General features: G+C 64.9%; 42 protein-coding genes (1 of these 42 cut by a window edge). 26 read left to right on the forward strand and 16 right to left on the reverse strand.

Going from position 1 to position 40,758, the window contains the following annotated elements; genetic code table 11:
- Positions 1–674, forward strand: the final stretch of a protein-coding gene (locus IVB36_RS11555) for an FAD-linked oxidase C-terminal domain-containing protein (protein ID WP_018453423.1). 820 nt of this gene lie to the left of the window's left edge; only the last 674 of its 1,494 coding nucleotides appear in the window; its start codon lies beyond the left edge, outside the window; it ends in the stop codon at positions 672–674.
- Between the two features lie 53 nt (positions 675–727).
- Here IVB36_RS11555 and IVB36_RS11560 read toward each other — a convergent pair whose 3' ends face one another.
- The gene (locus IVB36_RS11560; RefSeq protein WP_026232528.1) at positions 728–1,063 is read right to left on the reverse strand and encodes an antibiotic biosynthesis monooxygenase family protein; all 336 of its coding nucleotides are present in this window, start codon (positions 1,061–1,063) and stop codon (positions 728–730) included.
- Between the two features lie 214 nt (positions 1,064–1,277).
- Here IVB36_RS11560 and IVB36_RS11565 point away from each other — a divergent pair, with 214 nt between their 5' ends.
- The 4 genes from IVB36_RS11565 (at position 1,278) to IVB36_RS11580 (ending at position 5,708) form a co-directional block, all read left to right on the forward strand.
- The gene (locus IVB36_RS11565; protein ID WP_018453425.1) at positions 1,278–2,516 is read left to right on the forward strand and encodes an FAD-binding protein; all 1,239 of its coding nucleotides are present in this window, start codon (positions 1,278–1,280) and stop codon (positions 2,514–2,516) included.
- Positions 2,513–3,835, forward strand: coding sequence for a glycolate oxidase subunit GlcF (gene glcF / locus IVB36_RS11570; protein WP_018453426.1), 1,323 nt, complete (start codon positions 2,513–2,515; stop codon positions 3,833–3,835). Before IVB36_RS11565 ends, glcF begins: the two co-directional genes overlap by 4 nt.
- Before the next feature lie 99 nt (positions 3,836–3,934).
- The gene (locus tag IVB36_RS11575) at positions 3,935–4,288 is read left to right on the forward strand and encodes a histone (RefSeq protein ID WP_083926345.1); all 354 of its coding nucleotides are present in this window, start codon (positions 3,935–3,937) and stop codon (positions 4,286–4,288) included.
- 415 nt (positions 4,289–4,703) lie between these two features.
- Positions 4,704–5,708 carry a TorF family putative porin gene (locus tag IVB36_RS11580; protein WP_026232529.1) on the forward strand — a complete coding sequence of 335 codons (1,005 nt, stop codon included), beginning with the start codon at positions 4,704–4,706 and terminating at the stop codon, positions 5,706–5,708.
- A gap of 243 nt (positions 5,709–5,951) precedes the next feature.
- Here the strand turns inward: IVB36_RS11580 and IVB36_RS11585 are convergent, their stop codons facing one another.
- On the reverse strand, positions 5,952–7,715 hold the full coding sequence (locus IVB36_RS11585; protein ID WP_018453429.1) for an ABC transporter ATP-binding protein/permease: 1,764 nt from the start codon (positions 7,713–7,715) through the stop codon (positions 5,952–5,954).
- 311 nt (positions 7,716–8,026) lie between these two features.
- Between IVB36_RS11585 and IVB36_RS11590 the strand changes: the two genes are divergently transcribed.
- On the forward strand, positions 8,027–9,691 hold the full coding sequence (locus IVB36_RS11590) for an L-lactate permease (protein WP_026232530.1): 1,665 nt from the start codon (positions 8,027–8,029) through the stop codon (positions 9,689–9,691).
- Between the two features lie 138 nt (positions 9,692–9,829).
- Positions 9,830–10,228 carry an META domain-containing protein gene (locus tag IVB36_RS11595; protein WP_018453431.1) on the forward strand — a complete coding sequence of 133 codons (399 nt, stop codon included), beginning with the start codon at positions 9,830–9,832 and terminating at the stop codon, positions 10,226–10,228.
- Between the two features lie 196 nt (positions 10,229–10,424).
- Here IVB36_RS11595 and IVB36_RS11600 read toward each other — a convergent pair whose 3' ends face one another.
- From IVB36_RS11600 to IVB36_RS11610, 3 genes are all read right to left on the reverse strand, one after another.
- Positions 10,425–11,636: a hypothetical protein gene (locus tag IVB36_RS11600; RefSeq protein ID WP_247299347.1), complete on the reverse strand. Its 1,212-nt coding sequence runs from the start codon at positions 11,634–11,636 to the stop codon at positions 10,425–10,427.
- 200 nt (positions 11,637–11,836) lie between these two features.
- Entirely contained in the window at positions 11,837–13,468 is a 1,632-nt protein-coding gene (gene groL / locus IVB36_RS11605) for a chaperonin GroEL (RefSeq protein WP_018453433.1), read from the reverse strand.
- Positions 13,469–13,610: 142 nt separating this feature from the next.
- Positions 13,611–13,907: a co-chaperone GroES gene (locus tag IVB36_RS11610; RefSeq protein WP_007596954.1), complete on the reverse strand. Its 297-nt coding sequence runs from the start codon at positions 13,905–13,907 to the stop codon at positions 13,611–13,613.
- 313 nt (positions 13,908–14,220) lie between these two features.
- Between IVB36_RS11610 and IVB36_RS11615 the strand changes: the two genes are divergently transcribed.
- Positions 14,221–14,742, forward strand: a complete 522-nt coding sequence (locus IVB36_RS11615; protein WP_018453434.1) for a hypothetical protein — start codon at positions 14,221–14,223, stop codon at positions 14,740–14,742.
- A gap of 249 nt (positions 14,743–14,991) precedes the next feature.
- Here the strand turns inward: IVB36_RS11615 and IVB36_RS11620 are convergent, their stop codons facing one another.
- Complete coding sequence (locus IVB36_RS11620) at positions 14,992–15,771, reverse strand: protein phosphatase CheZ (protein WP_018453435.1); 780 nt, start codon at positions 15,769–15,771, stop codon at positions 14,992–14,994.
- Between the two features lie 314 nt (positions 15,772–16,085).
- On the opposite strand from IVB36_RS11620, the gene IVB36_RS11625 reads away from it, so the two are divergent.
- A complete protein-coding gene (locus IVB36_RS11625) occupies positions 16,086–16,886 on the forward strand; it encodes a L,D-transpeptidase (RefSeq protein WP_018453436.1) in 801 nt (266 codons plus the stop codon).
- Positions 16,887–16,959: 73 nt separating this feature from the next.
- Here the strand turns inward: IVB36_RS11625 and IVB36_RS11630 are convergent, their stop codons facing one another.
- The 5 genes from IVB36_RS11630 to IVB36_RS11650 form a co-directional block, all read right to left on the reverse strand.
- The gene (locus IVB36_RS11630; RefSeq protein ID WP_247391507.1) at positions 16,960–17,772 is read right to left on the reverse strand and encodes a DUF2076 domain-containing protein; all 813 of its coding nucleotides are present in this window, start codon (positions 17,770–17,772) and stop codon (positions 16,960–16,962) included.
- Between the two features lie 136 nt (positions 17,773–17,908).
- Entirely contained in the window at positions 17,909–18,754 is an 846-nt protein-coding gene (locus tag IVB36_RS11635) for a ChbG/HpnK family deacetylase (protein WP_018453438.1), read from the reverse strand.
- Positions 18,751–19,812 carry a glycosyltransferase family 2 protein gene (locus IVB36_RS11640; protein WP_018453439.1) on the reverse strand — a complete coding sequence of 354 codons (1,062 nt, stop codon included), beginning with the start codon at positions 19,810–19,812 and terminating at the stop codon, positions 18,751–18,753. Before IVB36_RS11640 ends, IVB36_RS11635 begins: the two co-directional genes overlap by 4 nt.
- Before the next feature lie 100 nt (positions 19,813–19,912).
- The gene (gene hisG / locus IVB36_RS11645) at positions 19,913–20,890 is read right to left on the reverse strand and encodes an ATP phosphoribosyltransferase (protein WP_018453440.1); all 978 of its coding nucleotides are present in this window, start codon (positions 20,888–20,890) and stop codon (positions 19,913–19,915) included.
- A gap of 3 nt (positions 20,891–20,893) precedes the next feature.
- Positions 20,894–22,042, reverse strand: a complete 1,149-nt coding sequence (locus tag IVB36_RS11650) for an ATP phosphoribosyltransferase regulatory subunit (protein ID WP_026232531.1) — start codon at positions 22,040–22,042, stop codon at positions 20,894–20,896.
- 734 nt (positions 22,043–22,776) lie between these two features.
- Here IVB36_RS11650 and IVB36_RS11655 point away from each other — a divergent pair.
- A complete protein-coding gene (locus IVB36_RS11655) occupies positions 22,777–23,721 on the forward strand; it encodes a helix-turn-helix domain-containing protein (RefSeq protein ID WP_240543985.1) in 945 nt (314 codons plus the stop codon).
- Between the two features lie 9 nt (positions 23,722–23,730).
- Here the strand turns inward: IVB36_RS11655 and IVB36_RS11660 are convergent, their stop codons facing one another.
- Complete coding sequence (locus tag IVB36_RS11660) at positions 23,731–24,483, reverse strand: 16S rRNA (uracil(1498)-N(3))-methyltransferase (RefSeq protein ID WP_018453443.1); 753 nt, start codon at positions 24,481–24,483, stop codon at positions 23,731–23,733.
- A gap of 209 nt (positions 24,484–24,692) precedes the next feature.
- Between IVB36_RS11660 and IVB36_RS11665 the strand changes: the two genes are divergently transcribed.
- Both IVB36_RS11665 and ubiA read left to right on the forward strand, forming a co-directional pair.
- Positions 24,693–25,352 carry a hypothetical protein gene (locus IVB36_RS11665; RefSeq protein ID WP_085350104.1) on the forward strand — a complete coding sequence of 220 codons (660 nt, stop codon included), beginning with the start codon at positions 24,693–24,695 and terminating at the stop codon, positions 25,350–25,352.
- Positions 25,349–26,281, forward strand: coding sequence for a 4-hydroxybenzoate octaprenyltransferase (gene ubiA, locus IVB36_RS11670; protein WP_018453445.1), 933 nt, complete (start codon positions 25,349–25,351; stop codon positions 26,279–26,281). Before IVB36_RS11665 ends, ubiA begins: the two co-directional genes overlap by 4 nt.
- Here ubiA and IVB36_RS11675 read toward each other — a convergent pair.
- The gene (locus IVB36_RS11675; protein WP_018453446.1) at positions 26,278–26,796 is read right to left on the reverse strand and encodes a DUF6101 family protein; all 519 of its coding nucleotides are present in this window, start codon (positions 26,794–26,796) and stop codon (positions 26,278–26,280) included. The genes ubiA and IVB36_RS11675 overlap by 4 nt on opposite strands.
- Before the next feature lie 264 nt (positions 26,797–27,060).
- Here IVB36_RS11675 and IVB36_RS11680 point away from each other — a divergent pair, with 264 nt between their 5' ends.
- The 7 genes from IVB36_RS11680 (at position 27,061) to IVB36_RS11710 (ending at position 33,182) form a co-directional block, all read left to right on the forward strand.
- Entirely contained in the window at positions 27,061–28,464 is a 1,404-nt protein-coding gene (locus IVB36_RS11680; RefSeq protein WP_018453447.1) for a TldD/PmbA family protein, read from the forward strand.
- Positions 28,451–29,269, forward strand: a complete 819-nt coding sequence (locus IVB36_RS11685) for a 3'(2'),5'-bisphosphate nucleotidase CysQ (RefSeq protein ID WP_018453448.1) — start codon at positions 28,451–28,453, stop codon at positions 29,267–29,269. The genes IVB36_RS11680 and IVB36_RS11685 overlap by 14 nt, the downstream gene beginning before the upstream one ends.
- Positions 29,270–29,329: 60 nt before the next feature.
- Complete coding sequence (locus tag IVB36_RS11690) at positions 29,330–29,572, forward strand: DUF4170 domain-containing protein (protein ID WP_007596929.1); 243 nt, start codon at positions 29,330–29,332, stop codon at positions 29,570–29,572.
- Positions 29,569–30,282, forward strand: a complete 714-nt coding sequence (locus tag IVB36_RS11695) for a lysophospholipid acyltransferase family protein (protein WP_018453449.1) — start codon at positions 29,569–29,571, stop codon at positions 30,280–30,282. Before IVB36_RS11690 ends, IVB36_RS11695 begins: the two co-directional genes overlap by 4 nt.
- Positions 30,245–31,591, forward strand: coding sequence for a 3-deoxy-D-manno-octulosonic acid transferase (locus IVB36_RS11700; RefSeq protein ID WP_018453450.1), 1,347 nt, complete (start codon positions 30,245–30,247; stop codon positions 31,589–31,591). Before IVB36_RS11695 ends, IVB36_RS11700 begins: the two co-directional genes overlap by 38 nt.
- Positions 31,584–32,600: a tetraacyldisaccharide 4'-kinase gene (gene lpxK / locus IVB36_RS11705; RefSeq protein ID WP_018453451.1), complete on the forward strand. Its 1,017-nt coding sequence runs from the start codon at positions 31,584–31,586 to the stop codon at positions 32,598–32,600. Before IVB36_RS11700 ends, lpxK begins: the two co-directional genes overlap by 8 nt.
- 246 nt (positions 32,601–32,846) lie before the next feature.
- A complete protein-coding gene (locus tag IVB36_RS11710) occupies positions 32,847–33,182 on the forward strand; it encodes a GYD domain-containing protein (protein ID WP_007596925.1) in 336 nt (111 codons plus the stop codon).
- 327 nt (positions 33,183–33,509) lie between these two features.
- On the opposite strand, the gene IVB36_RS11715 is transcribed toward IVB36_RS11710, so the two are convergent.
- The gene (locus tag IVB36_RS11715) at positions 33,510–33,791 is read right to left on the reverse strand and encodes a hypothetical protein (protein ID WP_231190246.1); all 282 of its coding nucleotides are present in this window, start codon (positions 33,789–33,791) and stop codon (positions 33,510–33,512) included.
- Between the two features lie 405 nt (positions 33,792–34,196).
- Here IVB36_RS11715 and IVB36_RS11720 point away from each other — a divergent pair, with 405 nt between their 5' ends.
- The gene (locus tag IVB36_RS11720) at positions 34,197–34,502 is read left to right on the forward strand and encodes a hypothetical protein (RefSeq protein WP_018453454.1); all 306 of its coding nucleotides are present in this window, start codon (positions 34,197–34,199) and stop codon (positions 34,500–34,502) included.
- A 16-nt stretch (positions 34,503–34,518) separates the two neighbouring features.
- On the opposite strand, the gene IVB36_RS11725 is transcribed toward IVB36_RS11720, so the two are convergent.
- A complete protein-coding gene (locus IVB36_RS11725; protein WP_007596922.1) occupies positions 34,519–34,746 on the reverse strand; it encodes a DUF2093 domain-containing protein in 228 nt (75 codons plus the stop codon).
- A gap of 175 nt (positions 34,747–34,921) precedes the next feature.
- On the opposite strand from IVB36_RS11725, the gene IVB36_RS11730 reads away from it, so the two are divergent.
- Positions 34,922–35,746 carry a dienelactone hydrolase family protein gene (locus IVB36_RS11730; protein WP_018453455.1) on the forward strand — a complete coding sequence of 275 codons (825 nt, stop codon included), beginning with the start codon at positions 34,922–34,924 and terminating at the stop codon, positions 35,744–35,746.
- A 259-nt stretch (positions 35,747–36,005) separates the two neighbouring features.
- On the forward strand, positions 36,006–36,176 hold the full coding sequence (locus IVB36_RS11735; protein WP_198293346.1) for a hypothetical protein: 171 nt from the start codon (positions 36,006–36,008) through the stop codon (positions 36,174–36,176).
- 264 nt (positions 36,177–36,440) lie between these two features.
- Here IVB36_RS11735 and xseA read toward each other — a convergent pair whose 3' ends face one another.
- Positions 36,441–38,063 (reverse strand): exodeoxyribonuclease VII large subunit, encoded by a 1,623-nt coding sequence (xseA, locus tag IVB36_RS11740; RefSeq protein WP_026232534.1) that lies wholly within the window; start codon positions 38,061–38,063, stop codon positions 36,441–36,443.
- 137 nt (positions 38,064–38,200) lie between these two features.
- Here xseA and IVB36_RS11745 point away from each other — a divergent pair, with 137 nt between their 5' ends.
- The 4 genes from IVB36_RS11745 (at position 38,201) to IVB36_RS11760 (ending at position 40,562) form a co-directional block, all read left to right on the forward strand.
- A complete protein-coding gene (locus IVB36_RS11745; RefSeq protein WP_026232535.1) occupies positions 38,201–39,211 on the forward strand; it encodes an alpha/beta fold hydrolase in 1,011 nt (336 codons plus the stop codon).
- Positions 39,208–39,762 carry a hypothetical protein gene (locus IVB36_RS11750; RefSeq protein WP_247299349.1) on the forward strand — a complete coding sequence of 185 codons (555 nt, stop codon included), beginning with the start codon at positions 39,208–39,210 and terminating at the stop codon, positions 39,760–39,762. The genes IVB36_RS11745 and IVB36_RS11750 overlap by 4 nt, the downstream gene beginning before the upstream one ends.
- Positions 39,762–40,061 carry a transcriptional regulator gene (locus IVB36_RS11755; protein WP_018453460.1) on the forward strand — a complete coding sequence of 100 codons (300 nt, stop codon included), beginning with the start codon at positions 39,762–39,764 and terminating at the stop codon, positions 40,059–40,061. The genes IVB36_RS11750 and IVB36_RS11755 overlap by 1 nt, the downstream gene beginning before the upstream one ends.
- A 321-nt stretch (positions 40,062–40,382) precedes the next feature.
- Positions 40,383–40,562 (forward strand): hypothetical protein, encoded by a 180-nt coding sequence (locus IVB36_RS11760; protein ID WP_018453462.1) that lies wholly within the window; start codon positions 40,383–40,385, stop codon positions 40,560–40,562.
- Positions 40,563–40,758: the final 196 nt, after the last annotated feature.

The raw sequence follows: 40,758 nt of genomic DNA on the forward strand, positions 1-40,758 counted from the left end.
AGGCCTTCGTCCATGCCGGCTATCCGCTCGATGTCGAGGCCCTCCTCATCATCGAGCTCGACGGTCCCAAGATCGAGGTCGACGAGCTGATCACGCGGGTCGAGACGATTGCGAACGCTTGCGGCTCGACCACCTGCCAGATCTCGACCTCGGAAGCCGAGCGCAATCTGTTCTGGGCCGGCCGGAAAGCCGCCTTCCCCGCCGTCGGCCGCATTTCGCCCGACTATCTCTGCATGGACGGCACCATCCCCCGCGGTGCGCTGCCGAAGGCGCTGGCGCGCATCCGCGAGCTCTCGGAAAAGTACCAGCTTGGTTGCGCCAACGTGTTCCATGCCGGCGACGGCAATCTGCATCCGCTGATCCTCTACGATGCCAACAAGCCCGGCGAGATCGAGCGCGCCGAAGCCTTCGGCGCCGACATCCTGCGCGCCTGCGTCGAGTTCGGCGGCGTGCTCACCGGCGAGCACGGCGTCGGCATCGAGAAGCGCGATCTGATGCCGGAAATGTTCAGCGAGATCGACCTCAACCAGCAGCAGCGTCTGAAATGCGCCTTCGACGCGCAGGGCCTGCTCAATCCCGGAAAGGTGTTTCCGACCCTGCACCGCTGCGCCGAGCTCGGCCGCATGCACGTCCATGCCGGGAATCTGGCATTCCCGGACATCCCCCGGTTCTAGGCGCTTGCGCCGATGGAAGGGCTTGCGATGCACGCCTCTTTCCTCGGCAATGCCTACAGCAGTCCGTATTGCGCCCGCTCGCGCTTCGCCAGCAGCGGCAGGGCTTCGCCAGCGATCCAGGTCTTGAAATGCGCGCTCTCCTGGTGCGCCTTGAATGCCGCCTCGTCGCGGAACAGTTCGTAGAACAGGAACTGGGCCGGATTGTCCTTTGCGCGCGAGATCAAGAACAGCTTGACGCCGTCCTCGCGCTGGGCCTCCGGCAGGAAGCGGTCGAGGATCGCGGCGATCTTGTCGGCCTCGCCCGGCTTCGCTTCCCATTGCGCGACGACGAGCAGGCCGCCGCCGTCGACGGCGTCGCTGAGCGATTTCTGCGTGGCATAGTGGTTCATGATGTCGTCTCCGTCGGTTGGTCTCTCGGTGCAGATTTGTAGCGATCGGCTGTCGGCTTTGGTTCGCCGGTGATCGAAGTGTCGATGTCGTGAATGCTTCGATGAGGATCGAATCTTGGCCGTGGCTCCGAGGTCGAGCCGGATCGCGCGGCAATGGCCGCTGTCGTCACGCTGCATTTGATTTTGGCGGCGAATTTCGCTACCGCCTTTGCCCGTGGATACGCTCAAGGTACGAGACGCCAAAGACGTCGAAGAGGTGGTGCGCGCGGCGATTGCCAATGAGCAGCCGCTCGAGATCATCGGCCATGGCTCCAAGCGCGGCATCGGCCACGCGATGGCGACCAACGCCGTGCTCGACGTCTCCGCGCTGAATGCCATCACCGGCTACGAGCCCAACGAACTCATTGTCACGCTCCAGGCCGGGGCGCCGCTGGCCGACGTGCTGTCGCTGATCGATGCCAAGAACCAGCAATTCGCCTTCGAGCCGATGAACACCGCGCCGCTGCTCGGCACGCCCGCGCTCGGCACCATCGGCGGCATGATCGCGGCTGGCCTGGCCGGTCCGCGCCGGATCAAGGCGGGCGGCGCGCGCGACCATCTGCTCGGGGCGCATGCCGTCTCCGGTTTCGGCGACAGCTTCAAGACCGGCGGCAAGGTGGTGAAGAACGTCACCGGCTACGACCTCTGCAAGCTTCTCGCCGGTTCCTGGGGCACGCTGTCGGTCATGACCGAGGTCACGCTGAAAGTGATGCCCAAGCCGGAGGCCGAGCGGACGCTGTTGCTGCGCGGGCTCGACGATGCCGCCGCCAACAAGGCAATGACGGCGGCGCTCGGCTCGCCTTTCGATGTCTCCGGGGCCGCGCATCTGCCGACATCGGCGTTCCGGACCGAGATCGAAGGTCTCGGCGATATCGCAGGCCAGGGCGAGGCGCTGACCGTGCTGCGGCTCGAGGGCATTGCCGCCTCGGCCGCCCACCGTGCCGGCTCGCTGCGCGAATTGCTGGCGCCGTTCGGAACCGCAATTCTCGTCGAGGACACGGCGTCAGCGGCGCTGTGGACCACGATCCGCGACGTCCTGCCGTTCGCGGCCAGTGGCGCGCTGGGGGCCTGGCCGGTCTGGCGGATCGTCTGCCCGCCGGCGTCGGGCGCGGCGCTCGGGACCCTGCTGGCGCGCGAGACCGGTGGCGACGTGATCTACGATTGGGGTGGTGGACTGATCTGGGCGGCGGTGCCACCGAAGCCGGACGCGCATGCTCGGGCCGTGCGCGAACGTACGAATGCCGCCGGCGGGCACGCCACGCTGATCCGGGCGGCCGAGGACATCAGGCGCGCGATCGATGTATTCCACCCGCAAGCCCCTGGCCTTGCCGCGTTGAGCGAGCGGGTCCGCGCCAGTTTCGATCCGAAGACCATCCTCAACCGGGGGCGGCTGACGCGAGGCACTGCCGCATGAAGACCGAATTTTCACTCGCGCAGCTCGCCGATCCCGACATCGCGGAAGCCGACAAGATCCTGCGCGCCTGCGTCCATTGCGGCTTCTGCACCGCAACCTGTCCGACCTATGTGCTGCTTGGCGACGAGCTCGATAGCCCGCGCGGCCGCATCTATCTGATCAAGGAGATGCTGGAGAAGGACCAGACGCCGACGGCCGAAGTGGTCAAACATGTCGACCGCTGCCTGTCGTGCCTGGCCTGCATGACGACCTGCCCCTCGGGCGTGAATTACATGCATCTGGTCGATCAGGCCCGGGTCAGGATCGAGCAGCGTTACGAGCGGCCGCTCGCCGAGCGGCTGCTGCGCCGAGTGCTGGCCTTCGTCCTGCCGCACCCGCAGCGTTTCCGCGCCAGCATGTGGCTGGCGCGGCTGGCCCGCCCGCTGGCCGCGTTCCTGCCGACGCCGCGGCCGTCGGCGACGCCCGGCCTGGTTCTGCGCCTCAAGGCGATGCTGGCGCTGGCGCCGGACCGGCTGCCGCCGCCCGGGCCCGCCGCCGGCAGTGTGTTCGCGGCACTCGGCAAGAAGCGCGGCCGGGTCGCGCTGCTCCAGGGCTGCGCCCAGCAGGTGCTGGCGCCGCGCATCAACCAGGCCGCCATCAGTCTCCTCACGCGCCACGGCATCGAGGTCGTCCTTGTCAGGGACGAGCAGTGCTGCGGCGCCCTGACCCATCACCTCGGCGACGATCAGGACGCATTGGCACGGGCTCGCGCCAATGTCGCGGCGTGGCGCGCGGAAGCGGCCGGCGAGGGGCTCGACGCCATCCTGGTGACGGCGTCAGGCTGCGGCACCGTGATCAAGGACTACGGCTATCTTCTGCGCGAAGACGCTGCGTTTGCCGCCGATGCGGCGAAGGTCTCTGCGCTCGCCAAGGACATCACTGAATACGTCGCCGGCCTTGGACTCGCGGCCACGACGCGACAGGACAACATCGTCGTCGCTTATCACTCTGCGTGTTCGTTGCAGCACGGGCAGAAAATCACGGGCCTTCCGAAAGAATTGCTTTCCAATAACGGATTCGTGGTGAAAGATGTGCCGGAGAGCCATTTGTGTTGCGGTTCGGCGGGGACTTACAACATTCTCCAGCCCGAGCTTGCGGGCCGGTTGCGCGATCGCAAGGTCGCCAACATCGCGAGCGTCAAGCCGGACATGATTGCCGCAGGCAATATCGGCTGCATGGTGCAGATTGCCAGTGGCACGTCAGTTCCGGTCGTACACACGATTGAGCTTCTCGATTGGGCTACGGGCGGGTCGCAGCCGGCATTGAACGCGCAAGACTGAGCTTTCGAAGACTAAGCTTTCGAAGGCTGAGCTTTCGTCCGGAGATAACGGCTGAAGACACCCGATCGACCATTGTTCGGCGGCAACAGGAGGATCACGATGGCGAAAGCGAAGAAGAAAAAAAGCAAGAAGGCCAAAAAGGCCAAGAAGGCAGTAGCGGCGAAGAAGACCTCAAAGAAGGCAGCCAAGAAGTCCGCGAAGAAATCCGCGAAGAAGTCTGCCAAGAAGGCTCCAAAGAAATCTGCGAAGAAGGCCGCGCCAAAGAAGGCCGCTAAGAAGGCTGCGCCTAAGAAGGCCGCCAAGAAGGCTGCGAAGAAAGCGGCGCCGAAGAAGGCGAAGGCAGCTCCGAAGCCGTCAACGCCGGCAGCTCCGGCTCCCGAGCCTGCCGCCGAGACAAGCTGGGCGATGCCTTCGTCTTCTGCGGACACGACACCGGCCGAAGGACAAGGTTAGGCCCAAGGTCAGGCCAAAGGCTGGATCCAATCCGACGACCATGATCGGCAACAGGAAGGCCGCAGCCGGCGATGCTGCGGCCTTTTTGCATCGGCGCGTCGGCGCGCGGGGATGATCTCGTCGGGAAGCAGCCTGATTCGTGGCACGGGCAGCACGGTACCGCCGGACCCGTACTAACGCGGGCCTCCCAGTGCACTTTGGAATGCAAATAATGTGATCGAGAAGACACACGGGCTGACAACCTTTCGTGGAATCGTCAGAACGCCCAAAAAGTCGGCAGATGCCCGCGTTTTTTGCTTCACGGTTTGCCTCACCCCATCCAGATTGCCGCAGTTACGAAATTTGCAATCAGGTCGAGCGTTCCGGGGGCTTCCGGGATCCGGCTGGGGTCTTAGAACTGGTGATGGGGATCGAAATGAAAAAAGTGGCTTTGTTGGCAACGGCGCTGGCAATGGTGACGGGCTCGGCTTTCGCGGCAGACATGCGAGTGAAGGCACTGAAGGCCCCGCCGGTGGTCGCGTTTGATCCCTGGGATATCGCCTTCGGCGGCGCCATCATGAGCGACTACATCTTCCGCGGCGTCACGCAGTCGAACCACAAGCCGTCGGTCGCGGCCTATTTCGAGCCGCGCTACAACGTCAACAAGGACCTCCAGCTCTACGTCGGCGTGTCCGCCGAGAGCATCTCCTTCGCCAATCGCGCTGCTGCTGAAGTCGACATCTACGGCGGTATCCGCCCGACCTTCGGCGCCTTCGCCTTCGATATCGGTGTCTGGGGCTACCTGTATCCGGGCGGCAGCTGCGCCGACAACGTGCTCACCGGCGGCATTCCGGGCGGCAACGTCTGCGGCGTCAGCACGACCACTATCTTCCTCGCCGACGGCAACGTCATGAAGAAGGACGTCAGCTTCGTCGAAGTCTACGGCAAGGTGAACTACACCATCAACGACAGCTTCACGGTCGGCGCGACCGAGTACTACTCGCCGAACTTCCTGAACTCGGGTGCCTGGGGCAACTACGCTTCGTTGACCGCCAAGTACACGGCGCCCAGCACGGCCTTCGGTGCTTCCGGCATGGGCATGTACGTCTCGGGTGAGTTCGGCCGGCAGTGGTTTGGTACTTCGGACGCCTTCTACGGCACCGGCGTCGGCACCGTTTTCGCCAACGGTATCCCCTACAAGGACTACAACACCTGGAACATCGGCATCGGCTTCACCTACAAAGTGTTCACGCTGGACCTGCGTTACTCCGACACCGACCTGAACAAGGGTGATTGCAACGCCTTCACCAGCGCCTTCAACGCCACCGGCACCACCAACGTCACCGCGATCAATCCGGGCGGTGCTGGCTCCAACTGGTGCGGCGCGGCCGGCATTGCCAAGCTGTCGTTCGACCTGACGGCCATGAGCAACCTGAAGTAAGCTTCTTCCCGAAGCGACTTGATGAGGGCGGCAGGGCAACCTGCCGCCCTTTTGCTTTGGGGCTTTGGGGCGTAGGCCAGGGGCCCGCATGGTTCGAGACGGCCGCCTCCGGCGGGCTCCTCACCATGAGGGGTCACAGATCTCACCGCGAGGACAGACCTCATCCTGAAGGCCGAAAAAGGCGGGCGTCTCGAAGCACGGCCGCAACCAAGGGCCATAGCCTCAGAGCTTCGTCGGGCCGTCTCAGCGTGCCGCGCTCGGCTCCTTCTCGACCGGCACACCACCGTCACCGAGGACGTGGATCGCGCCGTGCTTCACCATCGTCACCTTGCGGGTATGGAAGGCTTCCAGCGTCGAGCGGTGGCCGATCGAGACGAGGGTGGCCTGTGGCAGCTTCTCCGCCAGCAGCCGGTACAGGCGGGCCTCGGACGGCTCGTCCAGCGAGGCCGTGGCCTCGTCCAGGAACAGATAGTCCGGCGCGTGCAGCAGCGCGCGGGCGAGCCCGAGGCGCTGCTGCTCGCCCAGCGACAGCATCCGGTTCCAATGACCGTCCTCCTCAAGCCGCTCGGCGAGGTCGGGCAGGCCGACCGCGATCAGCGCGTCCCTGACGCGTGCAGTTTCAAATGCGCCCGGCGCGGCCGGATAGACCACCGCGTCGCGCAACACGCCGACCGGGAAATAGGGGCGCTGGGGCAGCATCATCAGCTTCGCTTTTTCCGGGACGAAGATGGTGCCGGTGCCGAACGGCCAGATGCCGGCGATGGCGCGGAACAGCGTCGACTTGCCGGAGCCCGACGGTCCGGTCACCAGCACGCGCTCCGGCGTCTGGACGGAGAAGGCGTCGGTGGCGACCAGCGGCGTGCCGCTCGGCAGGTTCACGCAGAGCTGTTCGAGGGTGATATTGCGATTGCCGCCGGCGGCCTTGAGGGCGATCGCAGGCTCGTGCGGCGGCAGGTGCGCGGCCGCATCGACCGACATCTCGAAGCCGTCGAGGCGGGCGACGATCGAGCGCCATTCCGCCAGCGATCGGTACGCCGTGACGAAGAACGACAATGCGCCCTGTACGCTCGAGAAGGCGGAGGCGGTCTGCATCATGTCGCCAAGCTGGATCTTCTTGGCGAAGAAGGCCGGCGCCACCAGCACGTAGGGAAAGATCACGGCGGCCTGCTGATAGCTCGCGGTGAACGCGGTGAGGCGCTTGGTGCGGCTCATGATGGCATACCAATTGCCGATCACGAAGCCGAAGCGGTCCAGCAGCCGGCCGCGCTCGGCGCCTTCGCCCTTGAGCAGCGCGATCTGCTCGGAATTCTCGCGGACGCGGACGAGGTTGAAGCGGAAGTCGGCCTCGAAGCGCTGCTGCTCGAAATTGAGATTGACCAGCGGGGCACCGATCCAGTGCGTCAGCGCGGTGCCGAAGATCGCGTAGACCAGCGCGCCCCAGCACAGATATCCGGGGATCATGAGGTCGGCGCCGAACAGGTGCAACGGCGCAGCGTTGGAAAGCCCCCAGAGGATGATCACGAAGGAGAACAGCGTCACGATCGACGAGAGCAGGCCGAGCCCGATGGTCAGGGTCTGCTCGACGAAGTTCTTGACGTCCTCGGTGATGCGCTGGTCCGGGTTGTCGGCCGCATCGCCCTTAAGCTGCATGCGGTAGTGGGTGGCGCCTTGCAGCCATTCGCCCAAATAGTGCCGGGTCAGCCATTGCCGCCAGCGGATCTGGAGCCACTGGTTCAGGTACAGCTTGTAGACCGCCAGCGCGATGAAGGCGGAGGCGAGGCCGATGAAGATCCAGATCTCCCTGACGAAGCTATCCCAGTCACTTGCCTGCAGTGAGCTGTAGAACCGGTTCTGCCATTGATTGACCAGGACGTCGATCGCGACCAGCGCCAGCTCCATCGCGATGACTGCGGCAAGCAGGCCGCGGCCGGCCCATTTGTCCTCCGACCGGAAATAGGGGGCGGCGATTCGCCAGACGATCGCGAGCGTGGCGCTGATGTTCTTCACAGAGCTCTGTCTCCTGAGGGATGTGCACAACTGCCCGGGCCAAAGACTTGGGACGACGGCGGAAATCGGCGCGCTTAGACTAAAGTCGCAAGTCCTGCAATTTGCGTTGGCTTGTCGCAGCTTGCAACCCTAGCATGGGGCTCGACGGCGCGGGGTGGGGGCCTTCGGGATTTCGCGAGCTTGTGAGCGGACGGGAACCGCTGCATTCGCGAGGAATTCGCGTCCAGCTCGGGGGTTATCGCTTCAGCGTCAAGCAGGATCGGCTGTCCACGCGGGCCGCCTGCAGCACACATGCGTGGGGGAGGAAGATCATGTGGAATCAAGTTTATGACCCGTTGCACAGCCCCGTGCTGTCGACGATCGCGGCGGCAGTCCCTGTCGTCACATTGCTGGTCCTGATCGCGAGCGGACGGGTCCAGGCTCATATCGCAGCGGTCATCGCTGTGATCGTGGCCAATTTGATCACGATCTTCGTCTTCACCATGCCGGCGAACATGTCGATCCGCGCCTCGGTGCTGGGCATCGTCACCGGGTTCTTCCCGATCGGCTGGATCGTTCTCAACGTCATCTTCCTCTACCAGGTGACGGTGAGCACCGGGCGCTTCGAATTGCTCAAGCGCGCGGTCGGCGGCGTCACCGAGGACCGGCGGCTGCAATTGCTGCTGATCGCGTTCTCGTTCGGCGCCTTCTTCGAAGGCGCCTCGGGCTTCGGCACGCCGGTCGCGATCACGGGCGCCGTCCTGATCGGCCTCGGCTTCTCGCCGCTTGCAGCAAGCGGCCTGTCGCTGATCGCCAACACCGCGCCGGTCGCTTATGGGGCGCTGGGCACGCCGATCCAAGGCCTTGCCTCGGTGACCGGGCTTGATCCCTACATCCTCGGCGCGATGGTCGGCCGGCAATTGCCGTTCTTCTCGCTGATCGTGCCGTTCTGGGTGGTGTGGGCGTTCGCGGGCTGGAAGGGCATGAAGGACGTCTGGCCGGCGATCCTGGTCACCGGCGTGTCGTTCGCGGTCCCGCAATTCGTGATCTCGAACTACGTCAATCCCTGGATCGTCGACATCGGGGCGTCGCTGATCTCGATGGGGGCGCTGATCCTGTTCCTGAAGGTCTGGCAGCCCAGGCAGCTCTGGCTGTCGCCGGCGCTGCGCGGCCGCGATGAATCGGCCGCCACCATGGCCGCGGCAAAACCGATGGACAAGACGCCGCTGACGCAGAGCGAGCTGTTCAGCGCGCTGCTGCCGTGGATCATCGTCTGCATCGTGATGCTGATCTGGGGCAATGGTGGATTCAAGACCTGGGCGAACTCGATCTTCACCTGGAACTATCCCGTTCCCGAGCTGCATCAGATGATCAACAAGATGCCGCCGGTCGCGCCGGGGCCGACGAAAGAGAGCGCGGTGTTCGGCTTCACCTATCTCTCGTTCACCGGCACCGGCATGCTGATTGCGGCGATCATCTCAGGCTTCCTGATGGGCGTCGGTCCTGGCCGGCTCTTGACGGAATACGGGCGCACCATCCGGCTTTGCGCGATCTCGCTGATCACGATCTCGGCGATGCTCGCGATTGGCACGCTGACGCGGCTCTCCGGCGTGGACGCGACGCTCGGTCTCGCCTTTGCTGCAACCGGCGTGCTCTATCCCTTCTTCGGCACGCTGCTCGGCTGGTTGGGCGTGGCGCTAACGGGATCGGATACCGCTTCCAACGTTCTGTTCGGAAATCTTCAGAAGATCACCTCCGAGCAGCTTGGTCTGTCGCCGATCCTGATGGCTGCGGCGAACTCGTCCGGCGGCGTGATGGGCAAGATGATCGACGCCCAGTCGATCGTGGTCGCGTCCACCGCGACGAATTGGTACGGGCACGAGGGCACGATCCTGCGCTTCGTGTTCTGGCACTCGATCGTGCTGGCCTCGTTGGTCGGCGTGTTCGTGACGCTGCAGGCCTATGTCTGGCCGTTCACGGCGATGGTCCTGAAGTAGCAGGCCACGCCCGGCTTCAAGCCAAATCCCCGCGAGGTTGCTCCTCGCGGGGATTTTTGCGTGGCCCATGGGCGAACCTTCTCAACGGCGCCGCCGTCTTATAGAAGGTGCCGCAAATCACGTCGGTCGAGAGGTCTCATGGTTTCGTTCAGGCAGATGGTGTGTGCGGCGGTTGCAACGCTCGCGATGTCCACGCTCGCGCGTGCGGAGGACGGTTTTCCGTTCGGCACCGAGATGACGCTGGAGGCGCTGCCGCAGCCGGGCTCGAAGCGGATTCCGAACATCGAGATCGGCGACAATGGCGAAGTCGTGCTGGAGCTCTGGTGCAAGGGCGGCAAGGGCCAGTTCTCGGTTGCCGGCAACACCGTGATCTTCGTCCCCGGCCAGATCCAGGACCGCTCCTGCCCGCCGGCAAGGGCCCAGGCCGACGACGATCTCGTTGCAGCCCTGGGCAGTGTCGAGACCTGGAAGCGCCAGGGTGACGTGCTCACGCTCGTCGGCCCCAAGCCGCTGCGCTTTCGCGTCAACGGCAATTAGCCCCTGCTGTCATTCCCCGCGACCCGGCTACGCCAAGGCTTCGCCGGGGTTGAGGTCCAGGGGCGCCGAAGCTTTAGCACAGGCGGCAGGCGGGGAATCCAGTACGCCGCGGCTTCTCGATTCATCAAAACCTTCTCGGAGTACTGGATCGCCCGGTCAAGCCGGGCGACGACCGAGAGTTGATATGCGGGCTACATCACTTCCACACCGACTTGTCGGCGTCCCAGCGCTGGCCTTTCAGCTCCTTGGTGAGCGCCTCGACCGAACCGTTGTCGTCGGGCTGATCGCCTTCCTCGTCCGCGGTCGCTTCGTCCGAGAGATTGAGCTTGGCGCCGCTGCTCTCGTCAGTGGTCGTGGTCGCGGGACTCCCGATCCAGAGCATGAGCTTGTCGGTCGTGCCGGGCTTGTCGGGCGAGACGAGGCCCGCGACCTCGATCGTGTCGGTGAGCTCGAGCGCGGGAAAATCCTGGTTCGGTCGCTTGAACACCAGCTTGAGCTTGCCGGTCGCCGGGTTGAAGCTTTGCGAGACCGGCTTTGCCGCGAGCGTCCTGCTCAGCACGCCAGCCACCGCGGCCGCGAGCTTGTCGCGGTTGATCTTGTCGCCCTCGCGCCAATCGGCGGCGGCAATGCGGATGGTGCGGTCCATCTCGGTCATGCCCGCGGTCCAGCCCGCGGCGGTGACGCCGGGCGTCGCCTTGAATTTCGCCAGCAGCGCGCCGGCGCGCTCCGGATCGACCGACATGTTGATGGTCTGCTCGCCCGCGCGCAGCGCGTCGCAGCCGACGGTGAGACTCGCCAGCGTCACCTCGACGTCCTGGCCCTTCAGGCTCTTCAGGAACTCGGTCGCGGCATCCAGCTTGACCTTGACCGCGATCGCTTCCGGCGAGACGTCGGTGAAGTCCTTCGGCTGCGGCGTGATGCCGTCGTCGGAGGTCTGGTTGTCGAGGAATTCCTTCTCGCTGAGATCGGAATTGTCGGGCGAGGTGACCTCGGTCACGGTCTGGCCAATGCTGATCTGGCCGCGGAATTCGAACGTGTCTCCGGCCTGTTTGCGCAGCAGCTTGACTGTGACCGGCGCCTTCGCGCCGAGGCTCTGCGTCGTACCCGTCAGGTTCTGGCCCGCGACCTGGAGATTGACGACGAAGCGGTCCTTGCGGTCGGAATTCTTCGCGACGGGATAGCAGACGTCGAGCACGGCTGCGGTGACGGTCTTGCCCTGGCGTGTCTCTTTCAAGATCACGTCGGCATTGCCGTCCATCAGCCCGTCGATCGAGGTGAAATAGCGCGTCTCGACGCCGCCGGGCGCCGTGGCCTTCGGCGCCAGCTTCATCTGGGCGGATGCGACCTCTGGCGAACCTGCAAGCAGAGCCGCCAGAACGGCCGTGGAGCAAAACACAAGCGCGCGCATCGACGAAATCCCCGGGCAAAGTGGGCATGATCCGGAAAGTGTGAAGCGGTTTTCCGACGAGATCAGGCCCAAACAATTCGAATCGGCCGTCACCGTAGTGGGTTTTGGCCGCCGGTTGAATTGGAAAGCACGGGCCATGATCGGCAAAAAGAAGGCCGCCCGGAGGCGGCCTTCGCAGCACTGTCAGGCGAGGTTCGGCCTTAGAAGCCGCCCATACCGCCACCGGCCGGCATGCCGGAGGCGGCTTCCTTCTTCGGCGACTCCGCGACCATGGCCTCGGTGGTCACCAGCAGACCGGCGATCGATGCGGCGTCCTGGAGCGCGGTACGCACCACCTTGGCGGGGTCGATGATGCCCTTCTCGACCATGTCGACATACTCCTCGGTCTGGGCGTCGAAGCCGAAGGTCTCGGACTTGTTCTCCAGGATCTTGCCGACGACGATCGAGCCTTCCACGCCCGCGTTCTCGGAGATTTGGCGGATCGGGGCTTCCAGTGCCTTCAGCACGATGTTGATGCCGGCCTGGACGTCGGCATTGGCGTTGGTCAGACGGCCGACCGCCTTCTTGGCGCGGAGCAGCGCGACGCCGCCGCCGGGGACGATGCCTTCCTGCACCGCGGCGCGAGTGGCGTTGAGCGCATCCTCGACGCGGTCCTTCTTCTCCTTGACCTCGATCTCGGTGGCACCGCCGACGCGGATCACCGCGACGCCGCCTGCGAGCTTGGCGAGGCGCTCCTGGAGCTTCTCACGGTCGTAATCCGAGGTGGTTTCCTCGATCTGGGCCTTGATCTGGCCGACGCGGGCCTCGATCTCCGGCTTCCTGCCGGCGCCCTTGACGATCGTGGTGTTCTCCTTGTCGATCACAACCTTGCCCGCGCGCCCAAGCATCTTCACCGTCACGCTCTCGAGCTTCATGCCGAGGTCTTCGGAGATCAGCTGGCCGCCGGTGAGGATCGCGAGGTCCTCGAGCATGGCCTTGCGGCGGTCGCCGAAGCCCGGCGCCTTGACGGCGGCGACCTTCAGGCCGCCACGGAGGCGGTTGACGACCAGGGTGGCCAGCGCCTCGCCCTCGACGTCCTCGGCGATGATGACGAGCGGCTTGCCCGACTGCACCACGGCTTCCAGCACGGGCAGCATGGCCTGCAGGCCGGACAGCTTCTTCTCGTGCAGGAGGATGTAAGCGTCCTCGAGCTCGGCCGTCATCTTCTCGGGGTTGGTGACGAAGTAGGGGCTGAGATAGCCGCGGTCGAACTTCATGCCCTCGACGATGTCCACCTCGGTGTCGAGTGACTTGTTCTCCTCGACGGTGATGACGCCCTCGTTGCCGACCTTCTGCATCGCCTGCGCGATCATCTTGCCGATGGCGGCATCGCCGTTGGCCGAAATGGTGCCGACCTGGGCGACCTCGGAGGAGGCGGCGACCGGCTTGGCGCGCTTCTCGATGTCCTTGACGACGGCCGCGACCGCGATGTCGATGCCGCGCTTGAGGTCCATCGGGTTCATGCCGGCGGCAACCGACTTGGCGCCTTCGCGGACGATGGACTGGGCCAGCACGGTCGCGGTGGTGGTGCCGTCGCCGGCGAGGTCGTTGGTCTTGGAGGCGACCTCACGCACCATCTGGGCGCCCATGTTCTCGAACTTGTCCTCGAGCTCGATCTCCTTGGCGACGGTGACGCCGTCCTTGGTGATGCGGGGCGCGCCGAACGACTTCTCGATGAGCACGTTGCGGCCTTTCGGGCCGAGCGTCACCTTGACGGCGTTGGCGAGAATATCGACGCCGCGCAGCATGCGTTCGCGCGCGTCTCCGGAAAACTTGACGTCTTTGGCAGCCATGGTCTGCAATTCCTCTTCTTCGTGATGTGTCTTGCTAATTGGGTCGCCTCATTCCGGGGTCCGCGATCGAACCCGGCGGAATGATGCATGCCCGGATCGAGTGACCCGGGCATGCATTCAGCGGCCGTTCAGGCGTCTGGCCTTAGGCCATCACGCCCATAATGTCCGACTCCTTCATGATCAGGAGCTCATCGTTGTCGATCTTGACCTCGGTGCCCGACCACTTGCCAAACAGCACACGGTCGCCGACCTTGAGGTCGATCGGGATCAGCTTGCCGGCCTCGTCGCGACCACCGGGGCCGACGGCGACGACTTCGCCCTGGGACGGCTTTTCCTTGGCCGTGTCCGGAATGATGATGCCGCCCTTGGTCTTTGACTCGGCGTCGATACGTTTGACCACGACACGGTCATGCAGCGGACGAAATTTGGATTTAGTCATGACGTTTCCCTTTGGAGGCTCGCTTCGGAAGGAGAGGAAGTGGGCGGGCGGCGCTTCCGTCCACCCTTCCCGAGGATCGATCGGCGCGCGTTAGCAATCCATCTTTCAGAGTGCTAATGGTGCGCCCGGGAATATGGCTTGGCCGCGATCCTGTCAAGCAAAGGTGGTTAAGCGATTGGTGAGACGGATATAGGATGGTGACATTGGAAACTTGTTCGGGGTGCCGGCGTATTAAAGGACGTCATTGCTCCGGCAGCGGTTTTGCGCTTGGCTGCGTAAGGGGTGCGGCCATGGTTTTGTCCGGGGGAATGCCATGATCAGTTCAGCTCACGCGCGCACGGTCGCCAATCTGGCGGCGGCTTCTTGCCTGGCGCTGCTGCTTGGTGCCTGCGGCGGCGGCATGAGCCTGCCGTCCTTTTCTTCGTCCTCACCGCCCCCCGAGGCCGAGCCCGGCACCGGTCCGGAAATGCCCGCGTCGATCCGCGCCGACGAGATCGTCGGGCGCTGGGGCCTGGCCTCGTTCCAGAACCCGGCCGACCGCGCCCGCACCGAGGCTGCCGCCCGGGCCCAATGCAAAAATCCTTACGTGATCACGGCCGGCTCCTCCGGCGGCGTGATCATGCATCTGGCCGACCAGGCAACACCGCAGGAGCTGCGCCTGAAGGGCTCGCCGAGCGGCAAGAACTATATCGGGCCGGCAGGTCCGACGCCCGGCGACCAGGACCGCGAGATCGTCTCCTTCGACGGCCGCGTCCTCATCACCCGCTTCATCGACAAGGACGCCGCCACCCGCTACGGCAACATGGTCTACGTCCGCTGCGCGCCGAGGGCGTAGTCTCTATCCTTCGTCATGCCCCGCGACCCGGCTACGCCAAGGCTTCGCCGGGGTTGAGGTCCAGGGGCGCCGAAGCTTTAGCGTAGGCGGCAGGCGGACATCCAGTACGCCGCGGCTTCTCGGCTCAATCATTGCCGTCTCTGGAATACTGGATCGTCCGCCTGCGCGGACGATGACAGCGGGGGACGATAGACAACAAAAAAACGCCGGCTTGCGCCGGCGTTTCGTTATTCAGAGCGTCGCGTCCGTTCAGTCGAACAGCGCGTCGATGTCGTCCTGCGAGGCGTGGCCGACGTCGCCTGCGAGCTTCGGGCCGTTGAGAAGCTTGTCGTCATCGCTGCGGGTGTCGACCTGCGGCACGACGTGGGACTTGATCGCGTCGACGCCGCCCCAGATTTCCATCATGGAATTGATGTGCTGCTCGATGAACTTCATCGTGCTCATGACCTTGCTGATGCGCTGACCAGTCAGGTCCTGGAAGTTGCAGGCTTCGAAGATCGAGATGACGCGTTCCTGGATATCGTCGGCGAGCCGCTTCTGCTGATCGGCCGATTGCACCTTGGCCATCGCGCTGGCCGCCTGGTCGATCGACTCGGCGGCTTCGAGGATCTGCTGGGTCGCCTGTTCGGTACCGCCGACGACCGCGCCGAGCTCGCCATTGACCTTGGCCATTTCGCCGCCGTCGAAGCTCTTGCCATGCAGTGTCGCGATCTCGCGCTTGGTGCGGTCGATGGCGTCGTGGATGAGGTCGAGCTCGACCTTCAGCTTCTCGCACTGCTCGATCTGCGCTCGGTAAGTATCGAGCATGGTACGGGCTTCCGAGAGCTCGTGGGCGGTGGAGGCGTCGATCGCCGCCATGGCGGCGCTGCCGGACAACGGCGCGGTGCCCTTCGCCATCTGCGTGCGGATCGCACGCAACTCGGCCATGATCTCGCTATGCATCGGCGCAGCCTCCTCAATCATTTCGGGGCTGGGCATCTCGCCGACAATAGCCTCCTCGACACGAAAACGTTTGCGGTGAATAGCCATCAAGAACTCCCCCCACCTCACTCACGCGTCTTTGTAGGCAGAAGCGATTTAACACGAAGTTCACAGCCGGAACTGTCGTACGGCTGTGCGCGACGGCTTGCAAACGAGCGATTAACCATGCGTGCGCGGCGTTCATCGAAAATAAACGCTGATCGCCAAATTGCGCCGCTGCCGACGACGTGGTGAATCGAAATGGCGTTTCCGTTTACCAAACAAAACGGCTTTTGCTCTTTATTGACCACGTCGCGGGTGCGGATCAGCCATCACCTCGCCACGACGCATGTGATCTAGACGAAACAGTACAGAGTACGTCGATGTTCAAGAAAATGTCTGTTGCGCTGCTTGGCAGCGCTTGCACCTTCCTTGCCGGCGTCAACAGCGCCAGCGCCTTCGACAATAGCGTGCCGAACGATCCGCCCGCGGTGCTGTACCAGCCGCAGGTGCCGCCTGCGCCGGTTCGCGTCGCGTCCAATTCGAACATGGGCGGCGGCTTCATCGAGTTCATCTTCGGTGACGGGCCCGGTCGCGGTCCGGCCTACGCTCCGCAGCAGCCGGTGTATCAGCAGCAGCCGGGTTATTATGACCAGCGCCGCCTGCCGCCGATGGGCGAACCGCAGATGCAGGACGCAGGTCTCCAGCAGGAGGCGGTCGACCCGCGGCAGCGTCAGTTCGATCCGAAATTCGAGAAACAACTCGTTGACTATAGCGGCAACGAAAGCGCCGGCACGATCGTGGTCGATACGCCGAACAAATTCCTCTACCTCGTCGAGGGCAACGGCCGCGCGATGCGCTACGGCATCGGCGTCGGCCGCCCCGGCTTCACCTGGTCCGGCGTGAAGTCGATCACGGCCAAGCGCGAATGGCCGGCCTGGACGCCGCCGGCGGAAATGATCGCGCGCCGTCCTGACCTGCCGAGGCATATGGAAGGCGGCCCCGAAAATCCGCTCGGTGCGCGCGCGATGTATCTCGGCTCGACGCTCTACCGTATCCACGGCTCCAACGAGCCTTGGACCATCGGTACCAACGTCTCCTCGGGCTGCATTCGCATGCGCAACGAGGACGTCATCGATCTCTACGGCCGCGTCAACGTCGGCACCAAGGTCGTGGTGATGTAGGCGCATAGCGCTCGGAACCAAAAACGGCCGCCTCATCGGCGGCCGTTCTCGTTTGGAGCAAGGATAAGAAGCGTCAGGCGTAATCGCTGCCGCCATCATCTCCGCCGCCGAAATCGCCGTCGTCGGCGAGGTCGACATTGCCGCCGTCATTGTCGTTCTGATCGTTGTAATTCTGGTCGTCGTTCGAAGCGTGGTCGGCGAAGCCCTGCCGGGAAGCATCGCCGCGGTTCGAGCCGATGTCGTCGAGGCCGGCATCGCGCGCGAGCGAGCCGCCGGACTGATCGCTGCCGGTCCAGGGGCTGCGATCGCCCAGGGCATTGGTGTCGCCGAAGGCCTGCTGATGCGATCCGCCCATCATGCCGCGGATGCTGGAGAGCAGCAGCGAGCCGCCGACGACGCCGGCCGCGGCGGCCGCCGCCGTGCCGAGGAACGAGCCACCGCCACCGCCGATCGGCGGCGCACCATAGCCCTGACCCGGTCCTTGGCCGTAGGCCTGCCCGTACGGTGGTTGGCCATAGCCCGGCTGGGGCTGCTGCCTCGCCTGGCCGCTGTTCCATACCGGCCGCGAGTCACGCGGCGGCACGTTCGGAACCGAGCCGCGCGACGGGCCCCCGCCGAATAGCGTGTCGCGCATGGTGTCCAGGAAACCGCCGGACTGCGCCTGCTCGGGCGCCTGCGCCGCCTCCAGCTCTTGGATGCGGTTGTGAGCACGCTTCAGCGCCTCGTCCTGCAACAGCACGGTCTGCACCAGCGCATAGATGGCGCCGGGCGCCTTGCGCAGGCCGTCGGAGATCGCGGCGATCGCGTCGGGATCGCGCGGTGCATTTTCCAGTTTCGAAAGCCGGTCGAAAAGCTCGTCGACGAGCTGGCGTTCCTGCGGCGTCATGGTCAGTCTCCCTCGCGCAAAACAAGCGCGAGGCAGATGTAGGGTTCCATTGTGGCCCCAACAGTGCCGGCTGGATTAAATTTCGGTATGCGACAAGCTGCCCCGCGGGGCGGCTTTCTCGCAAACTTCGCCGGTTTTACCCCAGCGTGACGCCGCTGTCCGTCAGCAGGCGCGCAAAGGCATCGCCGGCGAGATAGGAGTGCTCGCGTTCGCGGACATCCGTCATCGGGTCGAGCCCGGTGAGAATTTCGTCGACGAAGCCGGGATGACACATCACGAGGCCGCCATCCGGCAGGCCTTCGAGAAATTGCCGCATCAGCTCGCCGAAATCGGCCGCCCGCGTGAAATCATAGGCGCCGGCGAAGCCGGGATTGAAGCTGAGGCCCGCGCTGACGGCACGGCGGCGGAATTGCGCGCTGAGAATGTCGAGCACCATGGCTTTCGGTGAGGCCAGCCGCTGCATCAGCGGCAGGTCGCGGCCGCCCTGGCGCACCCAGGCTTTTGGCGCGACTTCGCTCACCGCATCGACAAAGCCGTCGCGCACCTGCGGGTAGAGCTGCACATGCTGATGGCCGTCGACGAAGTCAGGCGCGCGTCCGAACGCTTTCGCGAAGGCTGCCAGCTGCGCCTTGACCTCGTTGCGAAAGAACTCGCGGTCGAGCCTTCGCGCAAGACCCGCGCGCAGCAGCTTCGGAAACGGGAGAAACATGTCGCCGTCGAGCGGACGGAAATGCATGGTGAGCGGCCGGAACGGTGCCGACAACGTCACGTGCAATCCGATCGCGCAGCGTGGGCTCGCTTGCGCTGCCGCCTGGAGCGCTTCGATCTCGCTGCGCTCGACCGCAGGTCCCACCATCATCACCGAGGTAGCGTTGAGACGGCCGCGTTCGATCAGGTCGCGGATGGCGCGATTGACGCCCGGGCTGATGCCGTAATCGTCGGCGCAGAGCCAGATCCGCCGCAGCGGCGCGGCCGCGCTCATTCGGCCGCCGTCCTCTTCGAGGCGTCCAGGCTTGAAGCGTCCTGGGCCTTCTCGGTTTCGAAATGCTTTTCACTGTGCTCGGCGACGAAGTAGATCGGGCGCGCCTTCAGCTCGGAGAGGATCTTGCCGATATATTCGCCGACGATGCCGATCATGATGAGCTGCACGCCGCCGATCGTCATCAGGCCGATCACGAGTGAGGGATAGCCGGGCACCTGCTTGCCGGTGGTCAAGACCTCCCAGAGGATCGACAGACCGAACAGGAACGCTCCGCCGGCGAGGATCACGCCGAGCAGGCTGGCGAAGCGCAGCGGCGCCACCGAGAACGAGGTGACGCCTTCGATCGAAAGACCAAGCAGGCGTGCGGCGCTGAAGGTCGTCACGCCATGGGTGCGCGGCGCGGGCTCGTAATCGACGCGGATCTGGCGGAAGCCGATCCAGCTCGCGAGGCCCTTGAAGAAGCGGTTGCGCTCGGGCAGCTGCCTCAGTGCTGCGACCGCGCGCGGCGACAGCAGGCGGAAGTCGCCGGCGTCTTCGGGAATCTTCTGGCGCGCGCCCCAATTGATCAGCGCATAGAAGCCGCGCCCGGCGAGCCGCCGCAGGAAGGGCTCGTTGTCGCGATGCGCCTTGGCGGTATAGACGACGTCGTAGCCGTCCTCGATCCAGTGCCGCACCAGTCGCTCGACCAGCGACGGCGGATGCTGGCCGTCGCCGTCCATGAACAGCACCGCGCCGAGCCGGGCATGGTCGAGGCCAGCCATCAGCGCGGCCTCCTTGCCGAAATTGCGCGACAGCGACACCACCTGGACGTCGACCGCGTCGGCCGGCAGCGAGCGGGCGATCGACAGCGTCGCGTCCGCGCTACCGTCGTCGACATAGACGACCTCGCAAGCCAAGCGATAGCGCTGCCGCAAGGTCTTTGCGAGATCGCAGATGCGCTGGTGTAGGGCGGCGAGGCCCGCGGCTTCGTTGTAGAGCGGGACGACAATCGACAGCCCCTTCGCGGCGGCGCTTGCCGCGTTGGTCGTCATGCCGGAAACGTCAGAGCCCAGCGTCATCGATCAAGGTTCCAGAGGCGTTCAAGGTCATCTCAACAGCATATGGTAGCTGCCGTTTGCTGTCGCTACGCTGAACGGAATTGCTCAACAAACTTTGGGCTCACTGCCGCAGGAACGCCTCGAGCCTGGCGAACAGCGGGTTCTCCCGGTCGAACACGTAATCCAGCGAAACCACCGAGACGGTCTCGGCGCCATGCCCGCGCAGGAAGCTCGCGAGTGCATAGAGCTGGCCCGGCGGGCAGTGCAGCGTGAGCATGCCTGACGAGGTCGGTCCGCCGAACGGGGCTTCGACGCCGAAGCGCTCATGGGCCTCGGTGAGCATGGCCGCGTCGCACTGGCGGAAGCGGGTGCGGACTTCGCGGTATTTGTTGGCCCGCGCCCGCGCCGCGATGTGATCGAGGATGATTCGCGCGGTCTCCCGCGCTTGCGGCGACCAATCGGCGTCCCTTGAGGCGACCAGATTGGCCTGGCTGCGCAGGATCACGCCGTCGTCGAGCACCCGCAATCCGTTGGCGGCGAGCGTCGCGCCGGTCGTGGTGATATCGACGATCAACTCGGCGCTGCCGGCGGCCGGTGCGCCTTCGGTCGCGCCCGTGCTTTCGACGATGCGGTAATCGGTGATGCCTTGGCTCTGGAAGAAGGCGCGGGTGAGATTGATGAACTTGGTTGCGACCCGCATCCGCATGTGATGCTGCTCGCGGAAGCCGGTGGTGACGTCGTCGAGGTCGGCCATGGTGCGGACGTCGATCCACGCCTGCGGCACCGCGACGACGACGTCGGCATAGCCGAAGCCGAGGCCTTCGATCAGGGAGACGCGCTTGTCGGCGTCCGCGATGGTCTCCCGCACCAGATCCTCGCCAGTGACGCCGAGATGCGCCGAGCCGCGGGACAGTTGCGAGGCGATTTCGCTCGCCGAGAGATAGGCGACCTCGACATTGTCGAGGCCAGCGAGCGTGCCGCGATAGTCGCGGGCGCCGCCCGCCTTCGACAGCTTCAGCCCGGCGCGGGCGAAGAAGGCCTCGGTATTTTCCTGAAGGCGGCCCTTGGACGGAACGGCCAGAACGAATGGCGCGCTCATGACTTAAGCTCCCACCTTGCGGCCGATCCGGGTCAGCGCATCCACCCAGACCGAGAAACCGACCGCGGGGATCGGCTCGGCCGATCCAAGCTGGGTCATCAATCCGTCATAGCGGCCGCCGGCAACCAGCGGCTCGGCGCCGTTGCCGCGGTGATGCAGCTCGAATTCGAAGCCGGTGTAGTAGTCGAGCCCGCGCCCGAACGCGGTGGAAAAGCGCGTCGCCTTCACATCGATGCCGCGCGCGGCCATGAAGCCGACCCGGCTTTCGAACTGGTCGATCGCAGCACTGAGGTCGAGCTTCGCATCATTGGTGAGCGCGCGCAGCTCGGCCACGGCGTCATCGGGGTTACCCGATATCGACAGGAAACGTTTGAGCACGGCGATGGCCTCGCGCGGCAGCGCGCCGCCCTTCAGCGTCGACTGCTCGAGGAAGCGGTCGGCAATCTCGGCGGTGGTGCGGCCGCCGACATTGGTGGTGCCGGCGATCGACATGAGGTCGGTTACGAAAGCGAGCGCTGCCTTGCGGTCGGAGCCGGCGAGCGCCGCGAGCACGCCCTCATATTCGCTGCGGGTCGCGGTGGTCGCGGCTGCCAGCCGCTCGAGATCTTGCTCCAGGCTGATCTTGCGGTTGAAATCCTTGACCAGGCGGCGGCGCCAGACCGGATAGAGGTCGAGCGCGTCGAGCAGCGCGTTGAACAGCGCCACGTCGCCGGTGCGGATCTCGACGTCGCGAACGCCGAAGGCGGCGGTCGCCTCCAGCGCCAGCGCCAGCATTTCGGCATCGGCCGCGGCGCGGTCCTGGCGGCCGAACGACTCGATGCCGGCCTGCAGGAATTCGCTGCTCTGGCCGCTGCGGTAGCGGAACACCGGGCCGAGATAACTGAACCCGGCCGGCTGGCCGGCACGGCCAGAGCTGAGGTAATCGCGGGCCACCGGTATGGTCAGGTCCGGGCGCAGGCAGAGCTCATCGCCGGATAGGTCCGTGGTCAGGTACAGGCTCTTGCGGATGTCCTCGCCGGAGAGATCCAGGAACGGTTCGGCCGGCTGCAGGATGGCGGGCTCGGCCCTGACATAGCCGGCCTGCGCGAACGACAGCAGCAGCGTGTCCGCCCAGGCGGAGCCGGCAGCATTTGAGGTGGCAGTCGCGGTCATCTCGGGGTCCATCGTCCCGGTGGAACCGGGCAGGGCAAGCAGGGAACGAATTGCCGCAGGCCTTAGCATGGCCCGGAAGCGGTTTCGACCTCCAAAGGATCAATCGCTTAACAGCGCCGGAGCGACGCACCGTCAGCAGAGGATGCGAAGCCCAATTCAGGCGTCGTCGCCAAGCTAGGTAATATAATACCTAATCGCGCTGCGGCCGATCGAGTTAGGTTGGACGCCTCACCCTCATTCATTCGGCCAGCGAGCTCTCCGGGCCGCTTCCACGAAGGAATGGCCGCCTGGCCGGAATGCTCGCTGCCTCACATGTAACCTCATCCGCGAGCTGCTTGGCCCGGTTGAGGGTGTCCACTGGTCGCATGCTCAATTTGGGTAGGGCGGACGGTCCGTTCGCAGAGCCTTCGTTTACAATGCGAAAGTTGGTTTCCGATTCATGCGGCAACGCACAGACGTTATCGGAACGGTCGCGCGACACACGCTGGCCTATATGCTGTTTTGATTAGCGAGATGTTCCGGCACTACGACTTAGATCCACTCGACCTTCTGATCGTTCGTGCCATTCTCAATGCCCCGCGACCTGCGGCGCGCCGGGGCCAGAGCGCCGGGTGGTTTGCGCCGCGCTAAAGTCGCCGTCTCTACGAAGAACGTCAGGTAAGCAGCAGAACATGGATCAAAGCCGTCTAGTCCCTGCTCGCGAGGCAATGCAAAAGATAGCGGCGGATCGCTTGATGTCGTTCCAGGATCTCAAGCCGTCCTCGGCGCTCGAGCTCAAATCGTATGACATCGATCATTTCGGTGAGACCGAGAAATACGCCGGCGCATCGAGCATGCCGTTGTCTGTCGGGACGACCGCGATCATGCGTGCCCGGCTCACCTTGCCGACCCTGACCCTGTCGCTGTTGAAAACCTTCCCCCGGATCATTCGCGGCTATCAGCTCACCAATGCTGCCGCAGTGGTGGTACCGATGGATCACGTGACCTCTGCCCGCATAAACGGGCAATCGACCGGCGGTTCTGTTGTCATTCTAAAAGGCGGTTCAGATTGCTTGGTGCATGAGCCGGAGGGGCGTCTGCTGGCGGTGGTCTACTTCAGTCCATCCGGGCGGGAGCCATTGCCTGAATTGAGCGATGGATGCCATTTGCTGAATCCGGCGCCGGACGTGCTTGCCTCGCTGCGCCGTCTGATCTCGATCTCGCTTGAAACCGCGGCAAATGACCCGGACTTCCTGAATGAGCCGGCTTCGCAAACGATTGTCGAACGGTCACTGCTCAGCACGATGGATGCGGCGATCTGGTCCAGTGTCGCAAGCGCACCTGCGTCGTCCACCACCGAGCATTATCGGCGGATCGTGGCTGATATGGAAAAACTGATTCGGCGCGATCTGATGATCTGGCACAAGACCACCGAACTGGCGGAACAGGCGGGCGTGTCGGTCCGGACTCTCCAGAGTGCGACACGGGCCATCTGCGGCATGAGCCCACATCGCTATAGCCGGGTCTTGCGCCTCTGGTCGGTACGCAAGCAACTGCGCACCGGCCGAGCAGGCCGGAGTGTGAAGTCCTGCGCGCTTGCGCATGGTTTCTGGCATCTCAGCGAATTCGCAGCGAGCTACAGAGAGGCTTTCGGAGAGTTGCCTTCGGAGACCCTGAACCGATCGCTACGAGGCGAATAGCAACGTGCCTTAGCCGCGTTCGCCACCCCAGTCGCCCAGCACCGCCTGCACCAGCGCCAGCGCGGCCACCGCGGCGGTGTCGGCCCGCATGATGCGGGGTCCGAGCGCCAGCCGCAGGATTTTCGGCTGCCGCAGCAGCAGGACCCGCTCTTCCTCGGCAAAGCCGCCTTCGGGTCCGATCAGCACGTCGATTCCCTCCCCGGCGCGTGCGGCTTGCAAGCTCCGAATGGGGTTTTCGAGCTCCGCCGCCTCGTCGCAGAAGATCAGCAGCCTGCCAGCGGCGCGCTGGGTCAAGAAGCGCTCCAGCGGCACCGGCTCGGCAACGGTGGCGATGCTGAGAATGCCGCATTGCTCGGCCGCCTCGACGACATTGGCGCGCATCCGCTCGGTATTGACGCGTGAGGCCTGGGTGAATCGGGTCAGAACCGGCTGCAGGCTGGCGGCGCCCATCTCGATGGCCTTCTGCACCATGTAGTCGAGCCGGGCATGCTTGAGCGGAGCGAAGATGTAGGCGAGGTCGGGCAGCCGGTCCTGCGGCCGGGTCTGCTGGAGGATGACGAGACCGTCCGGCCGCTTGCGGCCTTCAATGGCGGCCTGCCACTCGCCGTCGCGGCCGTTGAACGCCAAAACCTCGGCCCCGGCGGCAAGCCGCAGCACATTGCCGAGATAATTGCTCTGGTCGCGGTCGAGCTCGACCCTGCCGTCCTGGGCAAGCGGGGCGTCGACGAACAGGCGGGGGCCGCGGAAATCGTGGGAAGGCATCGTCAAAGGTCCGATTTGCCGCCGTTCTTAACCGAAAGCAGTCCTTTCGGGGTAAATTTTGCCAAAATGGTGCGTCGGCGCGCCGCGCTCCCGCCCTATTCAACGGGTTGTTAAGGTCCGGCGGGAATCGTAAAATCGCGAGCACGCCGGTTGCGCTTCAATTGGGAAGACGCCGAACCCCGCAAGCTCCTGCCGGAGAGACTGCCTTGATGATCCGTCATTTGATGGTTCCGATCACTGCCGCCATGGTCACGATGGGCGCCGTTGGTGCCTATGCGCAGGGCTTCCCCGCGCCGCTGCCGGGCCAAGCCCCAACCAGTTCCGCCTTCCCGCCCGTCAATGGCTCGGCGCCCGTCGCCTCCGTCGGCGGCGCGCCGCAATCCTCCTTCCCCGTGAATGGCGCCGCTCCTGTCGGTGGCGCCGGCGCCTTCAGCGCGGCCCCGCCGACGCAAGCCGGTCCCGGCGAGGACTGCATGAAGGCGTTCATGCCTCTGCGCGAAGATGCCGAAAAACGCGGCAAGCTGATCAAGGCCGCGAGCGACCGTCACGCCCCGCCTGACGAGGCCTGCAAGCTGATCCGCAACTTCAGCCAGGCTGAGACCAAGATGATCAAGTACATCGAGGCCAATGCCTCGAAGTGCGGGATTCCGGCGCAGGTCGGCGCGCAGATGAAGGACGGCCACAAGAACACCGAGGCCATGGCGGCGAAGGTCTGCAATGTTGCGCAGCAGATGCAGAACCAGCCGCGCGGACCGGCCGGTCCGTCGCTGAGCGAAGTGCTGGGTTCGGGCTCGCCGCCCGAGGCCAATGCCGGTAAGAAGGGCGGCAGCACCTTCGACACACTCAACGGCAACGTCCTGACGCGATGAGCGACACGTCAGCCCGAGTTGCCGATTCCACCGGCAACTGGGTCGATACGCGTGCGCCGCAATGGGCGCGGCCTTATCTGCGCTTGTCCCGCTTCGATCGTCCGATCGGCTCCTGGCTCCTGTTGATGCCGTGCTGGTGGTCGGCGGCGCTCGCCGCCGGCATGGCCCATGACGTCCGCGGCCTGCCGCTCACCATCGTCCTGTTCTTCATCGGCGCCTTCGTCATGCGGGGGGCAGGCTGTACCTGGAACGACATCACCGACCGTGACCTCGACGACAAGGTCGAGCGCACCCGCTCGCGGCCGCTGCCCTCCGGCCAGGTGAGCGCGAAGCAGGCGCTGGCGTTCATGGTCGCGCAGGCGCTGATCGGGCTCGTGGTGTTGCTGCAGTTCAACCGCTTCGCGATCCTGACCGGCATTGCCTCGCTGCTGATCGTCGCGATCTACCCGTTCATGAAGCGCATCACCTGGTGGCCGCAGATCGTGCTCGGGCTCGCGTTCTCCTGGGGCGCCCTGATGGGATTTGCCGTCACCTTCGGGCGGATCGATGTCACCGCGCTCGTGCTCTATGCCGGCGCGATCTCCTGGGTGATCGGCTACGACACGATCTACGCGCATCAGGACGCCGAGGACGATGCGCTGATCGGCATCAAGTCCACCGCGCGCCTGTTCGGTGCGCATACGCACCAGGCGCTGATACTGTTCTACGGCCTCGCGGTGCTGCTGATCGGCGTGGCGCTGGCGTCGGGCGATGCGCGCTGGCCGGCCTGGCTCGGACTTGGGGCCTTCGCCGTGCATCTGGCCTCGCAGATCGGGCGGCTGAATATCAGCGATGGCGATCTCTGCAAGCGCCTGTTCTACTCGAACCGCGACGCTGGGCTGTTGTTGTTTGCGGGTTTGCTGGCCGACGCGGTGATGCGGACGGCTTAACTCCGGGCGATGATCTCGCGCTCATCGCGATGCACCGACAACTCCCGTGCGACACCGGTGCGGCGGCGCATCAGAAATTTCGGACGGCGGTCGCGAATCGGGTTGGCGCGGCGACGGCGCGGCGCGGGCTGGCGTGCGCCTTCGTCGAGCTGCGGAAGTGCGAACAGCTCGCTCCAGATTGCCCAGGCCTCAACGAGTTCGTCGCCGTCGGCGCTGACCAGCAGCGGAATGGAGAGCGAGGGATCGCGATGAACGAGGACGAGGGTCTGGGCCTCGTCGTTGCCGCGCAGCGCGACGCCGGTGAAGTCGCTGACGCGAACATTGATTGCCATCCGCATGCCGCGGACGGCACGGTGCAGCACGACACGTTCGCGATGAAGCTCGATCTGCCGTACATATCCGTCGGCGCGCGGATCATGCGCATCGAAGCGGACCGGAAGGGAAAGGGGGTCGAGCCGCAGGGAGCGGCTCGACCCGGCGGGAGCGATCCCGCTTGTTGCTGTTTGACGCCTCACGGCTTTAGTTCTCCCCGCCAGGATTATGTTCCCGGTCGATGCGAGGACCTTAGCGCGAGCCTTTCCGAAACCGCTTAAAAAGGCTGGTTAATCCAACCTCACCGCCGCGCATGATTGACAAGACCTTGGCGCGCATGATTGACGAGACGTTGCGCGCAAGGTGCGAATCTGAGCTTTTGGTGGGCTGAAAATGCTTGAAGTCCGCGCGATCAGGGCACATCTGTGGGTTCCGGTCCCGCAGCCCGCCCCAACAGGATTTCGTTTGTGAACCCTTCACCAAGCTCGACGCTTTCGCCCAAGGATTCGTCCACAGCCAGCCGCGACCTGTTCGACCAGTCTGCGCTCTCCGATCTCGCGCAGCGGCTGGTGGAGGCTGCAAGGCGCGCCGGCGCGGATGCGGCCGATGCAGTCGCCGTGCGTGGCGTCTCGCAAGGCGTCGAGGTCCGCGACGGCCGCGTCGAGGAATCCGAACGGTCCGAGGGCGACGATGTCGGCCTGCGCGTGCTGGTCGGCCGCCGTCAGGCGGTGGTCTCGACCAATGATACCAGCGGCGATGCCGTGACCAAGCTTGCCGAGCGAGCGGTTGCGATGGCGCGCGTCGCGCCCGACGACAAATATGTCGGCCTTGCCGATCCGGCACTGCTCGCGCGCGACTTCCCCGATCTCGATCTGCTCGACCCTGACGTGCCCGCGACCTCGGAACTCGAGCGTCGCGCGCTCGAAGCCGAGGCTGCGGCGCTTGGTGTGAAGGGCGTGACCAAATCCGGCGGCGCCTCGGCCTCCGCCGGCATGGGCGGCATGGTGCTCGTCACCAGCACCGGCTTCCACGGTTCTTATCTGCGGTCCAGCCAGGGCATCTCCGCCACCGCCATTGTCGGTGACGGCACCGGCATGGAGCGCGACTACGACTTCACCTCGGCGCCGCATGGTGTAGACCTCTTGTCACCGGAGATCGTCGGCCGTTCCGCGGGCGAGCGCACCGTGGCGCGCTTCAATCCTCGCAAGGTCGAGACCTGCAAGGTGCCTGTGGTGTTCGATCCGCGCGTCGCGGGCTCGCTGGTCGGTCACGTCGTCGGCGCCATCAATGGCGCTTCGATCGCGCGCAAGACCAGCTTCCTGAAGGACACGCTCGGCCAGCAGCTGTTCGCCAACAACATCCGCATCATCGACGATCCGCTGCGCAAACGCGGCCTGCGCTCGCAGACGTTCGACGCCGAAGGCGTCGCCGTGAAGAAGATCGCGCTGATCGACGAAGGCGTGCTGACGACCTGGCTGCTCGATTGCGCGACCGCGCGTGAGCTCGGCCTCACCACCACCGGCCATGCCCACCGCGGCGTGTCCTCCTCGCCGTCACCCGGCCCGTACAATCTGCATCTTGAACCCGGCACGCCGACGCCGGCCGAGCTGATCTCCGACATCAAGCAGGGGTTCTACGTCACCGATTTGATCGGCTCGGGCGTCAACGGCGTCACCGGCGATTACAGCCGCGGCGCCTCCGGCTTCTGGATTGAGAACGGCGAACTCACTTATCCCGTGAGCGAGGTGACGATCGCCGGCCATCTGTTCGAGATCTTCAGGTCGATGCAGCCGGCGAACAATCTCGAGTTCCGCTACGGCGTCAATGCGCCGACGGTGCGCATCGAGGGTTTGACGCTTGGCGGACGTTGACGCGAACGCAACCGGTGAAGCCATCCTGACGCGCGACGCGGCGCTGCTGCAAGAGACGGTGCGGGAGGCGGGCGCACTCGCGCAGTCGATGTTCCGCACCGAGCTGAAGAAGTGGACCAAGGGCGCGTCCTCGCCGGTCTCGGAAGCCGACATTGCCGTCAACGATCTCCTGGAAGCGCGCCTGCGCGCGGCGACGCCCGACTATGGCTGGCTGTCGGAGGAGAGCGCCGACGACGAGGTGCGGCTGTCGCGGCGGATGACCTGGATCGTCGATCCCATCGACGGCACCCGCAACTATCTCAATGGCCATGACGAATGGTGCGTCAGCGTGGCGCTGGTCGAGGATGCCTCGCCAGTGCTGGCCGCGGTGTTCGCGCCGACGAGCGAAGAGTTCTTTTTCGCCGCCCGCGGCCAGGGCACGACCCTCAACGAGGTGCCGGTGCGGGCGACGTCGGGATCCGAGCTTGACTTCTCGCGGGTCGCGGGTCCGAAGCCCCTGGTCGAGCGCCTGAAGCCGTCACTGGGCGAGATCAAGCTGCATCCGCGAATCGGTTCGCTCGCGCTGCGTCTGTGCCGGGTCGCTCATGGCGCGCTGGATGCGGCTTTTGCGGGCGGCAACAGTCATGATTGGGACCTTGCGGCGGCGGATTTGATCGTGCAGGAAGCCGATGGTAGGATGAGCGATCTCTCCGGAGATCCCATCCTCTATAACCGCCGGCAAGTCACGCATGGGGTGCTGGTGGCAGCGGGTCGCGATCGTCATGCGAACATTGTCTCGCATTTTCGAAACCGCCCCTTGCCGTGAAGCGCTTTCTCGTGCTTGTCGAACACTGCTTTGCCGGGCAGCCCGTTAGGAACAGAACCGATGCCAGATAGTGCCCCGCAACAACTGCTCCACCTCGTCGTCGGCGGCGAGCTCGTCGATCTCGAGCACAACACCTTCAAGAACCTCGACGACGTTGAGATCGTTGGCCTCTATCCGAACTATGCGACCGCGCACGCCGCCTGGCGCGCCAAGGCGCAGAGCACGGTCGACAACGCGCAGATGCGCTATTTCATCGTCCATCTCCACCGGCTGCTCGACCCGAATCAAGAACCGGCGCGTTGAAAAAGCTGCTTCGCAATACGCTGAGGAGCAGCTTCGTTCAGCGTGCCGTCGGAATCCTGGCGGCCGAATATCTGCGTCTGGTCTGGCGGACGAACACATTCACGTTCGATCCGCCTGACGTCTATGACCGCGTCGAACCGCAGATCCCGGCGATCTTCGCCTTTTGGCACGGCCAGCATTTCCTCACCCCCTTCATCAAGAACAAGGACTGGTACAAGGCCAGGGTCCTGATCTCCCGTCACCGCGACGGCGAGTTCAACGCGATTGCCGCCGAGCGGCTCGGCATCGGCACCATCCGCGGCTCCGGCGACCATGGCGGCGCGTTTCACCGCAAAGGCGGGGTCGGTGCCTTCAAGGAAATGGTGCGGACGCTCGAGGACGGTTGTAATGTCGCGCTGACCGCTGACGTCCCCAAGCGCTCGCGCGTGGCTGGGCTCGGCATCATCATGCTGGCACGGGAATCGGGGCGGCCGATCATGCCTTTTGCGATGGCGACCAGCCGCTTCGTCCGGCTCAAGAACTGGGACCGCACCACCATCAACCTGCCGTTCGGGCGGGGCGCGTTGGTCGGCATCAAGGAAATCCACGTTCCGCCGGATGCGGACGCCGCCACCATGGAAGCGCTGCGGCTCGAGCTGGAGGAGACCTTGAACGAGGCGACCCGCCGCGCCTATGCGCAACTCGGCCGGCCGGGACCTGCAGATGCCTAAATCGCTACCGGGCTCGCTGCCGTTGACGCTGCGGATGTACCGGCGCCTGGCGCGCGGCCTGGTGCCGCTCGCGCCTGTGCTGATCAAGCGGCGCCTGAAGCAGGGCAAGGAAGATCCCGCGCGCGTCGGCGAACGGCGGGGCCTGTCCCGGGACGTGCGACCGCACGGTCCGCTGGTCTGGATTCACGGCGCCAGCGTCGGCGAGGTCCTCGCCGCGGCGGCCCTGATCGAGCGCTTGCGCGATCTGAACCTGCGCATTCTGCTCACCTCGGGCACCGTCACGTCGGCTGCTATTGTCGCAAAGCGCTTTCCGCCCGACGTCATCCATCAATACGTGCCGTATGATTCCCCGCGCTACGTCGCGCGCTTCCTCGACCATTGGAAGCCGTCGCTGGCGCTGTTCATCGAATCCGATCTCTGGCCGAACCTGATCCTGGCAGGCGCTGCGCGTCGCGTGCCGATGGTGCTGATCAACGGGCGGATGTCGCCGCGCTCCTTCCCGCGCTGGCGCCGCATGCAGGGCACCATCTCGGCGCTGCTGTCGCGTTTCGACATTTGTCTGGCGCAGTCGAAGACCGATGCCGAGCGCTTCTCGGCGCTCGGCGGCCGGGACGTCGTCACCACGGGCAATCTCAAGCTCGACGTGCCGGCGCCGCCGGCCGATCCTGCCAAGCTCGAACGGCTGATGGCGATGACGCGCGGGCGTCCGATCATCGTCGCGGCCTCGACCCATCCGGGCGAGGAGGAGATGCTGGTGGCGGCGCATCGCAGCCTCAGCGGTTTCTTCCCGCAGCTCCTGACCGTGATCGTGCCGCGCCATCCGGATCGCGGCTCCTCGATCACAGGCCTGATCACGGCGTCCGGCCTGAAGCCGGCTCTGCGCTCGCGCGACGAGCTGCCGACGGCGACCACCGACGTTTATATCGCCGACACCATGGGCGAGCTCGGCCTGTTCTATCGCCTCTCGGACATCGTGTTCATGGGCGGATCGCTGATCCGCCATGGTGGCCAGAATCCGATCGAAGCGATCAAGCTCGGCGCGGCCATCGTCCATGGTCCGCACGTCTTCAATTTCGCCGACGTCTACGAGGCGCTCGATCACAGCGGCGGTGCGCGCCAGGCCGACACGCAGGAGCTGCTGATCAAGCAGCTCGGCCAGCTGCTCGCCGATCCTGCCGTGCGTCACAAGATCCAGCAATCGGGCGCCGGCGTGGTCGAGGATCTCGGCGGCGCGCTCAACCGCACCATGACCGCGCTCGAGCCTTATCTTCTGCAGTTGCGGATCGAGATGGGGGCCGCCAATGCGTGAGCCGGCCTTCTGGTACCGGCCACGTTCGCTCGAATCGTACGCATTGGGGCCGCTGGGTGCGCTCTACGGCGCGATCACCGAACGGCGGATGCTGCGCGCGGGCGTCGACGCCGGCATCCCCGTGATCTGCGTCGGCAACTACCATGTCGGCGGCGCCGGCAAGACGCCGACCGTGCTGGCGCTGACGAAGCTCCTGCGCGAGCTCGGCGAGACGCCGGTGGTGCTCAGCCGCGGCTATGGCGGTAGCCTCAGGGGCCCGGTAATGGTCGACCGCATGCGTCACACCGCGTCCGACGTCGGCGACGAGCCGCTGATGATGGCGCGCGACGTTCCCGTCACGGTCGCGCGCGACCGTCTCGACGGCGTCGTGCTGGCGAAGTCGCAAGGCGCCACCGTGATCCTGATGGACGACGGTTTCCAGAACCCGCGTCTTCTCAAGGACACCTCGCTGATCGTGATCGACAGTGAGCGCGGCCTCGGCAATGGCAAGGTGTTTCCGGCCGGTCCGCTGCGTGCGCCGCTGAAGGCGCAGCTCGCGCGCACCGACGCGCTGGTCGTGATCGGCGGCGGCCGCGCCGCCGACGATGTCGCGGCCGAGCTAGCCAGGCGCAACAAGCCGGAACTGCGCGCGCGGCTGAAACCCGACGCCGAGGCGGTCGCAAGACTGTTGGGCAAGCCGGTGTTCGCGTTCGCCGGCATCGGCGATCCCGAACGGTTCTTCCGTACGTTGCGCGCCCGCGGCATCGACCTCGCGCGCACGCGCGCCTTTGCCGATCATCACATGTTCTCGAACGAGGAGATCGCAGCCATCGCTGCGGAGGCGGGGCGCGAGCAGCAAACATTGGTAACGACGGAAAAGGATCTTGCTCGCCTGCACGGCCGTGAAGGCGTGCCGGATGACATCGTGCCTTTCGCGGTGCAGCTCGAGTTCGATGACCCGGTTGCGCTTCGGCAATTGATCAGCGATCATCTCTACAAGGCGCGCGAGCGGCGGTTTTCCAGGCGATGATCTCGTAAGGTGGGCGAGATCTGATCGGGACGACATGTCGCACTGATGAATTTCCTTCCGCACGTTCGGGAGTTGATGTAGCCTCGCATGAGAGCCGTCACCGGGACGTGCCGAACTCCCGGAAATCATCGACGGCGTTTATGCCCACGGCGGGCAGTACCTTCATCATTTCAGATGCAGCGGCCGTAACGACGAGTTCGGAACGGCAGGGAAAGTCATTGCCAAAAACCCAGAGGAGAACATGCCATGCATTTTTGCCTCACCGGACAATACACACCCCGCGCTCTCAATGCCATTTTGGAGAACCCCAAGACCGATCGTCAGGAGGCGGCAAGAAAACTCATCGAAGCGGCCGGCGGAAAGCTGATTTCGATGTTCAGCGTTGCGGCCGACGGCCCAGGCGTGTTGGTGATTTTCGATGTGCCTGATCCGGGTGCGGCTCCGGCCATCTCCGGCCTGACCGTCACGGCGGGCACCCTGCAGAACGTGAAACTGACGCGGCTGTTCACGCAGGACGAGATCAAGCAGGTCCGCCAGAACGCGGCGAAGCTGCGTTCTTCGTATACTCCGCCCGGAAGCTGACATCCGGATCTAAAGCGAAGCCGCCGCAGTCGAAGGAAGCGGCGGCAACGCTCACCTCACAGCAAGAAGCACGTCTGCAACCGAGGCAAGGCGAAGGCCTTCCAGCCTGCGTTGACGAACCATGCTGTCCGGTGCGTGCTGCGTCCGCGGCGTTCAGCAGTCAATCATGCTCACCACGCCCCAACGGCCATCAATCCGATAATGGTCAGGCACGAGACGCAGGCCACCATGGCGGTATAGTACTCGGGTGTATTCATTGCTGCCTCCCAAACTGTTGCCAACTGCTTGGTCACTGCTACGGGGAGAGATCGCCGGTCTCGGGCCGCTTCAATTCGGCGCGCGGCGACCGGTCTTGCGTTGTGCGTCCGTCCTCTCATCGTCACCCTGATCCGGATGATGATGCGCGTCGAGAGCTTCAAAGCGTTCAGCTGCGATCAGAAGCTGTTTCCGCATTTCAGCGAGGCGGGCGCGGCAATATTCACGATAGAGCAGGTCTAATATGGTGGGCATGATCACCCCCATCGTTGATTTTCGATTACAGATATTCCACCGCAAATTTTCGAGGTGATCGTAGCCCGACAGATGGCTCTTCGATATGAGCCCGTTCACAGACTGCGCCAATTCCAGAGCTCAGTGGCCGCTTGGCTGACTTGATTGTCTGTGCGATAAAAAGAGCAGGGCCAGTTACCTAAGATGAAGCATAGCGGCGCTTTGTTTCACCAAGACTTCGTCAAACAACCTAAGAGCGCCAATCGCAACAAAGAATCCAACCACAACGCGAAATAACTAACCATGGAGTGCAAGCACTCTTCGATGCAACGCGGATTGGCATAACGGAAATCATCTCGGCTGTGAGAGCAGCATTTCTGATGCGTCCGAACATGCCTCGTGAAAAAGCTGCACCGCTCGTGCTATGCCGGCAGGGCAGCTGCGCTTTGCCCATCGACAGCAGCCTGCCATTCAGGCGCCATTCATCGCAAGCTCCTATCGTTTTCAGACGCTCAGGAGAATGCGATGAAGTTGCCGTCCGCCGCCGTTGCCGCCAGTCTTGTGGGTCTGATCATTGCGCCGGTGTTTGCACAGACGGCACCGCCGGCGGCGTCCACCGCCACAGTGCCGGTCCCCGCGACCAAGCGCGTGACGTGTCTTTCCACGACGGCAAGCCTGAAGGGACAGGACAAGCGCGACCAGATGCAGCTCTGCATGGCGCAGGCGCGGCTCGATTGCCTGAAGCAGGCGATCGATCAGAAGATCGTCGGCGAGACCAGGAAGAGTTTCATCAAGACCTGCGTGGGCGCGGATGGCGCGGAGCAGCGATAGACGCGCGGCTGCGGCCTCACGCCTGCGGCTTGGGCGCGCCCGGGTAATGCCGCTCGAGCACGGCGGCGGGCGTGGCGTAGGCTTCCTGCAGGTCCACGCTCCAGTATTTCAACTCGTCGAGCGGAATGCGCGTATCGGTGATCGCGCAGCGCACGAAGGTCCCCGGCGAGATCACGCGGAAATCGCCGTCGAGATACTGCACCTGCGCTTCGCCATGGCCCGAAGGGCCGAACTTGTTCAGCACGGTCGAAAGTCTCCGTGGAAGGCCGCTCCGGGATCACCTGGGAGGGCACGATGTGTTGGACGGGATGTAGCACAGATAGGGTGGCTTGTCCGCCCGGTAAACCCACCGGTTTGTGATGTTTTGGCGGCGTTTCCGCATGATAGTGCTTGAGCGAAGGATCCAACGGCAAAGTTCGATGCGCCTTCCGTTCACCGCCCTGTTCCTGACCTTCCTGCTCTCGGCCGCGCACGGCTCGCCGGCACCGCAGCCGGTCGAGATTCCGCTGGCGTCCGGCGTGCTGCATGCGCAGCTCTACAAGCCCGAGGGCACCGGGCCGTTTCCGACCGTGATCGCGCTCCACGGCTGCGGCGGCCTCGGTGGCCATTCCGATTCCGTCCTGCCGCGCTATCGCGAATGGGCCGAGCGGCTGCTCAAATCCGGCAACGCCGTGCTGCTCCCTGACAGCTACGGCTCGCGCGAGCTCGGGCCGCAATGCCGCGTCAAGGAGATCCACGTCAAGGCGCGGCGCGAACGCGTCACCGATATCGCGGCGTCGCGCGCCTGGCTGATGAAGCAGAGCTGGGTTGCGCGCGACCGTGTCAGCCTGATGGGCTGGGCCAACGGCGCCAGCGCGCTGCTCTGGGCCGTGCGTCCGCAAAACCTTGCGCGCGAGACGGGTCCGGATTTCCGCGCCGCGATCGCGTTCTATCCGGACTGCAGGATTTCCGCCGGCCTCGGGTGGAGCACACGGGTGCCGACGCTGGTGCTGATCGGCGGCAATGACGACGTCTCGTCGCCGCCGGCCTGCCGCCAGATGGTCGAGGGCGCGCATGGCCGCAGCGCGCTCGCGCGCATCGTGGTCTATCCCGGCGCCTATCACGACTTCGACCGCGCCAACACGCCGCTGCACGCAGCGAGCGGCAGCACCGACGCCGCCGCGCCCGAGCACGGCCATCTCGGCACCGATGCGGCAGCGCGCGCGGAGTCGCAGAAGGAAGTGGCGGAGTGGCTGGCGCGGTGATGGCAGTGCCGTAGCCCGGATGAGCGTAGCGATATCCGGGTAGGCCTGTCCCGCATGTCGCTGCGCTCATGCGGGCTACATGTGGCGAGCGGGCTCGCCGCGCCGTAGCTCGTGAGAAGCGAAGGCGGGGCCGCCGAAGGGAACAACAGCGGACAGCCCCGCATCGACCACCGCCCTGCACGGAAAATGGCCGACCGTGACTCTACGGATCGCGCGCCGTTGTGGTTTCAGCCCGTGACGACGCCATCATTCGACCACGATGTCGATTAAACGCAATCCCATGCGCAACCGCTTCGTCCTGTTCTCCTCCGCCCTGATCGTCTTCACCGTCGCGGTCTTCCTGTTTGAAGCCCATGCCGGCGCGCCGCAACGCGCGCCGGAACATTGCGGCTTCTGGACCACGATCGACGCGGGATTGTCCTGCCGCTGAGACGCGCAGTCTTGTAGCCCGGATGAGCGTAGCGATATCCGGGGCCGCTACTCCCGCATGTCGCTACGCTCATGCGGGCTACGACAGCGAGTTCGTGACACGCGTCCCACACACTCACTGTCATCGCCCGGCTTGACCGGGCGATCCAGTACGCCGAGGCGGTTGTGATGGATCGAGAAGCCGCGGCGTACTGGATTCCCCGCTCCTGTGCGCAATTGCGCACAAGGCGGGGAATGACAGCCAGGGTGGAACGCCGCCCTCCGCCTAAAACAAATTCCCCTGATCCACCGGCTTGCCCACGCGCTTCGGCGCAGGCTTGGCGTCCTGCGCGGCTGGCTTCGCTTGCGCCGGCGCGCGCTTCGCTGCAGCCGCGGGCCGATCCGCATCCGCGGTCGCACCGACACGGCCATCCGCAAACTCGATCTCGACCCGTGCGCCGGGACCGATCTCATTCGCCGAATGCAGCGGATGGCCGGCCTCGTCCCGCACCAGGGCAAAGCCGCGCGCGAGCACGCCGCGATAGGACAAGGCGGAGAGCAGCTTGCCGCTGTTCTCGACGCGGGCATCCAGCCGCTGCAACAGCGTCACCAGCGCGCGGCCCGCGCGCTCGGCAAGGCGATGCGTGCGCTCGCGCTGGCGGTGAATCGCGTTGCGCTGCGCCTGCGCATTGGACAGTTTTGAGGCGCGCAAGCGCACCTCCAGCCCGGCAAAGCGGTCGCGCCGCCGCCGCAAGAGCGAGCGTGCGGATAGGCCGAGCCGTTCGCCGCACACGGTGAGGCGATGATCAGCCTGCGCGATCTGGCCGTGCAGCACCCGCAGCGTCAGCTTGGCGCCTGCGGCGGTGAACCTTCGGAAATGCGCGTGGGTGTTGGCCTTGAGGCAGCGGGGCAGGGACGCACCCGCCGAATCCAGCCGCTGCCGCGGGATCGCCAGCAAATCGCCGGCGGCCGGCAGCGCGCGCGCGGCGGCACGCAGCTCGCTGCGGCGGCTCTCATGGCCGCGCTGCCAGCAGGACCGGGTACGTCGCCCGAGATCGCCGACCTCGACAAAGAGATCGCTGCGCACCGGCACGGCCATCTCGGCCGCCGCCGTCGGCGTCGGTGCGCGCTTGTCGGCGACGAAATCGATCAGCGTGATGTCGGTCTCGTGCCCCACGGCCGAGATCAGCGGGATCATGCTCTCGGCCGCGGCGCGGACCACGATCTCCTCGTTGAACGACCACAGGTCCTCCAGCGAGCCGCCGCCGCGCGCGACGATCAGCACGTCGGGGCGCGGAATCCTGCCGCCCTCCGGCAGCGCATTGAAGCCGCGGATCGCGGCCGCGACCTGCTCGGCCGAGCCTTCGCCCTGCACCTTGACCGGCCACACCAGCACATGGCGGGGAAAGCGGTCCTCCAGCCGATGCAGGATGTCGCGGATCACGGCGCCGGTCGGCGAGGTCACCACGCCGATCACCTCCGGCAGCCACGGCAGAAGCTGCTTGCGCGCCTCGTCGAACAGGCCTTCGGCGGCGAGCTTCCGCTTGCGCTCCTCCATCAGCGCCATCAGCGCGCCGATGCCGGCCGGCTCCAGCGCCTCGATCACGATCTGGTATTTCGAGGAGCCCGGATAGGTCGTGAGCTTGCCGGTGGCGATGACCTCGAGCCCCTCCTGGGGCTTGAAGCGCATGCGCCCGTGCACGCCCTTCCAGATCACCGCCTCGATCTTGGCGCTCTCGTCCTTGAGCGCGAAATAGCAATGGCCGGACGAATGAGCCCCGCGGAAGCCGGAGATCTCGCCGCGGACCCGGACATGGCCATAGGTGTCCTCGACCGTCCGTTTCAGGGACTGGGAGAGCTCCGAGACGGTGAATTCGGGAGTGTTGAGCAGGGGTTCCGCTGAAGGCATCGGCAAACGATTCGGCATGTGGGGATCAGACCCGACGTTAAGGATTTTTGCAGCGCCGCGCCAATCCGGGTATTGACCAAAAGAGTACTCTGCAATATAGAGTTCTCTATAGCTGAATAGGCTGAGAGGAGTAGATCATGGCAATTCGAGTGCTGCGCGGCGTTGTGAACGGGCTGAAATGGGCCCTGTGTGCGGTCGGCTGTGTGGCGCTGATCCTGGCTGCCATGATCGCAACGCCGCTGGAGCGGCCGCCGGAGATGAAGTCGGTCTCCGACTCATCGAAGGGGATAGACTGGTCCACGCTGCCTCCGCTCGAGCGCTTCCAGGCCCGCGACGGCACCTGGATCGGTTTCCGCCACTACGCTGCCAATGGTCTTGCAACCGGCCGTGGCGCGATCTTCATCCACGGCTCGTCCGGCTCCAGCGGCACCGTCAATCATGCCCTGACCCATGCCATCGCCGCGCGCGGCGTGGAGACCTGGGCGCTCGACATCCGCGGCCATGGTGGCTCCGGCACGCGCGGCGATATCGGCTATGTCGGCCAGCTCGAGGACGACCTCGTCGACTTCGTCGCTCAAATCCGCAAGACCGCGCCGGAGCTGCCGCTCACCTTGATCGGCCATTCCGCCGGCGCCGGCTTCTCGCTGCGCGTCGCCGCGACGCCGATCATGCAGGACATGTTCGTGCGCACCGTGCTGCTCGCACCCTATCTCGGCTATGACGCGCCGACCAACAAGCCGCATGCCGGCGGCTGGGCCAATGTCGACCTGCCGCGCTTCTTCGCGCTGGCCACGCTGCGCAAGATCGGCATCGACTGCTGTTCGCAGCTTCCGGTGCTCGCGCTCGCCGTGCCGGCGAGTTCGGCAAAATATCTCGTCGCCACCTATTCGGACCGCCTGACGCGCAATTTCGCGACGCGCGGCTATCGCCTCGATCTTCCGGCGGCGACACGTCCGGTCACGATCTTCGGCGGCGCCGAGGACGAGATGATGATCTCGGATAAATATGCAGAAACCGTGCAGGCGGTGAAGCCATCGGTCGACGTCAAGATCATCGACGGCATCAACCACATGGGCATCGTCACCAACCCGAAGGCGATCTCGGTCATCGCCGACGATGTGGCGACGCGCGGGACAGGGCAGTCATGATCGACAGCAAGGAAGCCTCCGCGGCGCTGGCCGATATCGACGACATCGTCCAGCGCGTGAAGCAATCGCAGCTCTACGAGCTGGCGAGCCACGCCGCCGTCTGGTGGGGCGCATTGGTGTTCGCGGGCAATCTCGTGACCTGGCTTTGGCCGGTCTATGCGGGCTACGCCTGGGTTGCCGTGGACGTTTTGGGCGCCGGCGGTCTGGTGGTGCTGCGCATTCTCAATCCGCCGCATCACCCCCATGGCGCCGCCTTCAACATCAGACTGCTTCTGGTGTTCGCGCTGTTCTTCGCCTTCGGTTATCTCTGCACCAACGTGATCGGTCATTTCGGTCCGCGCCAGCTGGGCACGTTCTGGCCGCTCTACTTCATGCTGTTCTATTCGCTGGCGGGTCTCTGGTTCGGCTATGCCTTCATGGCGATCGGTCTCGGTATCTCCGCGCTGACGCTGATCGGCTATTTCTACATCGGCGAGGCGTTCCCGCTCTGGATGGCCTTCGTCAATGGCGGAGGCCTGATCCTCGGCGGCCTCTGGATGCGGCGGATCTGATGGCCGAGCTCGACGACATCATCCACCAGCCGTTGCGGCTGAAGATCATGGCGGCACTGAACGCGCTGCCGGCCACCGCAGGATTGGAATTTTCCCGGCTGAAAAAGCTCACCGGCGCCACCGACGGCAATCTCGGTGCGCATATCGAGACGCTGGCCAAGGCGGGCTACGTGTCGGTGGAGAAAGCCTTCGTCGGCAAGAAGCCGCAGACCACGGTGACCGCGACCGCTGCGGGGCGCGGAGCGTTCGCGCGGCATGTGGCGACGCTGCAGGAGATTATTGCGGGGAAGCAGGGGTAGGACGTACTCATAAATGTCGGCTTACCAACGCAAAGCGGAAGTCTCCCACCTCGGGCATGATCGATGGCTTGTGACCCGAAGCTGACCTGCGAGGCTCGCCCGTACAACGATAGTCCATATCAATTGGGGATTGCCGGCATTGCGATGGCCGATTGCTGCGGGTCCAAAGCTATCTCGATACACGCTCCTTCAAAACTGTCCGCACCTTCAAGTGCCAGAAGCTCATTGCGACGATTGAGGGCACCCACGACATCGATTAATCTATGTTAAGGCCGCGCCCGTAACTGGGAGGTAAAATGTTCCCAACGGGGAAGGCGTGCGATGGACTACCGCGCTTATATCATGGGCGAGGACGGGCGGATCAGCGGCGTTCATGAGATCGATTGCGCCAACGACGACGAGGCCACAGCCAAAGCGAGACAGCTGCTCGACGGCCACGATTTAGAAGTGTGGCACAGAGATCGGCGCGTCACTGTTCTCAAGCACCACACAAGACAGTAAGGCCGCTCAGTGGCGGTCGCGGCCATGCAATGTCCCCGGTCAGGCGGCCCTTAGCGGACATGCTCATCAGCTTGTCCTGACGCCGATAACCGCCACAGGACTAAACCGCTCGCGCGGTAGGCACGACGGCCGGCAGCGCGGCTGAGAGGATAGCGCAACGAGGCGTCCTGTCTTGAGATGAGGGGTTCGCAACCTT

The organism is Bradyrhizobium sp. 35, from assembly GCF_023073215.1.
Classification (GTDB): domain Bacteria; phylum Pseudomonadota; class Alphaproteobacteria; order Rhizobiales; family Xanthobacteraceae; genus Bradyrhizobium; species Bradyrhizobium canariense_D.

Coding starts and splice junctions, on each gene's coding strand:
- IVB36_RS11560 (WP_026232528.1), bottom strand. CDS start 1,063: ATGAACCACTATGCCACGCAGAAATCGCTCAGCGACGCCGTCGACGGC.
- glcF (WP_018453426.1), top strand. CDS start 2,513: ATGAAGACCGAATTTTCACTCGCGCAGCTCGCCGATCCCGACATCGCG.
- IVB36_RS11575 (WP_083926345.1), top strand. CDS start 3,935: ATGGCGAAAGCGAAGAAGAAAAAAAGCAAGAAGGCCAAAAAGGCCAAG.
- IVB36_RS11580 (WP_026232529.1), top strand. CDS start 4,704: ATGAAAAAAGTGGCTTTGTTGGCAACGGCGCTGGCAATGGTGACGGGC.
- IVB36_RS11590 (WP_026232530.1), top strand. CDS start 8,027: ATGTGGAATCAAGTTTATGACCCGTTGCACAGCCCCGTGCTGTCGACG.
- IVB36_RS11595 (WP_018453431.1), top strand. CDS start 9,830: ATGGTTTCGTTCAGGCAGATGGTGTGTGCGGCGGTTGCAACGCTCGCG.
- IVB36_RS11600 (WP_247299347.1), bottom strand. CDS start 11,636: ATGCGCGCGCTTGTGTTTTGCTCCACGGCCGTTCTGGCGGCTCTGCTT.
- groL (WP_018453433.1), bottom strand. CDS start 13,468: ATGGCTGCCAAAGACGTCAAGTTTTCCGGAGACGCGCGCGAACGCATG.
- IVB36_RS11610 (WP_007596954.1), bottom strand. CDS start 13,907: ATGACTAAATCCAAATTTCGTCCGCTGCATGACCGTGTCGTGGTCAAA.
- IVB36_RS11615 (WP_018453434.1), top strand. CDS start 14,221: ATGATCAGTTCAGCTCACGCGCGCACGGTCGCCAATCTGGCGGCGGCT.
- IVB36_RS11620 (WP_018453435.1), bottom strand. CDS start 15,771: ATGGCTATTCACCGCAAACGTTTTCGTGTCGAGGAGGCTATTGTCGGC.
- IVB36_RS11625 (WP_018453436.1), top strand. CDS start 16,086: ATGTTCAAGAAAATGTCTGTTGCGCTGCTTGGCAGCGCTTGCACCTTC.
- IVB36_RS11630 (WP_247391507.1), bottom strand. CDS start 17,772: ATGACGCCGCAGGAACGCCAGCTCGTCGACGAGCTTTTCGACCGGCTT.
- IVB36_RS11635 (WP_018453438.1), bottom strand. CDS start 18,754: ATGAGCGCGGCCGCGCCGCTGCGGCGGATCTGGCTCTGCGCCGACGAT.
- IVB36_RS11640 (WP_018453439.1), bottom strand. CDS start 19,812: ATGACGCTGGGCTCTGACGTTTCCGGCATGACGACCAACGCGGCAAGC.
- hisG (WP_018453440.1), bottom strand. CDS start 20,890: ATGAGCGCGCCATTCGTTCTGGCCGTTCCGTCCAAGGGCCGCCTTCAG.
- IVB36_RS11650 (WP_026232531.1), bottom strand. CDS start 22,042: ATGACCGCGACTGCCACCTCAAATGCTGCCGGCTCCGCCTGGGCGGAC.
- IVB36_RS11655 (WP_240543985.1), top strand. CDS start 22,777: ATGTCGTTCCAGGATCTCAAGCCGTCCTCGGCGCTCGAGCTCAAATCG.
- IVB36_RS11660 (WP_018453443.1), bottom strand. CDS start 24,483: ATGCCTTCCCACGATTTCCGCGGCCCCCGCCTGTTCGTCGACGCCCCG.
- IVB36_RS11665 (WP_085350104.1), top strand. CDS start 24,693: ATGATCCGTCATTTGATGGTTCCGATCACTGCCGCCATGGTCACGATG.
- ubiA (WP_018453445.1), top strand. CDS start 25,349: ATGAGCGACACGTCAGCCCGAGTTGCCGATTCCACCGGCAACTGGGTC.
- IVB36_RS11690 (WP_007596929.1), top strand. CDS start 29,330: ATGCCAGATAGTGCCCCGCAACAACTGCTCCACCTCGTCGTCGGCGGC.
- IVB36_RS11700 (WP_018453450.1), top strand. CDS start 30,245: ATGCGCAACTCGGCCGGCCGGGACCTGCAGATGCCTAAATCGCTACCG.
- lpxK (WP_018453451.1), top strand. CDS start 31,584: ATGCGTGAGCCGGCCTTCTGGTACCGGCCACGTTCGCTCGAATCGTAC.
- IVB36_RS11710 (WP_007596925.1), top strand. CDS start 32,847: ATGCATTTTTGCCTCACCGGACAATACACACCCCGCGCTCTCAATGCC.
- IVB36_RS11720 (WP_018453454.1), top strand. CDS start 34,197: ATGAAGTTGCCGTCCGCCGCCGTTGCCGCCAGTCTTGTGGGTCTGATC.
- IVB36_RS11730 (WP_018453455.1), top strand. CDS start 34,922: ATGCGCCTTCCGTTCACCGCCCTGTTCCTGACCTTCCTGCTCTCGGCC.
- IVB36_RS11735 (WP_198293346.1), top strand. CDS start 36,006: ATGTCGATTAAACGCAATCCCATGCGCAACCGCTTCGTCCTGTTCTCC.
- xseA (WP_026232534.1), bottom strand. CDS start 38,063: ATGCCTTCAGCGGAACCCCTGCTCAACACTCCCGAATTCACCGTCTCG.
- IVB36_RS11745 (WP_026232535.1), top strand. CDS start 38,201: ATGGCAATTCGAGTGCTGCGCGGCGTTGTGAACGGGCTGAAATGGGCC.
- IVB36_RS11750 (WP_247299349.1), top strand. CDS start 39,208: ATGATCGACAGCAAGGAAGCCTCCGCGGCGCTGGCCGATATCGACGAC.
- IVB36_RS11755 (WP_018453460.1), top strand. CDS start 39,762: ATGGCCGAGCTCGACGACATCATCCACCAGCCGTTGCGGCTGAAGATC.
- IVB36_RS11760 (WP_018453462.1), top strand. CDS start 40,383: ATGGACTACCGCGCTTATATCATGGGCGAGGACGGGCGGATCAGCGGC.